At 70.9% G+C, this 56364-nt stretch carries 50 protein-coding genes, 3 tRNA genes and 1 riboswitch (2 of these 54 running past the window's edge); of the genes, 26 read left to right on the plus strand and 27 right to left on the minus strand.

Going from position 1 to position 56364, the window contains the following annotated elements:
* Nucleotides 1–237 carry the beginning of a 3-isopropylmalate dehydratase small subunit gene (gene leuD, locus ACTOQ1_RS19645; RefSeq protein WP_440069056.1) on the minus strand. It extends 351 nt beyond the left edge of the window, so only the first 237 of its 588 coding nucleotides appear in the window; the start codon lies at nucleotides 235–237; the stop codon falls past the left edge of the window.
* 12 nt (nucleotides 238–249) lie between these two features.
* Complete coding sequence (gene leuC / locus ACTOQ1_RS19650; protein WP_440069058.1) at nucleotides 250–1626, minus strand: 3-isopropylmalate dehydratase large subunit; 1377 nt, start codon at nucleotides 1624–1626, stop codon at nucleotides 250–252.
* Between the two features lie 70 nt (nucleotides 1627–1696).
* Here leuC and ACTOQ1_RS19655 point away from each other — a divergent pair, with 70 nt between their 5' ends.
* Nucleotides 1697–2413 (plus strand): IclR family transcriptional regulator, encoded by a 717-nt coding sequence (locus ACTOQ1_RS19655; RefSeq protein ID WP_440069059.1) that lies wholly within the window; start codon nucleotides 1697–1699, stop codon nucleotides 2411–2413.
* A 232-nt stretch (nucleotides 2414–2645) separates the two neighbouring features.
* Nucleotides 2646–4385: a hypothetical protein gene (locus ACTOQ1_RS19660; RefSeq protein ID WP_440069061.1), complete on the plus strand. Its 1740-nt coding sequence runs from the start codon at nucleotides 2646–2648 to the stop codon at nucleotides 4383–4385.
* A 99-nt stretch (nucleotides 4386–4484) separates the two neighbouring features.
* Here the strand turns inward: ACTOQ1_RS19660 and ACTOQ1_RS19665 are convergent, their stop codons facing one another.
* The 4 genes from ACTOQ1_RS19665 to ACTOQ1_RS19680 all read right to left on the minus strand — a co-directional run bounded on the left by ACTOQ1_RS19665 (nucleotide 4485) and on the right by ACTOQ1_RS19680 (nucleotide 5484).
* A complete protein-coding gene (locus ACTOQ1_RS19665; protein WP_440069063.1) occupies nucleotides 4485–4997 on the minus strand; it encodes a PaaI family thioesterase in 513 nt (170 codons plus the stop codon).
* Nucleotides 4998–5188: 191 nt separating this feature from the next.
* Nucleotides 5189–5261: transfer RNA gene (locus ACTOQ1_RS19670), tRNA-Glu, on the minus strand.
* Nucleotides 5262–5274: 13 nt separating this feature from the next.
* Nucleotides 5275–5350, minus strand: a tRNA-Glu gene (locus ACTOQ1_RS19675).
* Nucleotides 5351–5412: 62 nt separating this feature from the next.
* Nucleotides 5413–5484 (minus strand) — tRNA-Gln (locus tag ACTOQ1_RS19680).
* A gap of 175 nt (nucleotides 5485–5659) precedes the next feature.
* Between ACTOQ1_RS19680 and ACTOQ1_RS19685 the strand changes: the two genes are divergently transcribed.
* Both ACTOQ1_RS19685 and ACTOQ1_RS19690 read left to right on the plus strand, forming a co-directional pair.
* Nucleotides 5660–7648 (plus strand): M3 family metallopeptidase, encoded by a 1989-nt coding sequence (locus ACTOQ1_RS19685; RefSeq protein ID WP_440069065.1) that lies wholly within the window; start codon nucleotides 5660–5662, stop codon nucleotides 7646–7648.
* Nucleotides 7649–7777: 129 nt separating this feature from the next.
* A complete protein-coding gene (locus tag ACTOQ1_RS19690; protein ID WP_440069067.1) occupies nucleotides 7778–9451 on the plus strand; it encodes a carboxylesterase/lipase family protein in 1674 nt (557 codons plus the stop codon).
* Between the two features lie 89 nt (nucleotides 9452–9540).
* Here the strand turns inward: ACTOQ1_RS19690 and gltX are convergent, their stop codons facing one another.
* Nucleotides 9541–10872, minus strand: a complete 1332-nt coding sequence (gene gltX, locus ACTOQ1_RS19695) for a glutamate--tRNA ligase (protein ID WP_440069343.1) — start codon at nucleotides 10870–10872, stop codon at nucleotides 9541–9543.
* A 28-nt stretch (nucleotides 10873–10900) separates the two neighbouring features.
* Nucleotides 10901–11677 (minus strand): fumarylacetoacetate hydrolase family protein, encoded by a 777-nt coding sequence (locus ACTOQ1_RS19700; RefSeq protein WP_440069068.1) that lies wholly within the window; start codon nucleotides 11675–11677, stop codon nucleotides 10901–10903.
* A 236-nt stretch (nucleotides 11678–11913) separates the two neighbouring features.
* Between ACTOQ1_RS19700 and ACTOQ1_RS19705 the strand changes: the two genes are divergently transcribed.
* From ACTOQ1_RS19705 to ACTOQ1_RS19735, 7 genes are all read left to right on the plus strand, one after another.
* Entirely contained in the window at nucleotides 11914–12408 is a 495-nt protein-coding gene (locus tag ACTOQ1_RS19705; RefSeq protein WP_440069070.1) for an Asp23/Gls24 family envelope stress response protein, read from the plus strand.
* Nucleotides 12405–13118: a hypothetical protein gene (locus ACTOQ1_RS19710; RefSeq protein ID WP_440069072.1), complete on the plus strand. Its 714-nt coding sequence runs from the start codon at nucleotides 12405–12407 to the stop codon at nucleotides 13116–13118. Before ACTOQ1_RS19705 ends, ACTOQ1_RS19710 begins: the two co-directional genes overlap by 4 nt.
* The gene (locus ACTOQ1_RS19715; protein ID WP_440069358.1) at nucleotides 13115–13303 is read left to right on the plus strand and encodes a hypothetical protein; all 189 of its coding nucleotides are present in this window, start codon (nucleotides 13115–13117) and stop codon (nucleotides 13301–13303) included. Before ACTOQ1_RS19710 ends, ACTOQ1_RS19715 begins: the two co-directional genes overlap by 4 nt.
* Entirely contained in the window at nucleotides 13300–13953 is a 654-nt protein-coding gene (locus ACTOQ1_RS19720; RefSeq protein WP_440069073.1) for an Asp23/Gls24 family envelope stress response protein, read from the plus strand. Before ACTOQ1_RS19715 ends, ACTOQ1_RS19720 begins: the two co-directional genes overlap by 4 nt.
* Nucleotides 13953–14735, plus strand: a complete 783-nt coding sequence (locus ACTOQ1_RS19725) for a DUF6286 domain-containing protein (RefSeq protein ID WP_440069075.1) — start codon at nucleotides 13953–13955, stop codon at nucleotides 14733–14735. Before ACTOQ1_RS19720 ends, ACTOQ1_RS19725 begins: the two co-directional genes overlap by 1 nt.
* A 5-nt stretch (nucleotides 14736–14740) precedes the next feature.
* Nucleotides 14741–15328, plus strand: a complete 588-nt coding sequence (locus tag ACTOQ1_RS19730) for a hypothetical protein (RefSeq protein WP_440069077.1) — start codon at nucleotides 14741–14743, stop codon at nucleotides 15326–15328.
* A 106-nt stretch (nucleotides 15329–15434) separates the two neighbouring features.
* Nucleotides 15435–15815, plus strand: a complete 381-nt coding sequence (locus tag ACTOQ1_RS19735; RefSeq protein ID WP_440069344.1) for an antibiotic biosynthesis monooxygenase family protein — start codon at nucleotides 15435–15437, stop codon at nucleotides 15813–15815.
* Nucleotides 15816–15888: 73 nt separating this feature from the next.
* On the opposite strand, the gene ACTOQ1_RS19740 is transcribed toward ACTOQ1_RS19735, so the two are convergent.
* Nucleotides 15889–16485: an HD domain-containing protein gene (locus ACTOQ1_RS19740; protein WP_440069079.1), complete on the minus strand. Its 597-nt coding sequence runs from the start codon at nucleotides 16483–16485 to the stop codon at nucleotides 15889–15891.
* A gap of 364 nt (nucleotides 16486–16849) precedes the next feature.
* Here ACTOQ1_RS19740 and ACTOQ1_RS19745 point away from each other — a divergent pair, with 364 nt between their 5' ends.
* On the plus strand, nucleotides 16850–18529 hold the full coding sequence (locus tag ACTOQ1_RS19745) for a heparinase II/III family protein (protein ID WP_440069081.1): 1680 nt from the start codon (nucleotides 16850–16852) through the stop codon (nucleotides 18527–18529).
* A gap of 107 nt (nucleotides 18530–18636) precedes the next feature.
* On the opposite strand, the gene cimA is transcribed toward ACTOQ1_RS19745, so the two are convergent.
* A complete protein-coding gene (gene cimA / locus ACTOQ1_RS19750; RefSeq protein ID WP_440069083.1) occupies nucleotides 18637–20211 on the minus strand; it encodes a citramalate synthase in 1575 nt (524 codons plus the stop codon).
* 389 nt (nucleotides 20212–20600) lie between these two features.
* Between cimA and ACTOQ1_RS19755 the strand changes: the two genes are divergently transcribed.
* Both ACTOQ1_RS19755 and ACTOQ1_RS19760 read left to right on the plus strand, forming a co-directional pair.
* On the plus strand, nucleotides 20601–21254 hold the full coding sequence (locus tag ACTOQ1_RS19755; protein ID WP_440069085.1) for an O-methyltransferase: 654 nt from the start codon (nucleotides 20601–20603) through the stop codon (nucleotides 21252–21254).
* Between the two features lie 138 nt (nucleotides 21255–21392).
* Nucleotides 21393–21947, plus strand: a complete 555-nt coding sequence (locus ACTOQ1_RS19760; protein WP_440069086.1) for a Uma2 family endonuclease — start codon at nucleotides 21393–21395, stop codon at nucleotides 21945–21947.
* 105 nt (nucleotides 21948–22052) lie between these two features.
* Here ACTOQ1_RS19760 and ACTOQ1_RS19765 read toward each other — a convergent pair whose 3' ends face one another.
* Nucleotides 22053–23147, minus strand: coding sequence for a branched-chain amino acid aminotransferase (locus ACTOQ1_RS19765; protein WP_440069088.1), 1095 nt, complete (start codon nucleotides 23145–23147; stop codon nucleotides 22053–22055).
* Between the two features lie 173 nt (nucleotides 23148–23320).
* Complete coding sequence (locus ACTOQ1_RS19770) at nucleotides 23321–24367, minus strand: 3-isopropylmalate dehydrogenase (RefSeq protein WP_440069090.1); 1047 nt, start codon at nucleotides 24365–24367, stop codon at nucleotides 23321–23323.
* A gap of 140 nt (nucleotides 24368–24507) precedes the next feature.
* Nucleotides 24508–24740: riboswitch (cyclic di-AMP (ydaO/yuaA leader) on the plus strand.
* Here ACTOQ1_RS19770 and ACTOQ1_RS19775 point away from each other — a divergent pair.
* Complete coding sequence (locus ACTOQ1_RS19775) at nucleotides 24728–25336, plus strand: C40 family peptidase (RefSeq protein WP_440069092.1); 609 nt, start codon at nucleotides 24728–24730, stop codon at nucleotides 25334–25336. Its footprint overlaps the riboswitch before it by 13 nt.
* 499 nt (nucleotides 25337–25835) lie before the next feature.
* Here ACTOQ1_RS19775 and serA read toward each other — a convergent pair whose 3' ends face one another.
* On the minus strand, nucleotides 25836–27425 hold the full coding sequence (gene serA / locus ACTOQ1_RS19780; protein ID WP_440069094.1) for a phosphoglycerate dehydrogenase: 1590 nt from the start codon (nucleotides 27423–27425) through the stop codon (nucleotides 25836–25838).
* Nucleotides 27426–27731: 306 nt separating this feature from the next.
* Here serA and ACTOQ1_RS19785 point away from each other — a divergent pair, with 306 nt between their 5' ends.
* A complete protein-coding gene (locus tag ACTOQ1_RS19785) occupies nucleotides 27732–28586 on the plus strand; it encodes a hypothetical protein (protein WP_362693735.1) in 855 nt (284 codons plus the stop codon).
* A gap of 168 nt (nucleotides 28587–28754) precedes the next feature.
* Here ACTOQ1_RS19785 and ACTOQ1_RS19790 read toward each other — a convergent pair whose 3' ends face one another.
* The 3 genes from ACTOQ1_RS19790 to ACTOQ1_RS19800 form a co-directional block, all read right to left on the minus strand.
* The gene (locus tag ACTOQ1_RS19790; RefSeq protein ID WP_440069096.1) at nucleotides 28755–31361 is read right to left on the minus strand and encodes an FtsX-like permease family protein; all 2607 of its coding nucleotides are present in this window, start codon (nucleotides 31359–31361) and stop codon (nucleotides 28755–28757) included.
* A gap of 58 nt (nucleotides 31362–31419) precedes the next feature.
* Nucleotides 31420–32127 carry an ABC transporter ATP-binding protein gene (locus tag ACTOQ1_RS19795; RefSeq protein ID WP_440069098.1) on the minus strand — a complete coding sequence of 236 codons (708 nt, stop codon included), beginning with the start codon at nucleotides 32125–32127 and terminating at the stop codon, nucleotides 31420–31422.
* 92 nt (nucleotides 32128–32219) lie between these two features.
* On the minus strand, nucleotides 32220–32825 hold the full coding sequence (locus ACTOQ1_RS19800; RefSeq protein ID WP_440069100.1) for a PadR family transcriptional regulator: 606 nt from the start codon (nucleotides 32823–32825) through the stop codon (nucleotides 32220–32222).
* 88 nt (nucleotides 32826–32913) lie between these two features.
* On the opposite strand from ACTOQ1_RS19800, the gene ACTOQ1_RS19805 reads away from it, so the two are divergent.
* Nucleotides 32914–33459, plus strand: coding sequence for an FHA domain-containing protein (locus ACTOQ1_RS19805; protein WP_440069101.1), 546 nt, complete (start codon nucleotides 32914–32916; stop codon nucleotides 33457–33459).
* A gap of 115 nt (nucleotides 33460–33574) precedes the next feature.
* Here the strand turns inward: ACTOQ1_RS19805 and ACTOQ1_RS19810 are convergent, their stop codons facing one another.
* On the minus strand, nucleotides 33575–34963 hold the full coding sequence (locus ACTOQ1_RS19810) for an MFS transporter (RefSeq protein ID WP_440069103.1): 1389 nt from the start codon (nucleotides 34961–34963) through the stop codon (nucleotides 33575–33577).
* A 366-nt stretch (nucleotides 34964–35329) separates the two neighbouring features.
* Here ACTOQ1_RS19810 and ACTOQ1_RS19815 point away from each other — a divergent pair, with 366 nt between their 5' ends.
* On the plus strand, nucleotides 35330–36181 hold the full coding sequence (locus ACTOQ1_RS19815; RefSeq protein ID WP_440069105.1) for a CAP domain-containing protein: 852 nt from the start codon (nucleotides 35330–35332) through the stop codon (nucleotides 36179–36181).
* 198 nt (nucleotides 36182–36379) lie between these two features.
* On the opposite strand, the gene ilvC is transcribed toward ACTOQ1_RS19815, so the two are convergent.
* The 8 genes from ilvC to ACTOQ1_RS19855 all read right to left on the minus strand — a co-directional run bounded on the left by ilvC (nucleotide 36380) and on the right by ACTOQ1_RS19855 (nucleotide 48409).
* Nucleotides 36380–37360, minus strand: a complete 981-nt coding sequence (ilvC, locus tag ACTOQ1_RS19820) for a ketol-acid reductoisomerase (protein WP_440069346.1) — start codon at nucleotides 37358–37360, stop codon at nucleotides 36380–36382.
* A gap of 39 nt (nucleotides 37361–37399) precedes the next feature.
* Nucleotides 37400–37924: an acetolactate synthase small subunit gene (gene ilvN / locus ACTOQ1_RS19825; RefSeq protein ID WP_362693759.1), complete on the minus strand. Its 525-nt coding sequence runs from the start codon at nucleotides 37922–37924 to the stop codon at nucleotides 37400–37402.
* 2 nt (nucleotides 37925–37926) lie between these two features.
* Nucleotides 37927–39714: an acetolactate synthase large subunit gene (locus ACTOQ1_RS19830; protein WP_440069107.1), complete on the minus strand. Its 1788-nt coding sequence runs from the start codon at nucleotides 39712–39714 to the stop codon at nucleotides 37927–37929.
* A gap of 177 nt (nucleotides 39715–39891) precedes the next feature.
* Complete coding sequence (locus tag ACTOQ1_RS19835; protein ID WP_440069109.1) at nucleotides 39892–42552, minus strand: putative bifunctional diguanylate cyclase/phosphodiesterase; 2661 nt, start codon at nucleotides 42550–42552, stop codon at nucleotides 39892–39894.
* Between the two features lie 281 nt (nucleotides 42553–42833).
* Entirely contained in the window at nucleotides 42834–43742 is a 909-nt protein-coding gene (locus ACTOQ1_RS19840) for a 2-hydroxyacid dehydrogenase (RefSeq protein WP_440069111.1), read from the minus strand.
* Nucleotides 43743–43844: 102 nt separating this feature from the next.
* Nucleotides 43845–45626, minus strand: a complete 1782-nt coding sequence (locus tag ACTOQ1_RS19845) for a VanW family protein (RefSeq protein ID WP_440069112.1) — start codon at nucleotides 45624–45626, stop codon at nucleotides 43845–43847.
* Between the two features lie 393 nt (nucleotides 45627–46019).
* Nucleotides 46020–46697 (minus strand): response regulator, encoded by a 678-nt coding sequence (locus tag ACTOQ1_RS19850; RefSeq protein WP_440069348.1) that lies wholly within the window; start codon nucleotides 46695–46697, stop codon nucleotides 46020–46022.
* Between the two features lie 14 nt (nucleotides 46698–46711).
* Nucleotides 46712–48409 (minus strand): ATP-binding protein, encoded by a 1698-nt coding sequence (locus ACTOQ1_RS19855; protein WP_440069114.1) that lies wholly within the window; start codon nucleotides 48407–48409, stop codon nucleotides 46712–46714.
* A 173-nt stretch (nucleotides 48410–48582) separates the two neighbouring features.
* Between ACTOQ1_RS19855 and ACTOQ1_RS19860 the strand changes: the two genes are divergently transcribed.
* Genes ACTOQ1_RS19860 through ACTOQ1_RS19870 form a run of 3 tightly spaced genes read left to right on the plus strand, consistent with a single transcriptional unit; the run spans nucleotide 48583 to nucleotide 51611 of the window.
* Complete coding sequence (locus ACTOQ1_RS19860) at nucleotides 48583–49548, plus strand: tripartite tricarboxylate transporter substrate binding protein (protein ID WP_440069116.1); 966 nt, start codon at nucleotides 48583–48585, stop codon at nucleotides 49546–49548.
* Nucleotides 49548–50114: a tripartite tricarboxylate transporter TctB family protein gene (locus tag ACTOQ1_RS19865; RefSeq protein WP_440069118.1), complete on the plus strand. Its 567-nt coding sequence runs from the start codon at nucleotides 49548–49550 to the stop codon at nucleotides 50112–50114. The genes ACTOQ1_RS19860 and ACTOQ1_RS19865 overlap by 1 nt, the downstream gene beginning before the upstream one ends.
* A complete protein-coding gene (locus ACTOQ1_RS19870; protein WP_440069120.1) occupies nucleotides 50115–51611 on the plus strand; it encodes a tripartite tricarboxylate transporter permease in 1497 nt (498 codons plus the stop codon).
* Nucleotides 51612–51758: 147 nt separating this feature from the next.
* On the opposite strand, the gene ACTOQ1_RS19875 is transcribed toward ACTOQ1_RS19870, so the two are convergent.
* A complete protein-coding gene (locus tag ACTOQ1_RS19875; protein ID WP_440069121.1) occupies nucleotides 51759–52340 on the minus strand; it encodes a TetR family transcriptional regulator in 582 nt (193 codons plus the stop codon).
* An 82-nt stretch (nucleotides 52341–52422) separates the two neighbouring features.
* Between ACTOQ1_RS19875 and ACTOQ1_RS19880 the strand changes: the two genes are divergently transcribed.
* Together ACTOQ1_RS19880 and ACTOQ1_RS19885 are read left to right on the plus strand one after the other, a co-directional pair.
* Nucleotides 52423–53154 (plus strand): SDR family NAD(P)-dependent oxidoreductase, encoded by a 732-nt coding sequence (locus ACTOQ1_RS19880; protein WP_440069123.1) that lies wholly within the window; start codon nucleotides 52423–52425, stop codon nucleotides 53152–53154.
* A gap of 5 nt (nucleotides 53155–53159) precedes the next feature.
* On the plus strand, nucleotides 53160–53477 hold the full coding sequence (locus tag ACTOQ1_RS19885) for a DMT family transporter (protein WP_440069125.1): 318 nt from the start codon (nucleotides 53160–53162) through the stop codon (nucleotides 53475–53477).
* 162 nt (nucleotides 53478–53639) lie between these two features.
* Here the strand turns inward: ACTOQ1_RS19885 and ACTOQ1_RS19890 are convergent, their stop codons facing one another.
* Nucleotides 53640–54017 (minus strand): SH3 domain-containing protein, encoded by a 378-nt coding sequence (locus ACTOQ1_RS19890; protein WP_440069127.1) that lies wholly within the window; start codon nucleotides 54015–54017, stop codon nucleotides 53640–53642.
* 631 nt (nucleotides 54018–54648) lie between these two features.
* Between ACTOQ1_RS19890 and ACTOQ1_RS19895 the strand changes: the two genes are divergently transcribed.
* The 3 genes in view from ACTOQ1_RS19895 to ACTOQ1_RS19905 are tightly spaced (at most 19 nt apart) and all read left to right on the plus strand, a layout consistent with a single transcriptional unit that may run on beyond the window.
* Entirely contained in the window at nucleotides 54649–55113 is a 465-nt protein-coding gene (locus ACTOQ1_RS19895) for a hypothetical protein (RefSeq protein WP_440069129.1), read from the plus strand.
* A gap of 19 nt (nucleotides 55114–55132) precedes the next feature.
* Nucleotides 55133–55414, plus strand: coding sequence for a hypothetical protein (locus ACTOQ1_RS19900; protein ID WP_440069131.1), 282 nt, complete (start codon nucleotides 55133–55135; stop codon nucleotides 55412–55414).
* Nucleotides 55411–56364, plus strand: partial view of a peptidase domain-containing ABC transporter gene (locus tag ACTOQ1_RS19905; RefSeq protein ID WP_440069133.1) — the 5' end (the start) only. The gene runs 1185 nt beyond the window's last position; 954 of the gene's 2139 nt are visible here — the first part of the coding sequence; it begins with the start codon at nucleotides 55411–55413; its stop codon lies beyond the right edge, outside the window. The genes ACTOQ1_RS19900 and ACTOQ1_RS19905 overlap by 4 nt, the downstream gene beginning before the upstream one ends.

Below are 56364 nucleotides of genomic sequence, written 5' to 3' on the forward strand. Positions count from 1 at the left end.
GTGCTCGCGGGAGGAGCCGGTGCCGAAGTCGGGTCCGGCGAGCAGGATCGTGGCGCCCTCGTGGGCGGGGTTGTTCAGCACGAAGCCGGGGTCCTCGCGCCAGGCGGAGAACAGCCCCTTCTCGAAACCGGTCCGGCTGACCTGCTTGAGCCAGACGGCGGGGATGATCTGGTCGGTGTCGACGTTGCTGCGGCGCAGCGGCACGGCCCGGCCGGTGTGGGTGACGAACGCTTCCATCTCGAGGACTCCTTACAGGTCGGCGGGCGCGGTGAGTTTGCCGGTGACGGCGGTCGCGGCGGCGACCTGCGGGGACACGAGGTGCGTACGGCCGCCCTTGCCCTGGCGTCCCTCGAAGTTGCGGTTGGAGGTCGAGGCGCTGCGCTCGCCGGGGGCGAGGGTGTCGGGGTTCATGCCCAGGCACATGGAACAGCCGGCCTCGCGCCATTCGGCGCCCGCCTCCTTGAAGACCTCGTGCAGCCCCTCCTGCTCGGCCTGGAGCTTGACCAGCATCGAGCCGGGCACGATCAGCGTGCGCGTGACGACCTGGCGCCCGCGCAGCACGTCGGCCACGGCGCGCAGGTCCTCCAGGCGCCCGTTGGTGCAGGAGCCCACGAAGACCGTGTCGACCTGGACCTCGCGCAGCGGGGTGCCCGCGGTCAGGCCCATGTACTCCAGGGCGCGGGCGGCGGCGGCCGGGTCGTCGGTGTCCTCGGGGCGCGGCACGGACGTCCCCAGCGGGGCGCCCTGGCCAGGATTGGTGCCCCAGGTGACGAACGGGGTCAGCGTCGCGGCGTCGATCTCCACGACGGTGTCGAAGACGGCGTCCTCGTCGGTCACCAGCGACTTCCAGTACGCGACCGCGGCGTCCCAGTCCGCGCCGGACGGCGCGTGGGGACGGCCCTTGAGGTATTCGAAGGTGGTCTCGTCCGGAGCGATCATGCCCGCGCGGGCGCCCGCCTCGATGGACATGTTGCAGACGGTCATCCGGCCCTCCATGGAGAGCTTGCGGACGGCCTCGCCGCGGTACTCGACGATGTATCCCTGGCCGCCGCCGGTACCGATCTTGGCGATGATCGCCAGGATCAGGTCCTTGGCCGTGACGCCGGGCGGCAGCTCGCCGGAGACCTCGATGGCCATCGTCTTCGGCCGGTAGGCGGGCAGCGTCTGGGTGGCCAGCACGTGCTCGACCTCGGAGGTGCCGATACCGAACGCGATGCCGCCGAAGGCGCCGTGGGTGGAGGTGTGAGAATCACCACACACGATCGTCATGCCGGGCTGGGTGAGGCCGAACTGCGGGCCGATGATGTGGACCACGCCCTGGCCCGCGTCGCCCATCGGATAGAGCCGGACGCCGAACTCCGCGCAGTTCTTGCGCAGCGTCTCGACCTGCACCCGCGACACCGGGTCGTCGATGGGACCGCGTACGGTCGGGACGTTGTGGTCCTCGGTGGCGATGGTGAGCTCGGGCCGCCGGATGGGGCGATTGGCCAGGCGCAGGCCGTCGAACGCCTGCGGGCTCGTGACCTCGTGGATGAGGTGCAGGTCGATGTAGAGCAGGTCGGGTTCTCCTTCGGCACGTCGCACGACGTGCTGCTCCCATACCTTCTCCGCGAGCGTGCGGCCCATGTCGCCTCCTTGCGATCGGCTGTCCCACTCCCACTTGCTTTCTCATATGTCGAGACGGCAGTATCGGTGTATGGACAACTCTAGCGGAGTCGGCGTACTCGACAAGGCCGTCCTCGTGCTCAATGCCCTCGAAGCAGGCCCGGCGTCCCTCGCACAGCTCGTTCAGGCCACCGGCCTGGCACGGCCCACGGCCCATCGGCTGGCCGTCGCGCTGGAACATCACCGGATCGTCTCCCGCGACACACAGGGCCGGTTCGTGCTGGGCCCACGCCTGTCCGAGTTGTCCACGGCCGCCGGCGAGGACCGGTTGCTGGCCGTCGCCTCCCCGATCCTCACCCAGCTCAGGGACATGACCGGAGAAAGCGCGCAACTTTACCGTCGCCAGGGTGACGAGCGGGTCTGCGTGGCCGCCGCCGAGCGCGCCAGCGGGCTGCGCGACACCGTGCCGGTCGGCTCGGCGCTGCCGATGCTCGCCGGTTCCGCGGCGCAGATCCTGCTCGCCTGGGAGGAGCCCGACCGCCTGCACCGGGGCCTGCGCGGGGCCAAGTTCACCGCGGCCACGCTGGCGAGCGTGCGGCGCAGGGGCTGGGCCCACAGCGTCGGCGAGCGCGAGCAGGGCGTGGCCAGCGTCTCGGCGCCGATCAGGGGCGCGGGTGGCAAGGTGGTCGCCGCGGTGTCGGTCTCCGGCCCGATCGAGCGCCTGACCCGCACCCCCGGCCGCCTCCACGCCGCCCCCGTGGTCACCGCCGCCGAGCGGATCACCGAATCGATGCGCCGCGCCAACTGAGGACCGGCCGGGGCCGGTTGGCGGCCGGCCGACGGCGAGCGGCCACGTCGCGGCGAGCGGCCCGCAGCGCCGGAGGACCACCCGGCCGGTGACGAGCGGGCCGCCGGGCCGGACGGCGGTGCCGGACTTCGGCGGCCGGATCACCTGGCCGAAGGGCCGCGCCGGTTGACATCGGCCGGCCTGAGGGCGATATGAGGAGGCGAGCACCCCTGCTGCCCCCTAGGCTGGGAAGGTGACAGATCGCATCGAGGCAGCCGCGGCTGAACTGCGTCCCCTGCTCCAAAACTTCATCCTCTGGGCGCGTGAGAACGCGCCCGGCAGCGATTCCAATCTGGTCGGCTCTGTCGCACTGTGGCACCGCCTGATCGCCTCCGACGACGTCGGCCGGTGGAAGCAGTCCGACCTGCGCACGGTGCTCCTCGATCGGATGCCACAGGTCGTCGAGGACCCTGACGCCGCCGCCGACGGCATGGTGCCCGCGATCCGCGCCTACCTGACCTTCCTGTCGGAGTCCGACCGCCTGGCCAAGGGCTCCGCCTCGCTGGACGATCTGCTCGCCGAGCTCGACCGCCTCGAGGACGACTTCGTCGACGCCATGGAGGATCTCGTCGTCGAGGACGACGAGGACGAGGAGTACGACGAGGAGGAGTCCGAGGGGCTCGGCGACTTCGAGCCGTTCGCCGACGAGCTCTCCGAGCTGCCGACGATCCGGCTCCGCCCGGACAGCGAGCTGGCCGCGGCCACCCGCGGGACGACCCTGATCGCCAAGGCCCGCGACCTCGCGGTCTGGGTCGGGTCCGAGCGCCGGGTGGGCGAGACGAACCTGCTGGACGACGCCGAGATCGTCGAGGCCCTGGCGGTCCTGGGGCTTCCGATCCCCGAGAAGGACGGCGCGTCGCTGGCCGACTCCGTCCCCGCCCTCTGGAACATCTGGAACCTCGCGATCGACCTCGACTTCCTCCAGCCCGAGGGGGAGGACACCGTCAGCGTCGACGCCGACACCGCGGAGTGGCCCTTCGAGGAGGACGACGACGCCCTCGACGCGTGGATGGCGGGACTGCACTCCATCGACTACGGCGACCCCGAGCTGGAGGACGAGGAGGCCACGATCGCCCTGTCCGGGCTGACCAGGGCGCTGCTGGTCCGGGTGCTGCTGGCGACGGGTTCCAAGCCGCTGGCCGAGCTCCGCACCGAGCTGGCCGAGGCCGCCGCCGAGTACGACGACCTGGGCGCCGAGGCCTGGGCCGCCGCCACCGCGCAGTACGGCGACCCGCTCAACCCCGTGCTCGACTGGCTGGCCGGATACGGCATGGTCGAGGTCGAGCACGACCAGGTGCGGCTGACGCCGCTCGGCATGGAGGGCGTGGTCCACCTCGTGGACGACGCCGACATCGAGCTGGACGCCCGGCCCGCCATCGACGCGATGACGGCCCTCGACCTGCTCTCCTTCGGCGCCGAGCTTCCCGAGGAGGAGGCGGACGCCGAGTTCGCGGCCTGGATGGAGCTGCGCGCCCCCGAGCAGGCCGCCAGGGACCTGCTGGAGGCCGCCGCCGAGGACGACGCGGACGCGCTGATCCGGGTCCAGGCGGCCAGCATGGTCGGCTCGCTCGGCGACGTGGCCGTGCCCGCGTGGCGGGAGGCCCTCGACGAGCCGTCCCTGCGCCCGTACGCGGCCACCCACCTGGCCCAGCTGGGCGTCGAGGACGCTCCCACGCCCACCCAGGCCGACACCCACTGGCTGATCCTCGACATGCTGACCATCTCCGCCGGCCTCGGCCGCCCGGAGTTCGTCAGCAGCCTCGACGACATCGGCAACGTGCCGAACCTGGTCAGCCTGCTCGAGGTGATCTGGAAGGTGCCGCACCCGCACCTTGAGGAGCTGCTGGAGGCGATCGGCAAGGCCCACCCCGACAAGCAGGTGGGCAAGGCCGCCAAGCGGGCCCTGTTCAAGGCCCGTTCGGGGCAGAACTAGCCGTCGGGTCCCGCTCCGGAGCCCGGGCGACCGGCTCCGGGGCGGGCCCCGGCTCCTGCCGGGGAACCGCCAGAGGCGGCTGGAGGCGGCCGGGACGGATCAGCCCAGCGGGAAGACGGCGCAGGTCGTGGTGGCGTGGGCGTACAGCTTGCCGTTGCCCTCACCCACGATCCGCGCCTCCGAGGTGGCGACGGTCCGGCCGACGTGCAGGGTCCTGGCCTCGCAGCGCAGCGGCCCGGTGTTCGCGTAGACCGGCCGGACCATGTTCACCCCGAGCTGGACGGTCGTGTACGCCTTACCGGGCGGCAGCTCTGTCATGATCGCGCACCCGAGGGCCGAGTCGAGCAGGGTGGCGAGATAGCCGCCGTGCACGCTTCCCAGCGGGTTGTAGAGGTGCTCGCCGGTCTCCCCCACGAAGACCGCCAGGCCGCGCTCGACGTGGGTTATCCGGAAACCGAGCGTGCCCGCGATCGGCGGCGGCGGGATGCGGCCGTCGACCAGCCGTTCCAGGAACTCCAGGCCCGACAGTTCCGCCAGTTCGGCGGGGAACGCCGGTGGCGTCCACGAGTGGGTCCGCGAGATCGTCGGCTGGGTCTGAGGGGTCGTCGACATGGGCTCCACCATCGCGAGAGGTCATACCTGGGTACGGATCACGTACCCTGCACGGTATTTGATGGGTCTGCCCGCAGGGGAGGGCGATCCGCGCGGAAACAGGAGGAGGGACCCGGAACGGGGGCGCGGGAATTTCACGGAATCCGGAAATGCGAAAACCCCGGAAGCGGTTGCTTCCGGGGTTCGCGATGTAGCCCCGACCGGATTCGAACCGGCGCTACCGCCTTGAGAGGGCGGCGTCCTAGGCCACTAGACGACGGAGCCTTGCGAGAGACAGTGGTAGTCCCGACCGGATTCGAACCGGCGCTACCGCCTTGAGAGGGCGGCGTCCTGGGCCACTAGACGACGGGACCCTACACACTGTCATCAGATTCGGAGGGGACCGAATCTGCGGCATCTCCCTGAGAAGATGCAGCTGGGGTACCAGGACTCGAACCTAGAACAACTGAACCAGAATCAGCCGTGTTGCCAATTACACCATACCCCACCGCGCTGGACCCCCTTGCGGGACTCGCTGGCGACTCCGAAAGAATAGCCCAGGTTGGGGGTCAAGACCAAAACGATTGCCGGCGGCCGAATCGCGGTATCCCCGGGCTGCCGCCACGAAGGTCCACTGTGTAACGCTGCTGGAGAGATCCAGCCGCATGTGAGGAGTTCCCACCTTGACCGACAACCCGTTCTTCACCCCCAGCGAGCTGCCCTACGGGCTGCCGCCGTTCGCCCTGGTCAGGGAGGAGCACTACCTCCCGGCCTTCGAGCGCGGCATGGCCGACCAGCTGCGTGAGGTGCGGGAGATCATCGACAGTCCGGAGCCCGCGACGTTCGCCAACACGATCGAGGCCCTGGAGCGCTCGGGGCGGATCCTCAAGCGGACCGTGACCGTCTTCTCCAGCGTCTCCGCCTCCGACGCGACCGACGGAATCCGGGAGATCGAGACCCAGGTCTCCCCCGAACTGACCCAGCACGCCGACGCCATCCTCCTGGACCGCTCCCTGTACGCCCGGATCAAGCAGGTGACCACCGACGACGCCGACGAGGCTTGGCTGCTGGAGAAGTACCGCGTCGACTTCGTCAGGGCAGGGGCCGACCTGTCCGAGACCGACCAGGAACGCCTCAGGGAGCTCAACGAGGAACTGACCAGGCTCGCCACGACCTTCTCCCAGAACCTGCTGACGGCCTCCACAGCCTCCGCGCTGGTCGTCGAGGACGTCAGGCTGCTGGACGGGCTCCCCGAGAGCACGATCAAGGCGATCGAGAAGGACGGCTCGTACGTCCTGGCGCTGTTCAACCACACCAACCAGCCCGCCCTGGCGGAGCTGACCGACAGGGAGACCCGCAGGAGGCTGTACGAGCTGTCCACGGGCCGGGCCCCGGAGAACTTCGAGCTGGCGGCCAGGATGGCGACGCTCCGCGCCGAGCGGGCGGCGCTGCTCGGCTACCCCAGCCACGCCGCCTACTCCGTCGCCGACCAGACGGCCAAGACCACCGACGCCGTCGAGGAGATGCTCGGCAAGCTGGTGGGCCCGGCGGTGGCCAACGCCCGCAGGGAGGCCGAGGCGCTGAGCGAGCAGGCCGGTTTCCCCATCGAGCCGTGGGACTGGTCCTTCTACGCGGAACAGGTGCGCAAGGCCCGGTACGACTTCGACGGCGCCGACCTGCGCCCGTACTTCGAGCTGGACCGGGTCCTGCGCGACGGGGTCTTCCACGCGGCGGGCGAGCTGTACGGGGTCACCTTCTCCGAGCGGGACGACCTGGCCGGGTACCACCCGGACGTACGGGTCTTCGAGGTGTTCGACGCCGACGGCTCGCCGCTCGGGCTGTTCCTGTTCGACGCGTACGCCCGGCCCACCAAGCGCGGCGGCGCCTGGATGAACAACCTGGTCGACCAGTCGCACCTGTTCGACGAGCGGCCCGTGGTGATGAACAACCTCAACATCACCAAGCCCGCCGAGGGGCCGACGCTGCTCACGTTCGACGAGGTCAACACCGCCTTCCACGAGTTCGGCCACGCCCTGCACGGCCTGTTCTCCGACGTGCGCTTCCCCCGGGTCTCCGGGACGGCGGTGCCGCGCGACTTCGTGGAGTACCCCTCCCAGGTCAACGAGATGTGGGCCACCTGGCCGTCGATCCTCGCCAACTTCGCCAGGCACCACGAGACCGGCGAGCCCGTGCCCGCGGAGCTCCTGGAGAAGATGAGGGCCGCCGAGAAGTTCAACCAGGGCTTCAGCACCGTCGAGTACCTCGCGGCGGCACTGCTCGACTGGTCCTGGCACAAGCTGGCGGCGGGCGAGACCATCGAGACCGCCGCGGACGCCGAGGCGTTCGAGAACGCCGCCCTGGAACGCGCGGGGATCGCCTTCGAACTGGTCCGCCCCCGCTACCGGACCAACTACTTCGCGCACATCTTCTTCAGCGGGGTGGGCGGCTACAGCGCCGGCTACTACTCGTACATCTGGAGCGAGGTTCTCGACGCCGAGAGCGTCGACTGGTTCGAGGAGAACGGCGGCCTCGGGCGCGAGAACGGCGACCACTTCCGTTCCACCCTGCTGTCGGTGGGCGGCTCGCGGGACGTGATGGACGCCTTCCGCGACTTCCGCGGGCGCGACCCGCGCATCGAGCCCCTGCTGAAGCGCCGCGGCCTGCTGGCCTAGTCCTATGCGCCTCTGCGCCCCCTGCCCGCGGCGTGGCCCTTCGTCCATCGCCGGGGTGCAGGAAACCACACCCCGGCGAGGGGCGCAGAACCAGTGCGCGCGACGCGCCGGGCGGGCATCGTAAAGGTCATGAAACCACCACGGAACAGGATCGGTGCCGCGCTTGTCGCCGGTCTGGCGGGAGCCCTGTTACTGGGAGCCGTCGACCCGGCCGCGGCCGATCGTGAAGCGCACGACACGCGAGGAGCCGCGACCTCCTCCGCGAGGGACACGACGGTCCGTACCGACGCCGGGTGGGTGCGGGGCGCGGAGGCCGGCGGCCTGCGGCTCTTCCAGGGCATCCCGTACGCCGCGCCCCCGGTCGGGGAGCTGCGCTGGCGGTCGCCGGAGGCCATCACCCCGTGGCAGGGAGTGCGCGACGCCACCGCGCCCGGCAGCCGGTGCGCGCAGACCGCCGACGAGTGGGGGCTGCCGGGAAGCGAGGCGGAGGACTGCCTCTACCTCGACGTGACCGTGCCCGCGCGCAGCGGGAACCGTCCCAAGCCGGTCATGGTGTGGTTGCACGGCGGGGGCCTGATGAGGGGCGCGGGCAGCGACTACGACGCCCGCAGGCTGGCCGAGCGGGGCGACGTCGTGGTGGTGAAGGTCAACTACCGGCTGGGGATCTTCGGGTTCTTCGGCCATCCCGGAATGGAGAACTCCGGGGCCTTCGGGATCGAGGACCAGCAGGCGGCGCTGCGCTGGGTACGGCGCAACGCCGCGGCGTTCGGCGGCGACCCGCGTAACGTCACCCTGGCCGGCGAGTCCGCGGGGTCGCACTCGGTGTGCGCGCAGCTCACCTCCCCCTCGGCGGCGGGGCTGTTCCACCGGGCGATCGCCCAGAGCAGCCCGTGCCAGGCGGGGAGCTTCGAGGGCACCCCGCTGAAGCCGATCCTGAAGGTGCCTCTGTGGCTGCCCAAGGCCTCCTACGAGGGCTACGGGCAGTATTTCGCCACCCTGGTGGGGTGCACCGACCCGGAGGCCGCGCTCGCCTGCCTGTACGACAAGCCGGTGGCCGACCTGCTCGCCCACGACTCTCTCCCGCTGCCGGGGTACGGCAACGCGGTGCTGCCCGAGGATCCGGCGAAGGTGCTCCAGGAGGGCCGCTTCCACCGGGTGCCGGTGCTGACGGGCATCACCCGGGACGAGGGCACCTTGTTCGCTCCGGCGCTCTTCGAGGAGCCGCTGACGGCGGAGGACTACGAGCGCGAGGTCAACGCCGAGTTCGGCGCCGCGGGGCCCGACGTCCTGGCTCGCTACCCGCTGAGCGCCCACGACGGCTCGCCCCTCCAGGCGATAGCGGCCATCATGAGCGATCTCGACTGGGCGTGGTCTGCGCGCGACACCGACCTGCTGCTCGCCCGGCACGTGCCGACCTACTCCTACGAGTTCACCGACCGCACGGCGCCCCCGCTCTTCCCGCTGGAGCACGGGGTCAAGCCGCTCGCCGCGCACGGTTCCGAGCTGTCGTTCCTGTTCGGGGTCGGCTGGGAGTCCGCTCCGCTCACCCCCGCGCAGCGGCGGCTCGGGGACACGATGATCGACTACTGGTCGAGGTTCGCCGCCACCGGCGACCCGAACCGGCCGGGCCTGCCCGCCTGGAAGCGCGTGCGCCCCGCCGGCGGCACGCCGTACGTGCAGGAGCTGTCCCCGGGGAGGGGCGGTATCAAGCCCTTCGACCGCGCCTCGGCCCACAACCTCGCCTTCTGGGACGAGCTCGCCGGGCGGGGGACGGAAGCCGGGCAGGCGGCGAAGACCGAATAGGGCACGGAGACCGGTCAAGGCCCGGTCGGCCGCCCCGGACCCGGGGTGGCCGACCGGGCCTGAGCCCGGTTTCGATCGGTGAGGCCCGGTCAGGCCTGGAGCTTCGCGAGGGCGGCACGGAGGCGCTCGGCGGAGCGCTCGCGGCCGAGGACCTCGATCGACTCGAACAGCGGCAGGCCCACGGTCCGGCCGGTGACGGCCACGCGCACGGGAGCCTGGGCCTTGCCGAGCTTGAGACCGTGTTCCAGGCCGACCTCCTCCAGGGCGGTCTTCAGAGACTCGGGGTCCATGTCGACCGTCTCCAGGCGGGCGAGATAGCCGGTGAGGATCTCCACGGCGGAGTTCTTCATCGCCTTGTCCCACGACGCCTGGTCGAAGACGGGCTCGTCCAGGAAGAGGAAGTCGACGTTCGCCGTGATCTCGGACAGGACCGCGATGCGGGTCTGGGCGAGCTCGGCGACCTTGGCGAAGGTCGCGCGGTCCCAGCCGGGCTCCAGCCACGGCTCGCAGCGGGCGGCGAACTCCTCCAGGGGCAGCGCCCGGATGTACTCGCCGTTGAACGCGCGGAGCTTCTTCTCGTCGAAGAACGCCGGGGAGGGGTTGACGTCCTCCAGCTTGAACAGCGGCACCATCTCCGGCCAGGGCATGATCTCCCGGTCGTCGCCGGGCCCCCAGCCGAGCAGCATCAGGTAGTTGACCATCGCCTCGGCCAGGTAGCCCTCCTCCCGGTAGGACTCCAGGGCGACCTTGTCGCGGCGCTTGGACAGCTTCTGGCGCTTCTCGTTGACGATCACCGGCACGTGCGCCCAGGTGGGCGGGGCGACGCCGAGCGCCTCCCAGAGCAGCTGCTGCTTGGGCGTGTTGGACAGGTGCTCCTCGGCCCGCACCACGTGGCTGATCCGCATCTCGACGTCGTCGACGACGTTGGCCAGCACGAACAGCGGGGAGCCGTCGCCGCGCGCGACGACGAAGTCCTCCATCGCGCTGTTGGGGAACTCGACGGTGCCGCGGACCAGGTCCTGGACCACGGTGACGCCCTCGTCCGGGGTGCGGAAGCGGACCGCGCCCTCGGTCAGGCCCCGGTCGCGGCAGAAGCCGTCGTAGCCCTGGTGCTCGGAGCCGGTGCGCGCCTTCACGTCGTCGCGCGTGCACGTACAGTAGTAGGCCCGGCCCTTGGCGACGAGCCCGGCCACGGCCTCGCGGTGCTGCTTCTCGTACGACGACTGGAAGTAGGGGCCCTCGAAGGCCGGGCTGTCCTCGTTGACGCCGATCCAGGCGAGCGCCGAGATGATGCCCTCGGTCCACTCCGGCCGGTTGCGCGCGGCGTCGGTGTCCTCGATGCGCAGGACGAACCTCCCGCCGGCCTGCTCGGCCAGGGCCCAGTTGAACAGCGCGGAGCGGGCGCCGCCGACATGGAACATGCCGGTCGGCGAGGGAGCGAAACGAACCCTAATCACGGGAGACCACCCGGTTGCTGAGAGTGCCGATTCCTTCGACGAAAACGCTGACCTCGTCGCCGACGCTGAGCGGGCCGACCCCTTCGGGGGTCCCGGTGAGGATGACGTCACCGGGGATCAGGGTCATGACCGCGCTCACGTGGGCGATCAGCGCGGGGATGTCGTACATGAGCTTGGAGGTGCGCGAGTCCTGCTTGATCTCGCCGTTCACCGTCGTGACGATGCCGACGTCGCTCGGGTCGAGCTCGGTCTGGATCCACGGGCCGAGCGGGCAGAAGGTGTCGAAGCCCTTGGCCCGGGTGAACTGGACGTCCTTCTTCTGCAGGTCCCGCGCCGTGACGTCGTTGGCGCAGGTGTAGCCGAAGATGACCTCGTGCGCCCGCTCGCGGGGCACCTCGCGGCAGAGCCTGCCGATCACCACGGCCAGCTCCCCCTCGTAGTCGACCCGCTGGGAGAGCGTCGTCGGGTAGGCGATGGCCTCACCCGAGCCGATCACCGAGGTCGACGGCTTGAGGAAGACCAGCGGCTCGTCGGGCACCTCCCCGCCCATCTCCTGGGCGTGGTCGGCGTAGTTCTTGCCGATCGCGACGACCTTGCTGGGCAGCATGGGCGCGACCAGCCTGACCTGGGAGAGCGAGTATCGCTCGCCGGTGAACTGGATCGGCCCGAACGGATGACCGGAGATCCCGGAGATGAACTCCTCCCCTGGGCCGCCCTCGACCACCCCGAACCCGACACCTTCTCCTGTGGAGAACCTCGCTATACGCACACGACAAGGCTAGTCGCGCTCAGGGTCCCGCCGGACCGCGCCCGTGGCTCCTCGCTCCGCCGCCCGGAAACCTTGCACCATATGCACCTAAAAATACCTACAAATCCGATTTTATCGATAGTGCCATGTTTGCTCCAAGAAAAGCTATGTCCTGATTTATGTCCATATGAGGGGTATGACCGCCTCAGAGGCATCGGGGAGGCCAGAAGGCCTTCCCAACGGGGGAAGGAACGGACGTGACTGAAGCCAGCACGGTGAACAGGCCCAAGGGCGACGAGGCCACGGTGCCGCGGGCACGCACCGACAGCCCCGGGTCCCAGAGCGGCCTGGTCACCTCCAAGGGGACCACCACCATCGACAGCGGGGTCGTATCGAAGATCGCGGGACTCGCGGCCAGGGAGATCCCCGGCGTGCACAACATGGGCACGGGCACGGCGCGCGCCCTGGGCGCGGTACGCGGCATGGTGGGCGCCGACAAGAGTGCCACCCAGGGGGTCTCGGTCGAGGTGGGCGAGCGGCAGGCCGCCGCCGACCTGGAAGTGGTCGTCGACTACGGGATCGCCATCCCCGACCTGGCCGCCGCCGTACGCCGCAACGTGATCACGGCGGTCGAGCGCATGACCGGGCTCGAGGTCACCGAGGTCAACATCAAGGTCTCCGACGTCCACATGCCCGGCCAGGACAAGGACGGCTCGGAGGATTCGTCCGAGTCGGAGCCCCGCGTCCAGTGAAGGGCCCGGCAGGCGGTGCGGCGGGACCGGGCCGCGAGCCCAGGGACCCGGCCCGCGAGGCCGCGACGTCTCCGACGCCGGCGGATCCCGGCCGCGGGACATCCGCGCCCGAGAGACAGGGAAAGCCCGGCGCCGAGACGACCACGCCCGCGCGCGGATCGGGGGAACCCGCCGGGACCGCCGCTCCGACACCGGCGACGGCCATACCCGCGCACCGGCCGAACGATCCGTCGCGCAGGCCGGCCGCCGTACCCCGGCAGAAGGCCGCTCCGGAGGGTCAGGCCCGCAGACCGACCGGCCAGAGCCGGGAGGCAGGTCGTGGCCGGGAGGCCGGGGAGACGGCGAGGCCGGCGCGCGAGCCCGGAGCCCCGGCACGGGCGGCGCCGGGTCCCGCACGCGAGACGGCCGTCGTCACCCGCGAACCCGAGGACGCGGCCCTCGGGACGACCGACCTCGCGCACAGGATCGCCGACACCGTACGGCGCTGCCCCGACGTCGTGGACCTGTCGGGCGGGCCGTTCGGGACCGTGGCGAGCTACCTGCCCGGCGAGCGGCTGGCCGGTGTCGCGCTGCGCGAGAACGAGGTGGAGGTCTCGGTCGTCGTCAGGCTGGGGCGCCCGCTACCGGAGATCGCCGACGAAGTGCGAGCGGCGGTCGTCCCGATGGTGGGCGACCGGCCGGTGAACGTCCATATCGGAGGTTTGAGATGAGTAATTTCCCAGTGTGGTCCGTAGTCGGCACGATCGTCGGTGTCCTTCTGGGCTTCGCGGCGGCCTTCGGCGGCCTCGGCGCGTTCCTGCTGGTGCTCGTACTGGGCGCCGTCGGATTCCTCATCGGCCGCTTCGCGGAGACCGGAGAGGTCGACCTGTCCCGGCTGGCGGCGAAACGGCGATGAACACTCCCGTCGAGCACCGTCCCGCGTCCTCCGGGACGGCCGCGGATCCGGATCCCCCTGCCTCTCGGCAGGGGGGCTCCGTCCCCGCGGAAACCGGCGGGCCCGCGCGGCCCGCCGTTCCCGCCCAGCCGTCCCGGCAGGCCGTACCGGCCGAACGACGCGGCAGGACCGACATACCCGACCGGGTGGTGTCGCGCATCGCGGCCCGCGCGGCCGGAGAGGTGGCACGGGTACGGGAGGTCGGCGAACGGAGACCGCTGTTGTCCTGGCGCGGCGGCACCCACGCCACCCTCGACGGTGAGCTCACGACGCTCCGGCTGGACGTGACGGTCGAGTATCCGGCCCCGATCCGCGAGGTGGCCGAGGAGGTCAGAAGCCACGTCGCCGAACGGGTCATGGCCCTCACCGGCATGGACGTCGGCCACATCGACGTCCTCGTCACCGACGTGGTCCCCGCCCGTGACGATCACGGCGATCGTGGAATCTCGCGGACCGGGGACGCCGTACCGGCCGGAGGAGGTCGGGCGGAGAACCCGGCGGGCGGCGTCGGCCAGGCCGGCGCCGGCACCCCGGGCCGGACCGCGGCGCCCGTCGGCGATCCCGCCGACGACCCCACCGAGGACATCGGCCCGCTACGTGAGGAGCGATGATGGCCAGGCAGGTACCCGACCCGGCGGAGCCGGTCCCCGGAGCGGAACCGACCGGCGAGATGACGACCACCCCCCGCGCGGAGACGGCGGAACCGGCCGTACCGCCGGCGTACGGCACGACGGAACCGGCCGTGCCACCGGCGTACGGCACGACGCAACCGGCCGTGCCACCGGCGTACGGCACAACCGAGCCTTCACCGCCGCCGATATACGGCACGGTGACGAAGGACGCCTCCGCGGACCGCGCGGCGATCAGGGCGTTCCGCCCGCGCCGGGTGGTTCCCGCGGTCATCACGGCCGTCCTGATGACCCTGCTCGGCCTCCTCGTCGCGCTGGAGGTCATCTCCGCGCTGCTGGGCCGCCCGCTCCGCCTGGTGCCGTACGACCGGATCCTGTCCTGGGCGACGTCGACGCCGTGGAACGACCCGCGGGTGATGACGGGCGCGGGCCTGGTCGGGTTGCTGGGCCTGCTGCTGGTACTGCTCGCGCTCATTCCGGGCCGGCCCACGCTGATCCCGGTGAGGACCGGGGACAGGGACCTGGCCATCGGCATGCAGCGGCGGGGCTTCACCCGGTCGCTGGCCCACGCAGCCGAGCAGGTGCGGGGAATCGAGCACGCCCGGGTACGGCTGCGGGGAAAGGCCGTGCACGTCGCGGCCGACAGCGGCATGCGGGACACCCGCGGGCTGGCCGACGCCGTACGGGAGGCCGTGAACCTGCGGATCACCGCGCTCTCCCCCGTCTGGAAGTATCCCGTCCGCGTGCATCTGCGAGAGAAGTGAGCGCCATGGACGACAAGACCGCCCGGGGCAACCGGCTGGGGTTGCTGATCGTGGGACTGACACTGATGATCCTCAGCGCCCTGGCGATCGCACGCGGCGCGGGAGCCTTCCCGCAGGCCGTGGCGCCCGCCGGCAGCCCGCTCGTGGACGGCTCGGTACGCCAGCCGTTCGCCACCTACGACCCGTGGCTGTGGTGGGTGATCGCGGCGGCGGGCATCGTGCTGGCGTTGTTCGGCCTGCGCTGGCTGCTGGCCCAGGGACGTCGCGGCAGGCTGGGCGGCATGCGCCTCGAGGGCGGCCCCGCCGGGGTCACCGAGGTCGACACGGGCAGCGTCACCGACGCGGCGGCCGCCGAGGCGGGCACGCACCCCGCGATCATCAACGCCACCGCCGACATGGTCGGGACGAACGCGCACCCGGCCGTGCGGATGAAGGTGGTGGTCGCCGAGGACGCGCCGATGAGCGCGGTCCGCGAGCAGCTGGGCGGGGTGGTCATCCCGCACATGCGCCAGGCTCTGGAGACCGAGCGCATGCCCGCCGTCGCCCGGGTGAGCCTGGAGGACGCGCCACGCCGCCCGAGGACCGTCGCCTGACCCGCACCACGGAGCGCCGATCATAGAGTGATCAGGGAAACCAACGCTTCGAGGAGACGATGTGCCTTCGGTCGTGAAGATAAACGCGCTGACGGTGTCCGGGGAGATGCGCGAGGAGCTGGAACGCCGCTTCTCCAGCCGGGCGGGGATCGTCGAGTCCGCGGACGGGTTCGAGTGGTTCGAGCTGCTCCGCCCCGTGGACGGCACCGACCGGTACCTGGTCTACACCCGCTGGCGTTCCGAGGAGGACTTCAGGCGCTGGACCGAGAGCCAGGCCTTCCAGCGGGGCCACGCCCAGGCCGCCGCCGAGGCCGGCCGGGGACGGGGACACGCCGACGCCCACAGCGCGGCCCAGGGCCACGGGCACGGCCAGGGACAGGGCGGCCCGGCCCAGGGGCACGGCCACGGGCAGGGGCCCGCCGCCACCGGGGCCGAGCTGTGGTCCTTTGAGGTCGTCCAGAGCACCGGTCCCGCACCGGGAGCCTGAGCGGCGGCGAGAGGCCAGGCTCCCCCCGGGAAGCCTGAGCGGCGGCGAGAGCCGGGCTCCCCGCGGGGAGCCCTCAGCGGTCCAGCGGGTTGGCGGCGATGCGCTCGGCGACCCCCGAACGGACGAACTGCCCGGCCAGGCTGTCCGGCTTGCGGGCGGCCTGGTCGACGAAGCACGCGGTGAACTCCGGGCCGATCCCCAGCCGGGGGTGGCGTTCCAGCACCTCGGCGCGGAGCTCCGCCGGGAAGTCCTCCGGCCGCCGCCCGGAGATGTCGAGCCCGGTGGACAGTTCGAGCAGGTACCCCTCGGGGTCCTGTCCGGGGTCGACCTTGTCCCACATGTGGCGTACGACGATCTCCGACGCGCGCACGCGGCGCTCGACGGGCCACCCGGCCCCGGCGGCGAAGACCCACGCGACGTGGCCGCCCGCCTCCTCGAACGGCACGGTGTGGCTGTCGAACTCCTTGACCAGGCCGATGTCGTGCATCATCGACGCGACGTACAGCAGTTCGTCGTCGAAGGCGACGTCGTTCATCGCGCCGTAGGCCGCCGCGAAAAGGTAGGCCCGGACGGAGTGGTTGAGCAGGGCGGGCGAGCAGTAGGCGGTCGCCACCTCCAGCGCCCCTCGGGCGGCCGGTGTGTCGGGGATGACGATGTCGGCGAGTCTCATACCGCCCAGCCTGCCGAAACACGGCGACGTCCGCGAGTGGCAGGAGAGACATCGACCGACAAAATCGCGCCAGGGGCGGACGGGCCGGGTGGGTGCCCGCCGTCGTGCGGAGGGCCGGAGAACGTCGGGAACACGACGAGAGCGGCGAGGACGGCGAGAACGCCGGGCGTCCGCGAAAGCCGTGACCCCTGTCGCCCTCGTGACCCTCGTGACCTCTGCGAACCCCGGTGAACGCTGTGAGGAAACTGGGAGACCCGCATCTAGTTGCTAACGATGTTTCAGAAGGGACCATCCCAGCTTGACCGGTTTGGTGGGATCCGGACAGCATGATCCGCCCCCCTCGTTCGGCCCGGAAGGAACTGGCGTGCGCCGCCGCACAAAAGCATTCGCTCTCTGCATCATCCTCCTGACGACCTGCGGCGTCACGGTCGGTACCGCGGAGGCGAGGGAGGCGAAACGCACCGCCGAGTGCCAGGGCGACTGGCTGCCCGCCACGCCGACGTCGACGGACATCATGAACGGCGAGGTCGACTTCCTCGACCTCGCCCCGGTGAAGGTCGGCAAGAACGTCGACTGGCGCACCGACCCCTACCGCAACCGCTCGTGGAGCATGGTCTTCCACTCGCTGCGCTGGATGGGCCGTCTCGTCGCCGACTACGAGACGAACGGCAACGAGGCGTACCTGACGCGGGCCGTCGAGATCGCCAAGGACTGGGTGGCCGACAACCCCCGCGGCGGCGCGAAGACCAGCCCGTACGCCTGGCAGGAGCACCCGATCGCGCTGCGCGCCCCCGCGCTGGTCTGCCTCAGCAAGCACGTCGGCGGCTCGTGGCTCTCCGGCAGCCTGGCCGAGCACGCGAAGATGCTCTCCGACCCCAGGCTGTACGAGAAGGGCCACAACCACGGCATCGACCAGGACATCGCGCTGCTCGGCATCGGCTGCCGCTACGGCCGCGACCAGTGGTCCAGCCTCGCGATCAGGCGGCTCACCGAGACCGTGAAGCTCGACGTCGACTCCCAGGGGGTGCTGCGCGAGCAGGCCCCGCGCTACGCGCTCTACGTCCACGACCGCCTGAAGGTCGCGATGGACAACATCAGGGCCTGCAAGCGGAAGGTGCCCGACGACATCTCCCGGCGCTGGGAGTCGCTGGAGGACTTCATCTCCCACTCCACCCAGCCCGACGGGTTCATGGTCCCGATCGGCGACGGCGGCGCGGACGTGCGGCCGGTCGGCTACAGCCACCCGAAGCAGACCGTGCGGGTGTTCGGCGGCGGCTACGTCTACGGGCGCACCGCCTGGGACAAGCCCGAGTCGGCCTTCTACTCCATCCGTTTCGGGCCCGGCATGAAGTACCACGGCCACGAGGACCACCTGGGCGTGACCTACTACGCCCAGGGCCGTGACGTCCTGGTCGACGCCGGCTTCGACTCGTACGAGAACAGCGGCTACCGCAACTGGACGATCTCCCCCGAGGCGCACAACACGTCGATGGTGGCCGGAGCGAGGTTCCGCGGCAAGACCGCCACCGCGCTGAGCAAGTCGTCGATCGGGCAGGACCGGCAGAGCTACCGGCTGACCGACAAGGCCTACGGCGTGCCCAGGACCCGCTCGGTGCTCGTCAACCACCGCCAGGACGTGATGGCCGTGCTGGACACGGTCCCCAAGGGCTCGAAGGTCCGCAACGTCTGGCACTTCTCCCGTGACCTGTCCACCGTCTCCAGCGGTGGCGGCCAGGTCGTGGTGAAGGACAAGGCAGGCTGGAAGGCGACGCTCGCCCAGGTCTCGATGCCGTCCTGCCGGCCGGTCTCCGGGCTGAAGGTGGTCCGCGGCCAGAAGAACCCGTACCAGGGCTGGGTCTCCTCCGCCTACCTGCAGAGACACCCCGCCCCCGCGGTCGTCGCACCCGCCTCGGGCGACTCCGTGCTGACCGTGGTGGTCCCCGGCAGCGGGAAGCCGTCGCTCTCCTGCTCCGGCGGCAAGGTCAGCCTGGAGACCTCCGAGGGCCAGGTGAGCTTCCGCGTCAGCGGCGCCGGCCTCTCCTGACGGGCTCGTCCCCCCGGCTCTCGCCGGGGGGCTCTCCGGCCGTCTCCCAGGCGGTGCTCTCCGGCGGGGAGACGGCGGTGGCCTGGCGACGGGCCGGGGCGGGTGGGTCAGGCGGTGTGGCCGGCGCGCAGGAGGCCATAGGTGACGGCCTGCTCCAGCGCCTGCCAGGAGGCCTCGATGATGTTCTCGTCGACACCGACCGTCGACCACTCCCCGGCCGCGTCACTGGAGGTGATCAGCACGCGCGTGACGGCGTCGGTGCCGTGCGTGCCCTCCAGGATGCGCACCTTGAAGTCGATCAGCTCGACCCCCGCCAGCTCGGGGTAGAGCCGCTCCAGCCCCAGCCGTACGGCCCGGTCGAGGGCGTTGACCGGGCCGTTGCCCTCGCCGGTGGCGACGATCCGCTCCCCCTTGGCGTGCAGCTTCACGGTGGCCTCGCTGACGACCTCGCCACCCCGTGCCCGCTCGACGATCACCCTCCAGGACTCGACCTGGAAGTGGCGCCTGTGCTCGCCCGCGACGGTGTCGCGCAGCAGCAGCTCGAAGGAGGCGTCGGCGGCCTCGAAGGTGTAGCCCTTCGACTCCATCTCCTTGACCCGGTTCACCAGCTCCCGTGAGGTGTCGGAGGCCAGCTCGTAGCCCAGCTCGCGGCCCTTGAGCTCCACCGAGGCGCGTCCGGCCATGTCGGAGACGAGCATGCGCATGTCGTTGCCGACCTCGGCGGGGTCGATGTGCTGGTAGAGGTTGGGATCGACCTTGATCGCGCTGGCGTGCAGCCCCGCCTTGTGGGCGAAGGCGGAGACGCCCACGTAGGGGGCGTGGGAGTTGGGGGTGACGTTGGTGACCTCGGTGATCGCGTGGGCGATCCTGGTCATGTCGGCCAGCGCCTCCCGCGGCACGAGGTCGAACCCCCGCTTGAGCTGCAGGTTGGCCACCACGGTGAACAGGTTCGCGTTACCCGAGCGCTCACCGTAGCCGTTGGCGCAGCCCTGCACGTGGGTGGCGCCGGCCTTCACCGCGGCCAGGGAGTTGGCGACCGCGCAGCCGGTGTCGTCGTGGCAGTGGATGCCGATCCTGGCCGACGTCCCGACCGCCGCGTGCACGACCTCGGCCAGCTCGTCGGGGAGCATGCCCCCGTTGGTGTCGCACAGCGCGATGACCGAGGCTCCCGCCTCGGCGGCGGTGCGCAGCACCTCCAGCGCGTAGTCCGGGTTGGACTTGTAGCCGTCGAAGAAGTGCTCGGCGTCGAGGAAGACCCTCTGTCCCTCCGCACGAAGGTGGGAGACCGTGTCGCGGATCATCGCGAGGTTCTCCTGGAGGGTCGTGCGGAGGGCCAGCTCCACGTGCCGGTCGTGACTCTTGGCGACAAGGGTCACGACCGGCGCGCCGGATTCGCGCAGCGCGGCTACCAACGGGTCGTCGGCCGCCTTCACACCTGCCCGGCGGGTCGCGCCGAACGCGGCGAGCTGCGCGTGCTTCAGGTCGAGCTCTGTTTGGGCGCGCCTGAAGAATTCCGTGTCCTTGGGGTTGGCGCCGGGCCAGCCTCCCTCGATGAAGCCGACGCCCAGGCCGTCCAGGTGACGCGCGATGGCCAGCTTGTCGGCCACCGTGAGGTTGAGCCCCTCCTGCTGGGCACCGTCACGGAGAGTCGTGTCGTACACGTGGAAGCGATCGTCGGCCATGTCGTTCTCCTTCGCGGGTTCGATGATTCGCCGCGCGCTCATCCGGCTTCTGGAAACAAAAATGACCCCTCACGGACGTGAGAGGTCTGCGCGCCGGCGGTGTCCCTTTTCAGCCAGCGCGCCTGCCGATAATGAGCAGACCGTAGAACATGATGCTTCGGAGTCTGCCATACGCCGACACCATCTGACACATCGATCTCAGGATCCGAGACCTGCGGCGTGTCGGCACGACCCGGACACGGACCGGGCGGACCTGAGATATCGGCTCGTACACAGGCCTGGCGGGTCCGGAACACCGGGTCGTGCACAGGCCCGCGCGGGCCGGACACGACCGGACACGACCTCGAATCACCCTCCGCCGCCGTCCGGCACCGGCGAGAATGGGCCCCATGAAGGCGACTTATCTCGACCCCGCCGTGGGGCAGTATCTGCTCGCGCACACCACCCAGCCCGACGACGTCCTCGACGCGCTCGCCCTCGAGACCCGCGAGCTGACCGGCAACAACGCGTCGATGCAGATCTCCCCCGACCAGGGGCGCTTCCTCACCATGATCGCCCAGCTCGGCGGCGCCAGGAACGCGGTGGAGGTGGGCACCTTCACCGGCTACTCCTCCATCTGCCTGGCCCGCGGGCTCGCCCCGGGCGGCGGGCTCACCTGCTTCGACGTGAGCGAGGAGTGGACGGCGATCGCCCGGAGTTACTGGGACAAGGCACGGGTCGCCGACCGCATCGAGCTGAGGATCGGCCCCGCGGCCGAGCGGCTGCGCGAGCTTCCCGAACACCCGGCCGTCGACCTGGCGTTCATCGACGCCGACAAGATCAACTATCCCGTCTACTACGAGATCCTCATGTCACGCCTGGCCCCCGGCGGGGTGATCCTCGTCGACAACACCCTGTGGAGCGGCCACGTCGCCGATCCCAGCAGGGACGACGAGACCGTCAGGCACATCCGCGAGTTCAACGACATGGTCAGCTCCGACGAGCGGGTCACCTCGATCATGCTCCCCATCGCCGACGGCCTCACCATGATTCGAAAGCACTGACGAGAACTTTCCCGGATCGCGGGCGCGCGGAAATCTTTTCGATCACTTTAAGTGATGTGACCAACACGTTGCGCCCACCCGCCTGGAGGGAAGGGTGACCGCATGGCCAAGACCCTGGACCGTCGCGAGGCTAAACCCATGTCCACCAACCACCAGGAGCTCGAGCGGCACTACCAGAAGACCTGCGATCAGTGGCCCGACCGCAAGGTCGAGATCATCAACGGCCGGATCGTGGTGAGGGAGTTGCCCACCCTCAACCACGCCAAAAGCATCCTGCAGTTGCTGATCCAGCTCCTCCCGTTCGCCACGGCGCAGGGATGGCATCCCGTATACGACGTGAAGCTCTTCCTGGGCGTTCAGAAAGATCGCTATCGGCCCGACCTCCTCGTCGTGCCGAAATTTCCCCGTATGTGGGACGACGAGAACGTCTATGCCGAAGAAACGCTGCTCGTCGTGGAGGTGGTCTCCCCCAGCAGCCGGGACGACGACCACGTCACCAAGCCCGAGAACTGCGCGATCGCGGGCGTCCCGCTCTATCTGGTGATCGACGCCACCCAGAATCTCGCCCGGCTGCTCAGCCACCCCGGAGAGCGGGGCTACCAGCAGCAACACCAGGTGATCCTCGGAGAGCCTCTTGAGCTCCCCGCACCCTGGGACCTCACGATCGACACCGGCAAGCTGACCGAGGGATAGATCCGCCCGCCGGGATGCCGGGCCGGGTGGGAGACCGGGCCTCCCGCGCGCGGGACCGGCGGACACTTCTGCCGACCGGTCCCCGCGGATCTCCTTCGTGCGGGACTAGCAGATCTTGTGGACCCAGCTGTGCGGGTCGGGACGGGATCCGTACTGGATGCCCACGAGTTCCTCGCGGATCTTCGAGGTGACGGGCCCCTGGGTGCCGTCACCGATCGTCCAGGCGCGGTCGGCGCCCTTGACCGAGCCGACCGGGGTGACCACCGCGGCGGTGCCGCAGGCGAAGACCTCGGTGAGCTCGCCCGTCTCGCAGCCCCGCTGCCACTCCTCGACCGACAGGCGCCCCTCCTCGGCCTGGAGGCCGAGGCCGGAGGCGAGGGAGAGGATCGAGTCGCGGGTGATTCCGGGCAGGAGCGTGCCGGTGAGCGCCGGGGTCAGCAGGCGGTCGCCGTAGACGAAGAACAGGTTCATCCCGCCCATCTCCTCGACGTAGCGGTGCTCGCCCGCGTCGAGCCAGACCACCTGGTCGCAGCCCTGTTCGACGGCCTGGCGCTGGGCCACGAAGGCCGCCGCGTAGTTTCCGCCGCACTTGGCGAAGCCGGTCCCGCCGGGGGCCGCGCGGGTGTACTCGGTGGAGAGCCAGACCGTGACGGTCTTGCCCCCGCCGAAGTAGGCCGCCGCCGGGGAGGCGATGACCATATACTTGTAGGTCCTGGACGGGTAGTTGACTCCGAGCGCCGGCTGCGTCGCGATCATGAAGGGGCGCAGGTAGAGGCTGTGTCCCGGCGTGGTCGGCACCCACTCGCGGTCGGTCTGGACGAGCAGTTCCAGCGACTCGACGAACGTCTCCTCGGGCAGTTCGGGCATGGCCATCCGCGCCGCGGAGGTGTTGAAGCGAGCGGCGTTCGCCTCGGGCCGGAAGGTCACGATCGTGCCGTTCTCCTGGCGGTAGGCCTTGAGCCCCTCGAAAAGCTCCTGCGCGTAGTGGAAGACCGACGTCGCGGGGTCGAGGCTGAGCGGGCCGTACGGCATGAGCCTGGCGTCGTGCCAGCCCCGCCCCTCGGTGTAGTCGATCGAGATCATGTGGTCGGTGAAGACCTGACCGAACCCGGGGCTCGCCATTACCTGCTCGCGCTCTGCCGCGGTGCGAGCGTGGTCGGAGAGCTGCACGTCGAAGCTGAGCTTCTGAGCGGTGGTCATCGCACGGATCCTTCTCTTGGTGTCTGGCTTACCCTTGGGTCCATTCTGCGTCGGACCGGGTAACGGGAAACTACTCCATCCATGCCGAAAACCGGCAGTGCTGGAGAAACAAAAACGCACCTGGCGGCTCGGGTGAGCCGCCAGGCGCGTCGGGGTCGAGGAGGGCGGCTTCCTCAGCCGGCTACTCGGGCGGTGATGTCGTCGCCGATCTCGTGGGTGGCCCGGCCGGCCCTGCCGCCCGGCCGCCCGGCCAGGTCGTCGGCGACGGCCCGCTCGACCCTGGCGGCCTCGGCGGCCATGCCCAGGTGGTCGAGGAGCATGGCGACCGACAGGATCGTGGCGGTCGGGTCGGCCTTGCCCTGGCCCGCGATGTCGGGGGCGCTGCCGTGGACCGGCTCGAACATGCTCGGCGCGGTGCGGTCGGGGTTGACGTTGCCGCTGGCCGCCAGGCCGATGCCACCGGCGATCGCCGCGCCGATGTCGGTGAGGATGTCGCCGAAGAGGTTGTCGGTGACGATCACGTCGAAGCGCTCCGGCTGGCTGACGAAGAACATCGAGGCCGCGTCGACGTGGCAGTAGTCGGTCTGGACGTCGGGATACTCCAGGCCGACGCGGTCGAAGGTGCGGGCCCAGAGGTCGCCGGCGTAGGTGAGCACGTTGGTCTTGTGGACCAGCGTCAGCTTCCTGCGGGGGCGGCCCAGCGCCTTGTCGAAGGCGTAGCGCACGACGCGCTCGACGCCGTGGGCGGTGTTCAGCGACTCCTGGGTGGCGATCTCGTGCGGCGTGCCCCGGCGCATGACGCCGCCCGCACCGGCGTACGGGCCCTCGGTGCCCTCGCGGACGACGACCATGTCGATGTCCTCGGGACGGGCCTTGCCCAGCGGCGTCTCGACGCCGGGGAAGAGCTTGACCGGGCGGAGGTTCACGTAGTGGTCGAGCTGGAAGCGGAGCTTGAGCAGCAGGTCGCGCTCCAGGACGCCCGGGGGCACGCTGGGGTCGCCGACCGCGCCGAGCAGGATCGCGTCGTATCCGCGCAGTTCGTCGAGGACCGGGTCGGGCAGGGTCTCGCCGGTCTCGTGGTAGCGCTTGGCCCCGAGGTCGTAGGTGGTGGTCTCCACCTTCGTGCCGACCGCTTCGAGGACCTTCAGCCCCTCGGTGACGACCTCGACTCCGATTCCGTCCCCGGGGATGACCGCCAGGCGAATGTTACGCGAATCCATGCAGGCACCTTACCGGTCCGTCTCGGTGATCGAACACCGGTCTCATCCTCCGGACACACTCGTCCGGCGGGACCCCTGATCGTTTTGTCCGCCTTTGCTTGGTATTGACCGTTTCGTGAGGTTTCGTTATGGTCCTCCCATTCACGTCAATGCCTAATCCGTACGGGCCATCCCCTTACCGGGCCCGCACGGAGCCGGGGAACCACTCTTTACGGGATCTACCGGACCCCGGGCACCCCGCTCCTCCCCCGGAGCGCGTTCCCGGCCGTCATCAGGTGGATTCCTTGGGGCGAATCAGCGCGTTCTCGCGCCGTAGGGCGGCCTCCACGCCCGAGCCCGACAGCTCACCCGGCCGGCCTTATGGAAGGAATCATCCTGTCCGGCACAGTTCTCCCCCGTGTCCTGTCCATCTCCGCCTCCATGATCGTCGCCGGCGCCGCGGTGTGCGCGACCTCGACCGCCGCCCTGGCCGCATCCCCGCCCCCCGCCCCCGGGCCCGCCGCGCTCAACACCCCCGCGCTGAAGGACGCGCTGAAGGCCACGGCCGTCAAGCCCGCCTGGCAGAAAGCCGTGAAGTGGGCCATGTCCAAGCGCGGAACGCCCTACGTCTGGGGCGGCACCGGCCACGGCGGCTTCGACTGCTCAGGCCTGGTGCTCCGCGCCTACGGCGCAGCCGGGATCAAGCTCCCCCGCGTCACCAACGACCAGTACGCCGCCTTCTCCAAGAAGATCTCCTGGGAGAATCTCAAGCCCGGTGACCTGGCCTTCTTCAGCGGCCTCGGCCACGTCGGCATGATCACAAAGCCCGGCTACATGGTTCACGCCCCGCGGACCGGCGACGTGGTCAAGGAGGAGAAACTCGACTCCTGGCGCCGCGAATCCTTCGTCGGCGCGGTGCGTCCCGACCCGCAGGGGGTTCAGCTGGCCAAGCGGGTCGAGCTCGCGACCGAAGCCGTGACCGGCGGATGAGACACGCCGGCGGATCACCGCCGGGAGGCCGTGGAGACCCCGGCGGCGGAGAGAACGGGTTCAGCGGGTGGGAGCACCGCCGTTGTCCCTGCGGTCCAGAGCGGTCTGGAGCGCGTCGACGGCCTCGTCCTCGGTCTCCTCGGGACGGTTCCAGGGATACATGTCGTACATGGCGAATCTCGTCTCGGTCGCATACCGGCAAGGAAGGTGGTCGAGACTCCGGTCGGGACTCCGACCAGGCCTGATGTCGCGGGTCCGGATCACGGACCGGCGGCGGGGGCTTGGAGCCGGCACGCGCCACGACACCGCGGCGAGTCGCCGGCCCGCCCCTGTCAGGCCTCGCCGCGGCAGGTAGGAATTACGAGAACCTGGCGCATTTGACTCCAGGTTACCCGGCCGCGGGAAAACCGTCTCGCCCGGCGTACACACTTCTCACATGCTGAGACGAAATGTGGCCGCCGCCCCGGTCTCCGGGGCGGCGGCCACATCGGCGGTACGGCTAGTCGGCCAGGTCGACCGAGCGGCCGCTGTCGGCGCCGATCTCCGAGCCGATCTGGTCGATCACCTCGGCCGGGATGGCGGTGTCGACGGTGAGCGCGATGAGCGCCTTGCCGCCCTTGGCGTCACGGGCCACCTGCATAGAGGCGATGTTGATCGAGTGGTCGCCGAGGATGCGGCCGACCACGCCGACGATGCCGGGGCGGTCGGTGTAGGTGAAGAACGACAGGTGGTCGGTCGGCTCGATCTCCATCTGGTAGCCGTTGACCTCGACGATCTTCGTGATCTGCCTCGGCCCGGACAGGGTGCCGGAGACCGAGACCGCGCGGCCGTCGGCGAGGACGCCCCGGACCGTCACGACGTTGCGCCAGTCGGGGCTGTCGGAGCTGGTGACCAGCTCGACCGACACGCCGCGGTCCTTGGCCAGCAGCGGGGCGTTGACGTAGGTGACCGAGTCCTCGACCACGTCGGTGAAGACACCCTTGAGCGCGGCCAGCTCCAGCACGCGGACGTCGTGGGAGGCGATCTCACCGCGCACCTCGACGTCGAGCTTGGTGGCGACCTCGCCCGCGAGGGCGGTGAACACCCGGCCGAGCTTCTCGGCCAGCGGCAGGCCCGGCTTGACGTCCTCGGCGACGGCGCCGCCCTGGACGTTGACCGCGTCCGGCACGAACTCCCCGGCGAGCGCGAGCTTCACGCTGCGCGCGACCTGGGTGCCGGCCTTCTCCTGGGCCTCGTGGGTGGAGGCGCCCAGGTGCGGGGTGACGACGACCTGGTCGAGCTCGAAGAGCGGGCTGTCGGTGACCGGCTCCTTCGGGAACACGTCGATGCCGGCGCCGGCGACGCGGCCCTCCTTGATCGCGGAGTAGAGGGCGTTCTCGTCGATGATGCCGCCGCGGGCGACGTTGATGAGGCGGACGTTCGGCTTGACCGTGTGGAGCTCCCTGTCACCGATGAGACCGATGGTCTCCTTGGACTTGGGCAGGTGCACGGTGATGAAGTCGGCCTCGCTCAGCGCCTCCTCCAGCGAGACCAGCCGGACGCCCATCTGCGCGGCGCGGGCCGGCTGCAGGTAGGGGTCGTAGGCGATCAGCTCGACGCCGAACGGCTGGAGGCGCTGCGCGACCAGCTGGCCGATCTTGCCGAGGCCGAGGATCGCGACGACCTTCTCGTCGAGCTCCACGCCGGTGTACTTCGAGCGCTTCCACTCGCCGCCCTTGAGCGCGGAGTGCGCCTGGGCGACGTTGCGGGCGGAGGCGAGGATGAGGGCGACGGTGTGCTCGGCGGCGCTGGTGATGTTGGAGGTGGGCGCGTTGACGACCATGACTCCGGCCTTGGTGGCGGCCTCCACGTCGACGTTGTCCAGACCGACGCCCGCGCGGGCGACGACACGGAGCCTGGGAGCGTTGGCGATCGCCTCGGCGTCGACCTGCGTGGCGCTGCGCACGATGAGCGCGTCCACGTCGGCGAGGGCGGGCAGGAACTGGGCACGGTCGGCGCCGTCGGTGTGGCGGACTTCGAAGTCCGCGCCCAGAACCGCGAGACCGGCCTCGGAAAGTTCCTCAGCGACCAGTACGACGGGCTTGTTCACAGGCTGGATCCTTACTAGGCGGTGAGGGGTGCACGGACCTCACGTAGTCTATCGGCGCTTGTGAACGCGTTCACGAGTGTCCCGCGATCCGAGACGCCCCACGCCGTCCCGGGTGCCTTCCGGGGCCTTCCGGGGCCTTCCGGAAGCCCCTGGGAGGCCCGCGGGACGCGAGAGGGCTCCGCGACCCATGAGGCGGTTACCCGTCCTTGACAGATCTCATGCACCCAAAATTCAAGTTGGTATTGATCCCAAGAAAACTTCGCGATTACCCTGATAAGCCGTGGTCCACTACCTATCGTTCCTCATATGAGCATCGGGAACCCCGCTCTCGGCAACGTGCTCGCGCAGCACGGCGATCCGCACCGGCTGCTTGCGGCGCTGGCCGAATGGGGACTCCTGGTTGCCGTGCGACCCGACCGCTCCGTCGTGCTCGGCACGACCCAGGCCGGTGATCGTGTCCTGCTCGGTTACACCTCGGCGGACACCTACGCGCGGCACCGTGGCAGCCACTCGCTGTCGGCGTGCGACGCCGACACCATCCTCGACATCCAGCGCGTCACCGGCGTGCGGGAGATCGTGATCGACGCGGCGGGCCCCGCGGCCGCGGCCGTGCCGATCGAGGATCTCCAGCGCTACCTGCTCTCGACGCGCAGCGGCCCCACGCCCGCGCTGTCGAGCGCGGCGCCGACGGCGTACGCGACCGGGGCGATGGCCACGGTCTCGCGTCCCGCGCCCGCGCGCCCGCCGAGAGCGCCGGTGCCCGCCGCGCCCTCCCAGCCGTGGATCCCGGCGCCCCGGCCGCACCTGTCGGGCCCGATGCAGATGGTGGACCCGGGATACCGCCGGTGCGACCACCCGATCCTGCCCGCGCTGCGCGCCGCGATCTCGCAGCTGCTCGTCGACTACCCGCTCGTCCACCACGTGTGGATCTCCGAGGCCAGCACCTCCTCGGGCGCGCCGGGAATCATGCTGCACGTGAAGGTGCACATGTCGGCCGCCGAGGACGTGGTCAGGGACATCCATCGCGGGGTGCGCGCCCGGCTGCCGCAGCTCGCCGCGAGCGAGGCGCCGATCCTGATGGCCAGGGTCGCCGACGCGCGCAGCGAGCAGCGGATGGTCGAGCTGGGCGCCCACGTGGTCTGCGCCGACGTCACCGACTGACCGGTGCCCCGCCGGTGCGCCGCACCGGCGGGGCGGTTCCGGGGACCGGCCGCGGACGCGGTCACGTGGAAAGGCGCCTTCCCGGACGGGGCGCGTTCTCGCGGCTCCCTCCGAGGGGCCACCGCACCCGCCCGCGGCGACCCCTTCGCCACGAGACGTCGCGGGGCGCTAGCCGGTCCTGCGGGCCAGGGTCACCTTCGTCCGGGTGAACGCCCCCGCCACCAGGACGGCCAGCACCGGCAGGCCGACCACCACGGCCGCGAGGAGAAGCCAGGGGATCTCGATCGTCGGCGACACTGACGAGGGAGGGGGAATCGACCCGTCCGGCCCCAGCAGAACGCTGTACACCCTGGTCGTCATGGGCCAGGCCGCGGCGACTCCGGTCACGGAACCGGCGACCGCGCCGATCAGGGCACCGAGCCCCGCGATGAATCCGGCCTGTCCGGCGACGACCAGCCTGCGCGTGCCCGGCGGCGCCCCGACGGCGGCCATCGTCGCGAGGTCGGGCCGCATGTCGGCCGCGGCGAGCCCGGTGGCGACGAACGTGCCGCCCAGCACCAGGATGAGCGCCGCCCCCATGAGCAGCCACAGCACGGGGACGACGTCGCCCTGGAACCCGCGCTCGATCGTGACCCGGAGGTCGGCCCGGGGAACCACTCCCGCGAGCCCCCACTCCAGATCCAGCTCCTGCCGGGAGGTGAGGCCGTGCGAGGCCGGGTTGGCGTACAGGAGGCGGGGCCTGGTCTCCAGACCGGCGCTCCGCACGGCGGCGGGCGGCAGCACCGCGATGGCGTACCGGGGATCGGCGGCCCTGGCCAGGACGGCGGGAACCGTGATCTCACCGGGTTTCGGCTCCTCGCCCTCGGCCGTCTCGAGGATCAGGGCGAGCCTCCCGTCCCGGACCAGCCGGGGGTCGAACACCACCGCCTTTCCCGAGGCGAACGCGGCCGACGCCACCGGATCCCGCCACCCCTGGACGAGCGTGAGCAGCCGCTCGTCCCCGACCGGAAGAGGCAAGTAGGAGCGTTCCGCCATGTTCCCCTCGGTGGGCCGGACCATCACGTCGACGACCAGCCCCCCGGTGTCCGTCACCTCGGCCCCCTCGATCAGCGGCACCCCCGGCAGCTCGCGCCGGGCGGCGGCTTTCAGCGTGGCCCAGCGGTCGTCGTCGAGCTTCCCGCTCTGGATGGTCATGGTCCCGGCCGGGACGATCGTCTGGAAGTTGTCCCGGTTGTGGGCGAAGTTGCTGTTGTTCGCGATGGCGACCGCGACGACCGCGGCCGTGGCGGTCATGACCGCGGCGACGGCGGACGCGGTGCGGCCCCGGTGGCGGGAGGCGTCGCGAGCGGCCAGGCGGAAGGGGAGCGGCAGCCGGGCCGCCAGACCCGCCGCCCCCTTCACCAGCCTCGGCGCCAGCGCGACCAGCCCCAGCTGCGCGAGGACGGCGGCGCAGTAGACCCAGACCACGTCGTACCTGACGGCGAACACGGTCGCCACGGCCCCCGCGGCGAGCAGGAAAAGACCCGGCACCGGACGGCCCACCCGGTCGCGCACCGCGCTGACGCGCCCGGCGAGCACCGCCGCCGGGTCCTGGCGGGCCGCCTGCGTGGCGGGAACCAGCGCGGCGACGAGCCCGCTGGCCGCTCCGAGGAGAGCGACCGCCACCACGGGAACCCAGGGGATCTCCGGGGGAGTGACCACGCCGACCAGCTTGCCCAGCAGCAGGGGGGCGGAGACCCATGCCAGGCCCACGCCGAGCGCCAGACCGATCAGCGCCGCTCCGCCACCGAGGACGACGCCGTCCGCCAGGACGATCAGGCGCAGGTGCGCCGGGGAGCCGCCCTGCGCGGCGACCAGCGCGAGGTCCCGGCGTCGCCGCCGGAGGCCGACCGCGAAGGCGGGGCCGGCGAGCAGCACCACCTCCAGCACGATCATGACCCCGGCGAGCCCGATCCCGACGATCTGGTTCTCGTCGTACGAGGTGCTGAGGAACTCGACGTCGCCGGGTGGATTCTCGACGACGGCACGGGACTCGGCCAGTAGGCCGGCCGCGTTCAGCCTTTGGACAGCGGCCCACATGACCGGTCCGGGGGTGTCGGCCAGCCAGCCGGTGCCCTGGGTGGTGCCCGGCTCGTCGAACAGGAGCGTGCCGGGAAGGCCGATGATCTTCGTCTCGCGGAGCCGGTGCGGAGGCTCGACCACGCCGACGACCCTCATCGGCTTCCTGTCCCGCGTGATCTCCAGCGGGTCGCCGAGACGAGCCCCTCGCTCCAGAATCTCGGGGGTCACCGCGATCTCCTGGGCGGAGACCGGCGCGCGGCCCTCGGCCAGGCGGTACATGCCCGCCGTCATGGGGTCCCGCAGGTCCACCTCCAGCGCGGAGACATGATCACGACCGTCCCGGGCCAGGTAGTCGACGCTGCCCTCGTTCACCGGCAGGAGCCGGGCTCCGGGCTCCAGGAGTTTCGCCACCGCGGCCTCCGTCCAGGGCCGCGTCAGACCGGTGGAAGGGCCGGCGGACCCACTCCACATCTGGCCCCGGATGTCCTGTTCGATCTTCCCCTGGATCGCGGTCACCCTGATCCGCGCGTCGGCCGCGCCGATGTTCGCCGTGAGACCCTCTCGGGGGTTGATGTCCACGGTCTCCGCGAGGACCAGGAAGCCCGTGATGACCAGGACCGGCAGGCCGATCATGATCATGATGAGCGCACTGCGGCCCTTGGCACGCCGGGCGTCCCGGCGGGAGACGCGCAGCGCGGCCATGAGGGCGCTCACACGACCCCCTTCGCTCGCCGTCTGAGATCCGCGGTGTCCCGCGTGTCCGGTCGCTCGCTCATCGGGCGCTCTCCAGGGGGGTGGCGGTGGAGTCGGCGATCTCGCCGTCGCGCAGGAAGATCACCCGGTCGGCCCAGGCGGCGTAGCGGGGTTCGTGGGTGACGAGCAGTACGGCGGTTCCCGCGTCGCAGCGGGTGCGCAGGAGCTGGAGGATGTCGTCGCCGGTCGGGGTGTCGAGCGCGCCGGTGGGCTCGTCGGCCAGGATCAGCCGCCGCTCCCCCGCCAGCGCGCGGGCGATGGCGACCCGCTGGCGCTGGCCGCCGGAGATCTCGTCGGGGAAGCGGTCGGCGACCTCGCCGAGACCGACCTCGGTGAGCACCTCCATCGCCTCGCGGCGGGCGTTCCTGAAGGCGATCCCGTCCAGCTCGCGCGGAAGGGTCACGTTCTCCAGCGCGGTGAGCGAAGGGATCAGGTTGAGGTCCTGGAAGACGTAGCCCACGTGCCTGCGCCGGAGCCCGGCCAGTTCCCTGGCCGGCAGGCTCGCCAGCGGCGTGCCCTCCACGACCACGGAGCCGGAGGTGGGCAGGTCGAGGCCCCCGGCGAGGTTGAGCAGGGTGGACTTGCCGGACCCCGAGGGGCCCATCACCGCGACGAGCTCCCCGGCGCCGACGTCGAGGCTCACGCCGCGCAGCGCCGCCACGCTCTGCGGCCCGTCGCCGTGCGTGCGGGTCACGTCCGTGAGCCGGACGACCGGGTCCAAGGTCATCTGGGTCCCCCCGGTGTGCGGATCCCTGGCTGTGGTTGTGGAAAAGAGGTCAACTGTCCGTCTCCTACGTCTGGGGATCACGCGTCGGGAGATCACACGCGTGGGGATCCCGTGTCCGAGGGCTCCGTGTCCAAGGGCTCCGTGTCCGGGACCTCCGCGTTCGGGTGTTCCGCGTCCGCGGGCCTCCGTGGCCGGGGGGAGGCCGCGAGCACGGCCTCGCAGTGGTCGAGCCAGCGTTGCTCGGCCTCGGCCTGGAAGATCATCGAGTCGAGCACCAGCCGCTGGGCGGGGCTCTCGACGCTCGCGCGCCTGGCCTGGACGAACGCCTGCAGCGTGCGCATGGTCGCGGTGCGCTGGGCCTGGATGATCGGCCGCACGTCCGCGGCGGCGGTGACCGCCAGGGCGAGCTTGATGACCAGCTCGTCCCGGGGCCGGTCCGACTGGGCGACGGGGGTGCCGAACCATCGCCCCATCTCGGCCAGACCGGCCTCGGTGATCGAGTAGACGACCCGGCCCTGCTCGTCCTGCTCGCCGGGGCTCACCAGGCCGTCGCGTTCCAGGCGCGAGAGCGTCGTGTAGACCTGGCCGATGTTGAGCGGCCAGGTCGCCCCTGTCGACGCCTCGAACTCGGCACGCAACTGGTAGCCGTAACGAGGCCCCTGACTCAGCAGGGCCAGGAGCCCCTGTCGGATCGCCATGGATACTGAGTATGCATACGCAGTATCCATGCGGCAAGAGATCTGCATATTCTGGACAGGTTCCGCCCCTGGGGCCGATACTCGGAGGATGAGCTCGACGCATCCCCCGGCCCGCGCCTCCGACGGGGACCGCGATCGCGCGATCAACGAGCTGCGTGACCGTGCCGTCGAGGGGCGCCTGTCGCACGACACCTTCCTCGGCCGCGTCGACATGGCCCTGCGTGCGCGCAACCAGGGTGAGCTCGACAACCTGGTCGCCGACCTGCCGCAACGTGGCCGGTTCCGCCGCATGGTCACCGAGGCCGTCGCCTCCGCCTCCGACTTCACCAAGCGTGTCGAGTCGGCCTGGCGACGCCCCAGGCTGCCCCGGCTCGCGCTGCCCGGTGACGGCAGGACCCGCTACGTGGTGGGCCGGGGCTCCGCCTGTGACCTGGTCCTCGCCGACCTGACCGTCTCCCGGGTGCACGCCGAGCTGCGCCGCGACGAGGAGGGCTGGGTCCTGGTCGATCTCGGCTCGCTGAACGGCACCCGGCTGAACGACTGGCGCCTGGTCGGCCCGGCCAAGGTCCGGCCGGGCGACGTCGTCTCCTTCGGGGACTGCGGCTTCCTGATGATCACACCCCAGATACTCTGACCGGCCGCGCCCAGGCCGTCCCGAGCCGCACACCGGCCCCGGGCCGCACCACGATCACCTCGGACCGCACCACGATCACCTCGGACCATGGCGCGGGCTCCTGGCGGGAACAGCCTCAGCCCTCCTGAGCCTCGACGGTACCGGCCGGGGTCTCGGCGGCGGCGTCCTGGGCCTCCTTGATCTTCGCGGCCGTCAGGGTGTAGCGCATGGTCAGCAGGATGCCGATCCCCATCATGATCGCGGGCAGCAGCGTCGAGCCGTACAGAGCCGCCGTGGTCGCCGACTCGGGCTGCGCGACCGGCGTCGAGGGGTCGGACTCGACGAACCCGGTCGCGGCCAGCAGCCAGCCGAGCACGAGCGCGCCGAACGCGAAGACCACGGTCTCCGCGGCCGTCCAGAGCCCGGTGAACACCCCGGCCCGGCGCTTGCCGGTGACCAGGGCGTCGTGGACGATCACGTCGGAGAGCATCGAGAACTGCAGCAGCTGGAACCCCGCGTAGCCGATGCCGACGAGGAGCACGCACGCGTGCGCGTACGCCGAACCGAGCGGGCCGGAGAAGGCCATCCCGGCGGCGCCCGCCAGGAACAGCGCCGACGACAGGACCATCGCGCCGCGCTTGTCGTAGCGCTTGGACAGCCAGACCCAGAGCGGCATGGTGATCAGCAGCGGGCCGACGATGCCCAGGAAGAGCGTGGTGGTCGCCGCCGGGTCGCCCAGCGTGTAGGTGGCGAAGTACGGGGCGCCGGCCAGCATGACACCGGCCGCGAACATCTGGGCGCAGCTGAAGCCGAGCAGCACCATGAACGTCTTGTTCGAGCGGGCGGCGGCGAACTGGGCGGCGATCGACGGCTCCGCCTCGGCCCGCCCGATCACCGGGGCGCGGGCCGTGCCGAAGAAGGCGGCGAGCATCGACACCAGCAGCACGGCGCCGATGAGCAGCCCCATGGTCCGGTGGCCGGAGACGTCGGTGCCCGCGATCGCCGGCGCGCCGGCCCCGGAGAGCAGGACCCCCAGGCCGACGAAGACCATCTTCCACTGCAGGAGCGAGGAGCGCTCGTGGTAGTCGTCGGTCATCTCCGCCGGCATCGCCTTGTACGGGACCTCGTAGAAGGCGTAGGCCGTCGCGGTGAGGAAGTAGAAGAAGGCGACGTACAGGGCGGCCTGGACACCGGTGAGCGGGGGACCCGCGAAGGTGAGGGCGAACGTCACCGGCAGGGTGACCGCGCCCAGGAGCATCCAGGGGCGGCGGGCGCCGAAGCGGGAGACCGTCCGGTCGGAGCGCTGGCCCACCCAGGGGTTGATGAACATGTCCCAGAGCTTGGGCAGGAAGACCACGACGCCGGCGATCCAGGCGGGAACCGCGAGCACGTTCGTCATGTAGAACAGCAGCAGCAGTCCGGGGACCGTGGAGAAGGTGGCGGTGCAGACGGAGCCGATACCGTAGCCGACGCGCACGCCGCGCGACACGGTGACGACGGCGGGGGAGGGCGCCGGGGAGACCATGCCACATTCAATCGCAGCGAGTGGGCGCCCGGTAGGTCCCGAGGCGGGGCGCTCCGCGAAAGGCGAGAATATTTCGGCTCCGCCCGGCCGGGAGCGCCGGGCGGCGGGACCGCCGTCCGTCCCGCGCGATCCGGCGGCAGGCCCCCCACCCGCGTGGCATACATCCAGCTCAGGCTGCCCATAAACGGAAATATCGGGATTAAGTGGGCTGGAACGCGACCCGAGCACCATCGACCCCCGACGCCTCTGCCACCACTCTGGTTTACCTGGGGCCCACAGTTAATGTCCGGAATTTGCTGACAAGAGCGATCCGTCCCCGACAGAATGCGGAGTCCATCCAGCGCCTAACCAACTGGAGGAACCGACATGCGCAGACCGCTAGGGGCACTTCTCTGCCTCGGGAGCCTGGCGGCCCTCAGCACGCCGATCGCCACGGCTCACGCCGCGGCCGCTCCCCAGGCCGAGTGCCGTGTGTACGCCGCCAAGCCGTATGTCACCGCCGCCGGACGGATCCAGGCCTCCGCCGCGCGGCTGGGCTGCGACGACACCGCCCTGGTCCGCATCCGCATCAAGCGCGCCGTCCCCGGAACCGACCCGATCGTCAAGAGCGCGTCCCGGCAGGGGACCAACGGGCGGGTGACGGTGAAGCTGCGCTGTGCCCCCGGCGTCTACTACGCCGTCGTCACCGACTACCGGGGCAACAGCGGCCGTTCCAGGCCCGTCAGGCTCAGCTGCTCCCCCACCGGCACCCCGACCCCCACCCCCAAGCCGACTCCGGCGCCGACCTCCTCGGCCAACACCACCCCCACCGCGACTCCCAGCTCCGCGCCGGGCTCCTCCCTGTCCGAGGAAGTGGTGCGCCTGACCAACGTCGAGCGGCAGAAGAACGGTTGCGGCCCGCTCGTCTCCGACCCGCAGCTGCGCTCGGCCGCGCAGGGCCACTCGGACGACATGGCGGCCAAGAACTACTTCAGCCACACCTCGCAGGACGGCCGCGACATGACCGCCCGGATCAGGGCGAGCGGGTTCAGCCCGATGCGGGCCTGGGCCGAGAACATCGCGATGGGCCAGCGTACCCCGGCCGAGGTGGTCACCGCCTGGATGAACAGCTCCGGCCACCGGGCCAACATCGTGAACTGCGCCTACACCCACCTCGGGGTGGGCGTGGCCAACAGCTCCCGGGGCATCTACTGGACCCAGAACTTCGCCAGGCACTAGGCATCTTCCGGTTCCCGGAAAACCCGGAAGGCACCCGGCGCGAAACGGCCCGTGCCCCCCGCGACGTGAACTCGTCGCGGGGGGCACGGGCCGTTGCTCTCCCCGAGCGCGGCCACCTGACCGCGGTGACCTGAAAGCCGCGAATCGGGCGCTGCGAATCGGGCGCTGTGAACCCGGGCGCTGTGAGACCGGGCGTCGTTACTTGAGCCAGCTCATCATCGGGCGGAGCTTGGCACCGGTCTTCTCGATCGGGTGCTCGGCGAGCTCTTCGCGGTAGGCGGTGAACTTCTTCTGCCCGCTGTCGAACTCCTCCACCAGCTCCTTGGTGAACTCGCCGGACTGGATCTCGGCGAGGATGCGCTGCATCTCCTTCTTCGTCTCCGCCGTCACGATGCGCGGGCCGCGGGAGTAGCCGCCGTACTCGGCGGTGTCGGAGACCGACCAGTACATCTTGTGGATGCCGCCCTCGTACATCAGGTCGACGATCAGCTTCATCTCGTGCAGGCACTCGAAGTAGGCGACCTCGGGCTGGTAGCCCGCCTCGATCAGGGTCTCGAAACCGACCTTGATCAGCTCGGACACGCCGCCGCACAGCACGGCCTGCTCACCGAACAGGTCGGTCTCGGTCTCCTCCTTGAAGGTCGTCTTCAGCGCGCCGGCGCGGGTGCCGCCGATGCCCTTGGCGTACGACAGCGCCAGCTCCAGGGCGTTTCCGCTGGCGTCCTTCTCCACCGCGACGAGACACGGCACGCCGCGACCCGCCGTGTACTGGCGGCGCACGAGGTGACCGGGGCCCTTGGGAGCGACCATGGCCACGTCCACGCCCTCGGGAGCCTCGATGAGGCCGTAGCGGATGTTGAGGCCGTGCCCGAAGAAGAGCGCGTCGCCCTCGACGAGGTTCGGGGCCACGTGGTCGGCGTACAGGTGGCGCTGGATGTGGTCCGGCGCGAGGATCATGGTCAGGTCGGCCTCTTCGACGGCCTCCGAGGGGGTGAGCACGCGCAGGCCGTCGGCCTCCGCCTTCTCCCGGCTCTTGGAACCCTCGGGCAGGCCCACCCGGACGTCCACGCCGGAGTCGCGCAGCGAGAGCGCGTGGGCGTGGCCCTGGCTGCCGTATCCCAGAACGGCGACGTGCCGGCCCTGGATGATCGACAGGTCGGCCTGGTCGTCGTAGAAGATCTCAGTCACTTGCTTAACCTTTCGGGTTTCTCGTACGCGTTACGCGGTCCGGTCCAGGGCCCGGAGAGAACGGTCGGTGATGGAACGGGCTCCGCGGCCGATGGCCACCATGCCCGACTGGACAAGCTCCTTGATGCCGAACGGCTCCAGGACCTTGATGAAGGCCTGCAGCTTGTCCGGCGTGCCGGTGACCTCGATGGTCACCGCGTCCGAGGAGACGTCGACGCAACGTGCCCGGAACAGGTTGACCAACTCCAGCACGCTGGACCGGTTCTCCGCGTCGGCCCGCACCTTGATCAGGGTGAGCTCGCGCTGCACCGACTGCGCCGGGTCGAGCTCCACGATCTTCAGCACGTTGACGAGCTTGTTGAGCTGCTTGGTGACCTGCTCCAGCGGCAGGTCGGCGACGTTGACCACGATGGTCATCCTGGAGATGTCCGCGTGCTCGGTCGGCCCGACCGCCAGCGAGTCGATGTTGAACCCCCTGCGGCTGAACAGTGACGCGACGCGCGCGAGCACGCCCGGCTTGTTCTCCACCAGCACGGAGAGCGTGTGCCTGCTCATGCCTAGTCCTCGCTGTCCCAGACGGGCGCCATGTCGCGCGCGAACTTGATCTCGTCGTTGCTGGTCCCGGCGGCGACCATCGGCCACACCATGGCGTCCTGGTGCACCACGAAGTCGATGACCACCGGCACGTCGTTGATCTCCATGGCCTTCTTGATCGTCGCGTCCACGTCCTCCGGACGCTCGCACCGCAGCCCCACGCAACCGTACGCCTCGGCGAGCTTGACGAAGTCGGGGATCCGGCGGACCGTCTGCAGGTCGGTGTTGGAGTAACGCTGGTTGTAGAACAGCGTCTGCCACTGCCTGACCATGCCCAGGTTACCGTTGTTGATGATCGCGACCTTGATCGGCACGCCCTCGATGGTGCAGGTGGCGAGCTCCTGGTTGGTCATCTGGAAGCAGCCGTCGCCGTCGATGGCCCAGACCGTGGTGTCGGGGCGGCCCATCTTGGCGCCCATCGCCGCAGGCAGGGCGAAGCCCATCGTGCCCGCGCCGCCGGAGTTGATGAACGTGCCGGGGTTCTCGTAGCCGATGAACTGCGCGGCCCACATCTGGTGCTGGCCGACGCCCGCGGTGTAGATCGCGTCCGGGCCGACGAGCGCGCCCAGCCGCTCCATGACGTACTGCGGGGCGAGGGAGCCGTCCTCGAACTCGGTGTAGCCCAGCGGGTAGGTCGCCTTGTAGGCGTTGAGCGCCGTCCACCAGTCGGCGTAGTCGCCCTTGCGCTCCTCGTTGCGCACCACGTTGATCAGGTCGGAGAGGACCTCCTTGCAGTCGCCCACGATCGGGACGTCCGCGTGCCGGTTCTTGGAGATCTCCGCCGGGTCGATGTCCGCGTGGACGACCTTCGCGTGCGGCGCGAAGCTGGACAGCTGGCCGGTGACCCGGTCGTCGAAGCGGACGCCGAGCCCGATGATCAGGTCGGACCTCTGCAGCGCGCCGACCGCCGACACCGAGCCGTGCATGCCGGGCATCCCCATGTGCTGCGGGTGGCTGTCGGGGAAGGTGCCCCGGGCCATCAGGGTGGTGACCACCGGGATGCCGGTCAGCTCGGCGAACTCCAGCAGCTGCGCCGACGCGCCCGCCCGGTGCACGCCGCCGCCGACGTAGAGGACGGGCCGCCTGGCCTCGACGATCAGCTTCGCCGCCTCGCGGATCTGCTTGGAGTGCGGCCGGGTCACCGGGCGGTAGCCGGGCAGCTGCATGACGACCGGCCACTCGAACGTCATCATCGCCTGGAGCGTGTCCTTGGCGATGTCGACCAGCACCGGCCCCGGACGCCCGGTCGAGGCGATGTGGAAGGCCTCGACGATCGTCCTGGGAATGTCGTTCGGGTCGGTGACCAGGAAGTTGTGCTTCGTGATCGGCATGGTGATGCCGGAGATGTCGGCTTCCTGGAAGGCGTCCGTGCCGATGGCGCCGCTCGGCACCTGGCCGGTGATCGCGACCATCGGGACCGAGTCCATGTACGCGTCGGCGATCGGGGTGACCAGGTTGGTCGCGCCGGGACCGCTGGTGGCCATGCAGACGCCGACCCTGCCGGTGGCCTGCGCGTAGCCCTGGGCCGCGTGACCCGCGCCCTGCTCGTGCCGTACAAGCACGTGCCGGACCTTGACCGAGTCGTAGAGCGGATCGTAGGCGGGGAGAATCGCGCCGCCCGGGATCCCGAACACGGTGTCGACCCCGACGTGCTCCAGCGCCCTCACGAGGGCCTGGGCTCCTGTCATCTGTTCGGTCATCGGCTCGTTCCTTGTGGCTGAGCATGCGTAATGGCATAAAAAATGCCCCATTCCGCCTGGTCGGCGGAGCTGGGGCGGCGCGCAGGTCGTAGTGCTTCGGCTATCGGCCCGCGCGCCGGCGAAGTACTACGAGAATCCCACGGTGAAGCTGCATGGCTCCACCATGGCCGACGCGGCACCCCCGCGTCAAATTCATGGGACACATATCTCAGAGTCCGAGATGCGAGGTCACGCGGGAGTGCCGAGGCTGGAGAGGCTGGTGCGCATCAGCGAGTCGACGCCGCGCGCGGCCATCGGGCGCGCCACCAGGAACCCCTGGCCGCGGGTGCAGCCCATCTCGCGCAGCAGTTCCAGCTGCTCGGGCCGCTCGATGCCCTCGGCGACGACGATCAGTCCCAGGTCGTGACCGAGCCGCACAATCGTGCGGGTCAGCAGGGTCAGCGTCTCGTCACGGCCGAGCCCGGACACGAAGGACGGGTCGATTTTGATCATGTCGACCGGAAGCTGCCGCAGGAACGCCAGCGAGGCGTACCCGGTGCCGAAGTCGTCGATGGCGAGCCGGACCCCGAGGGCGCGCAGCTCGGAGAGCCGGGTGATGGTCTCCTCCGCGTCCTCGACCAGCATCTCCTCGATGACCTCCAGGGTCAGCGCGCTGGGCGGCAGCCCGCTCTCGACCAGGGCCGCCTCGACGGTCTCCACGAAGCGCGGCGCCATGATCTGCCGGGCCGACAGGTTCAGCGAGAGCCCGATCTCCCAGGCGGAGGCGCGCCAGGCGGCCACCTCCCGGCAGGACTCGCGCAGGATCCACTCGCTCAGCGGGACGATCAGGCCGGTGTCCTCGGCCGGGCCGAGGAACTGCTCCGGCGGGACGAACTCGCCGCCCCGGCACCAGCGCACCAGCGCCTCGACGGCGGTGACGCGCGAGGTGGCCAGGTCGACCACCGGCTGGTACTCGATCGCGAACTGGTTCTCCAGCAGGGCCCGCTGCAGGTCGGCGGCGAGTTCCAGGCGCCGCACCACGTCGGCGTGCATGTGCGCGGCGAACACCTCCACCCGGCGCCCGCCCAGCTCCTTCGCCCTCGCCATCGCCACGTCGGCGTTGCGGATCAGGTCGGCGGAGGAGACGTCGTCGGCGGCGAAGGCCACCCCGACGCTCGCGGTCAGCGCGACGTCGCGGTCGGCCACCCGGAACGGCTCGGACGAGACCGTGCGGACCAGCAGCTCGGCCAGGTCGACCGCCGTCTGGGCGTCGACCGGCGCCTCCAGCAGCACCGCGAACTCGTCACCGCCCCAGCGCGCCAGGGTGTCGTCGGTCCGTACGGCGGCGCGCAGCCTGCGGGCCGCCTGGCCGAGCAGGTAGTCGCCGCTGGCGTGACCCACCGAGTCGTTCACCGCGGTGAAGCCGTCCAGGTCCAGGAAGACCACCGCGACGTTGCACGCGCCCGGACGGGCCAGCACCTCCCGGGTGCGCTCCTCGAAGTAGGCCCGGTTGGGCAGGCCGGTGATGCCGTCGTGGAAGGTGAGGTGGGCGACCTGGCTGCGCAGGGCCTCCTGGTCACTGATGTCGCGGGTGGTGACGAGCAGCAGGTCCTCGCCGCGCACGTGCCGGGTGGCGACCGACTCGGCCGGCCGCCAGGTCCCGTCGGAGGCCCGGACCCTGCAGGCGACCATGCACGCGCCCGGCCCCTCCTCGGCCTCCTCCTCCAGGCTCATCGCGCTCAGCGCCGCCTGGATTCCCGGCACGTCCTCGGGGTGGATGTAGTCGAAGATCCTCCCGCCGACCAGGTCGTCGGGGCGGTAGCCGTACGTGATCTCGACGCCCTCGCCGATCTGCCGCACCACACCGTCGTAGTCGCACAGCAAGACCACGTCCCCCGCGCTCTCGGCGAGGTCGTGCAGCTGCCGCTCGCCGAGGTGGAGCAGGCTCCGCAGCCGCCCGGTCTCCAGCAGCGTCACGAACAGGCGTACCAGCAGGACGGCGACGATCGACGCGCACACCGAGGCCAGGACCGCCGGAGGTCCCTGCACCCCGCCGCTGATCACGCGGAGGAGCACCACGACGGTGGCCACGCCGACGAGGAACAGCGGCACGGCCGCGATCAGCGACGACGTGCTCTCGCGGACGGACGGCTCGTCGTTCGCGGGCTCGGGCGGCCGGGTCGCGGGCCCGCTCCACGGGACCGCGGCGAGCACCAGGAACGCGGCGGGGGCGAGCCACACCCAGGTCAGGGAGGGCGTGTCGCCGCTCACCCGGGCGAGCGCGGTGATCGTCTCAGAGGTCGCGACGGCGGCGAGCACGGCCAGCGCGGCCAGGCCGACCGGCCAGGCCGACCGCCGGATCGGCACCACCGCGGGGCCCACGACGCAGGCGAGGATCAGGCAGAACAGCGGCGAGGCGAAGCTGACCGCGGCGTCGCCCGCGTCGCCGGCGTCGCCGTAGACCGGGCCCACCAGCGACACCCAGAGGATCACCAGGATGGCGGCGGCGCACACGTAGGAGTCGGCGAGGTCGCGCAGCAGGGCGTGCCCGCGCGCGGGCCTGGCCGCCGACAGCGCGGTGCCGACCGCGATCATGGCCGTACCGGCCAGGAGCACCAGGTCGGCGAAGGTCACCACGAAGGGCGCGCCGTCCGCGATCGGCCGCACCCCCACCCCGGCCAGCCAGGTGAGCGAGCCCCCGGCCAGCCAGCGCCAGGCCAGCGCCCTGCGCCGGTCGATCACCTTGGAGGCGGCGGCGAACAGCGAGCCCGCGGCGGCCGCGGCGGTGACGACGCCCGCCACCGCCTCGACGACCACTGCGGGAGCGCCGCTGACCAGAGCGGCAACGAGCCCCACCACGCCTATGGCGGCGGCGGTCAGCGGTACCCGGGGGTCACGCCAGCGGATCAATGTCGTCTGCCCATCAGTGTCGTTTGGTGTGTCTCGTCGATGTGTTTCGCTTTCGCAGCATCCCTTGCTCGCCGCACTCGCGCTGCCGGCGTGAGCGCGTCGTCCTTCGTCCTCGACGCTCGCACCGGCACAGGGCCAGTGTGTGCCGTCCGGTCCGCGCGAGGGGCGACAACGCCGTAGTCGTCACCGATCTGATAACCGCGCGAGCCACGGAGATCACTTTCAACCGACGGTACGCACCGCAGGTCACGAGGCAGCCACGGTCCGGATTCCTTTGCCGGTCAGTACGAACCCGTGATCACGTTTTTGAGCGGCTCGCCCGCGAGGTAGCGCAGCAGCTGGGAGCGGAGCAGCTTCAGCGTGCGCCGTACCGAGGCCGGATTGCTGCCCGCGACGTGCGGGGTGATGAGAACTCCCGGCGCCGTCCACAGCGGGTGGTCCGCGGGCAGGGGTTCGGGGGCGGTGACGTCGAGCGCGGCGAGGATCCGGCCGCCCCGCAGCTCGGCGACGAGCGCGTCCGTGTCGACCACCGGGCCCCTGGCCGCGTTCACCAGGAGGGCGCCGTCCTTCATCGCGGCCAGGAACCCGGCGTCCACCATGCCGGTGGTCTCGGGTGTCGAGGGGACGAGCAGCACCACCACGTCCGCCCCGGGCAGCAGGCCGGGCAGCTCGTCCAGGCCGTGCACGCCGGGCCTGGCGGTCCTGGCCACCCGGACGACGTCGACCTCGAAGCCGTCGAGCCGCCGTTCCAGCGCCTCGCCGATCGAGCCGTAGCCGACGACCAGGACCGTGGAGTCGGCCAGCACCCCGGTGTGGTGATAGGTCCACTCGCCCCGGAGCTGGGCACGGACGAACCCGGGGAACTCCCGGAGCACGGAGATCATCGCTCCCACCACCCACTCGGCGGTACCCGCGTCGTGCACGCCCCTGGCGTTGCACAACGTCACCCCCTCCCGCAGGTGCGGCCGGTAGGCGTCGACTCCCGCCGTGACGGTCTGCAGCAGCCGCAGGCCGGTCATCCGGGCGAGCAGCCCGGGGAGGTCCGCCACCGGCATCAGCGGCGGGATCCACACCTCGGCCTCGTGCGCGCCCTCGGGCACCGGCTCCGTGCCGTCGTAGACGACGCACTCCACTTCAGGGAGGTCGCACAGGACATCGGCCGCGGCTTTGGAAGGGACCCAGATCTTCATGGACGCATTATCCAGCCGCACATCCGTGCCGCCGCCCCGCCGGCCACTCCGGAGACCGGATGGAGGAAAGGAGAGGCGTGGTGAGGAGCGGGCGCGGCCCCGCTACTCGGGCACGCACTTCAGGTTGAGCTCGGGGCGGTAGACCGTGGTCTTCTTGACGCGCTTGATCTCCTTGCCGTCCTGCTTGAAGACGCGCCAGACGTCGATCGTGAAACCGTTCTGGCCGACCATCTCGATACAGTCGGGACCACTGTCGGTCTCGTTCTTGAACGGTGTGATGTTGTATCTCTCGGACGAGATCGACTCGATCTCGTAGCGCTTGGTGCTCCAGAAGGCGACGGTCACCCCGGTGTCGCTGGTGGAGGTCTTCACCAGCACGCCGTACGGCGAGTCGTTCTTCCAGCGGAAGTCGGGCTCGGGCCAGGAGACCGTGGACTCGCGCCCGGCCGGGTAGCGGGAGATGTAGAACTCGTGCGCCACGTGCTGGACGTCCTCGAGACCGCCGAAGAACACCGCGTTGTACATGGTGGTGACGAACTGGGAGATGCCACCGCCGACCGAGTCGACCAGCCTGCCACCCTGGATCATGGGGGCGGGGACGAAGCCGCGGGCCGTGTCGCGCTGGCCGACGACGCCGTTGAGCGAGAAGGTCTCGCCCGGCTTCACCAGGTAGCCGTCCAGGAGCCTGGCGATCGTCTTGATGTTGGTGACCCGGGGCACGCAGCACGTGTAGGGCGTGGTGAACTGGCTGATCCGCTCCTTGATGCCGAGCTTGCGCGCCTCGGCGTCGGACATCCGCGGCTTGACGGTGGTCAGGAGCACCGGGATCGTCCGGTCGCCGTCGCCGGCGATCATCTCGGCCACGTCGGAGGCGAGCCGCTCGTCGTTGATGCCCTTCCCCCTGCGGCCGGGCACCAGCTTCGGCTTTTCCCCGACGATCTGGAACGTGGGGTCGCGCGGGGCCAGGACCGGGTCGACGAGGTCGCCCTCAACGGAGGCGACCGCGCTCCTGGCGTCGAACTCCGGCTCCATGCCGCCGGAGCCGTCCGGCTTGAAGGACAGGTGGGCGGCGAGGGTCTCCACCGGCAGCTGGGCCTGCTTTCCGGCGAAGGTCAGGGTGACCGGCCCGGACAGGGCCCTGCCGGCGTCGGCCGCGGCCTTTTCGACCGCCCCCCGCCCGGCCATCGGCTTGATCACCGAGACCGGCAGGCGGACCTCCTTCGACGGGCCGAGGAAGGCGTTCGTGATCGCGGTGACCGCGGCCTCCCGCTCCAGCTCCCTGCCGTCGCGGGGCGTCACGACGACGGGCTTGACGCCCTCGAACGTGACCGAACCCTCGCGGACCTTGAGGTCGATCTTCCTGGCCAGGCTCGCGACCGCGGTCCGCATGCTCTCGGAGTCGGCGGAGACCTTGGGCTCCAGCTCGGTGGTGCCGGTGAAGGCCCGCCAGACCTGGGAGGGGCTGGGGAAGCCGCTGGGCGCCTGGTTGATGGTGGCGACCACGTCGAACTCCAGCCCGGCCTTGCCGGGGTCGAAGTCGTAGCGCTTGCCCGCGGCCAGGAGGGTCATCTCCCCGGAGGCCTCGCCCGCCAGGCGGTCCCTGAGCTTGTCGGCCGCCTCGGTCGCGGTCAGGCCGCCGATGTCGATGCCCCGCACCGTGGTGCCCGGCAGCATCCTGCCGGACATGATGACCGCGGGCACCGCGTAGGCGAGCCCGACGACGAACAGCACGGTGAGGACGATCAGGAAGAACCTGCGGGCCCCGCGGCGGCGCGGGGGCGGCTCCTCGTAGCGGAGCCCGCCGGGTTGCGGGAACCCTCCGTCGCCGCCGGGGACGAGCGTGGGCTCGTCACGCTGGAAGGGGCGTTCCGGCGGGGAGGCCATCTGCCAGGGCTGAGGGGGGCGGGGGGCGGGGGGGAGCGTCGTCCCGCGGGCCGGCGCGGCGGGGCCTCCGGGACCGGGAGGACCACCGGGGGGACCACCGAGACCGGGAGATCCTCCGGCCCCGGTGGGGCCGAAGATGTCGGGTGAGACCCCCGGCGGAAGGCCGGGGCCGCCCTGGGAACGGGCTCCCTGCACGCCGGGAGGGAGCCGCGGGTCGCGGGCGCCCGGCGGGACGGGGCCCGAGGGAAGGGGCATTGCCTCAAAGGGGTCAGGTGGCGGGTTCACAGACGCTCCGGCGTTCCGCACGGCCTCCGTATCCTCCTGCTTCGCAGCTTCCACCTCCGGCAACCTTAAACCACATTGGTCAACCGCCGTCCCAAAAGGAGTAACAAATCAGCCTGTCCAGCGGTAACGGTGTTCCGGCCTTCCCGCGGTGCCGTACTTCGGGCGGAGTTCCGCCTGGCCCGCCGCGCACAGGTGTTCCAGGTACCGGCGGGCGCTGACCCTGGAGAGGCCGGTGATCGTCGCCGCCTCGGCCGCGGACAGGTCGCCGCCGCTCTCCCTGAGCGCCGCGGCGACCAGGGAACACGTGGTGCCGGACAGCCCCTTGGGAAGCGGCGGCGGCACCCCCCTGACCGCGCCGAAGAGCCGGTCGATCTCGTCCTGGCGGGCCTCGTCACCGAGGGTGGCGAGCTGCCTGCGGATCTCGGCGTACTGTTCGAGGCGCTCGGCCAGGGCGCGGGCGGTGAAGGGTTTGATCAGGTAGTTGACCGCGCCGCCGCGCATCGCCGCCCGGACCGTGGCCACGTCCCGCGCGGCGGTGATCACCAGGATGTCCACCGGGTGCACGGCCTCCCTGAGCTTCGCGAGGACGTCGAGTCCCGACATGTCCGGCAGGTAGATGTCGAGCAGGACCAGGTCGGGCCTGCGCACCGCGGCCGACGCGATCGCGGCGCCCCCGGTGTGGACGACGTCGGCGACCGTGAAGCCGGGCGTCCTGGCGACGTAGCCGCCGTGGATCCTGGCCACCATGAAGTCGTCGTCCACGACCAGGACGCGGATCTCCCCCATGTGCCCGTTCCCGGTCAACTCGGCACCTTCCGTTCGGCGGATCCCCCGGCGGGGGACGGCGCGGGTTCACCGGCGCGGGACGGCGCGGATTCCCCGGTGCGGGACGAGGAAGGCTCTCCGGCGGGCGGGACCGGGGGCTCGCCGGTGGGCAGGAGCGCGGTGAAGACGGCTCCGCCCGCGTTGTGCACCCGCACCCAGCCGCCCCGGCGCGCGCACGCCTGGCGGGTCAGGGCCAGGCCCAGGCCGCGCGGCCCGGCGTGGGCGGCCTTGGTGGTGAAGCCCTCCCTGAACACCTCGTGGACCAGGCCCGGGGTGATTCCCGGACCGGAGTCGCCGACCCGGACGCGCAGGCCGTCCGCCTCGGTACGGACCGAGACCTCCACCGTCCCCCCGGTCTCCTGCAGCGCGTCGAGGGCGTTGGCGACCAGGTTGCCGACGACCAGGACCGCGTCGTGCGGGTCGCCGAGCATGCCCGCCTCCACCCGGGAGTCGTCGGACAGCACCAGGGTGGCGCCCCGCTCGGCCGCCTCGGCCGACTTTGCCAGCAGCAGCGCGGCCAGCGTCGGGTCGGCGACCTTCTCCCTGATGCCCGAGGCGTGCCTGCTGTAGGCCTCGGTGGTCTGGGTGATGTAGCTGACGGCCGTCTCGTGCTCGCCGAGTTCCAGCAGGCCGACCACCGTGTGCATCCGGTTGGCGAACTCGTGGGCCTGCGCGCGCAGCGCGCCGGTCGTGGTGCTGGCCTGGTCGAGCTCGCGTGCCAGCCGCACCAGCTCGGTACGGTCCCGCAGGGTGACCACCCAGCCGCTCTGCCGCTCCCGTACCGCCACCGGGGTCCGGTTGAGCACCAGCACCCGGTCTCGGTGGAGCACCACCCGGTCGTCGCCGGAGTCCACGCCGTCCAGCACGTCCCGCATCCGGTCGGACAGGGGCATCTCCCGCAGGCTCCGGCCGACGTCGTCCTGGGAGAGTCCGAGCAGGTCGCGTGCCGCGTCGTTGACCAGCGTCACCCGTCCCTGGAGGTCGAGGGCGAGCACCCCCTCCTTGACGCCGTGCAGCACGCCCTCGCGCTGTTCGAGCAGGGCCGCGATCTCCCCCGGTTCCAGGCCGAACGTCTGGCGGCGTACCCGCCGGGCGATCAGCGCGGCGGCGGCCGACCCGGCGACGAGGACCGCGAGGACCGTCCACAGCAGCGGCGGGAGCGCCTCGCCGAGCTGGTCGGCGACGGTCCCCTCCAGGATCCCGACCGAGGCCAGGCCGATGACCTGCCCCGAGGAGTCGAAGATCGGGGCCTTGCCGCGTACCGAACGGCCGAGGGTGCCCGTCTGGACACCGGTCCAGTGCCGCCCGTTCGTCATCACCTCCGAGCCGTCGGTGGACAGCCTCTTGCCGATCAGGGCCGCGTTGGGGTGGGCGTAACGGATCTGGTCGCGATTCGCGATCACCACGTAGTCGGCGCCGGTGGCCGCCTGCACCCCGAGCGCGATCGGCTGCAGGCTCAGCTCGGGCCGGGGCCGGCCGAACGCCTCTCGCACCTGGGGAAGCCCCGCCACCGACTCGGCGATCGCCAGGGCGCGCTGCTGGTACTGGCGGTCCAGCAGGACGCGGGTGTGCTCCATCCAGACGCCCGCCGTACCGCCGACCGCGAGGAACACGATCACGGTCTGCAACGCGAAGAGCTGGGTGCCGAGCGAGGCGTTGAGTAAGCGTCGCACGAGTCAACTCCCTGGTCAGGGCCTCGATGAAAGCAGCCCGAGATAACGGCGAGGTCGCGAGGAGGTGTGACCAATATGACCGATACGACGGCAACCACGCAAAGGATCGACAGGGCTGCCTCCTGAGGTCACGATCCTCACCACGCTTTCTTCACGTTTGTTTGGAGCTGACCATGCGTCTTCGGAGACTGGCCGCCCTCGCGGTGCTGTCCCTCGCCGCCCTCACCGCCTGCGGTTCCGGCGGCGGCTCAGGTACGAGCGCGCTGAGAATCATGGCGCCGGCCTCACCGGGAGGCGGCTGGGACCAGACCTCCCGCGTCGCCGGGGAGGCGCTCAAGGCCGCCGAACCGTCCCGCAAGGTCGAGGTCTACAACGTGCCCGGCGCGGGCGGCACCATCGGCCTGGCCCAGCTCGCGGGCGAGAAGGGCAACGGAGACCTGTTGATGACCATGGGCCTGGTCATGGTCGGCGCGGTCGAGCAGAACAAGTCGAAGGTCACCCTGGCCGACACCACGCCGATCGCGAAGCTCACCGAGGAGTACGAGATCGTCGTGGTTCCCGCGGGATCGCCGTACCAGACGCTGGGCGACCTGGTGACGGCGTGGAAGGCGGACCCGACGAAGATCGCCATCGCGGGCGGCTCCGCCGGGGGCACCGACCACATCGTGGCGGGCCTGATGGCCAAGGCCGCGGGCATCGATCCCAAGCAGGTCAACTACATCGCCCACTCCGGCGGCGGCGAGGCGCTCAACGCGCTGCTCGGCGAGAAGGTCGCGATGGGGATCTCCGGCATCGGCGAGTTCGCCGAGCACGTGAAGTCCGGCAAGCTGCGCGCCCTCGGCGTCAGCTCTCCCGAGCGGCTCGGCAACGTGGACGCCCCCACCATCAAGGAGGCGGGTCTGGACGTGGAGCTGGCCAACTGGCGGGGTTTCGTCGCGCCCGGCGGGCTGGACGACGAGAAGAAGAAGGCCCTCACCGACCTGGTCACCAAGATGCACGACTCCCCGGCGTGGAAGGACGCGGTGATGAAGAACGGCTGGACCGACGTCTTCCAGACCGGGCAGCCGTTCGCCGACTTCCTCGCGGCGGAGCAGACCAAGGTCAAGGCCGTCATCGCCGAGATGGGCCTCGTCTCCTGATGTCTCCCGCAGAAGACCCGTCCGGTCCCACCGGCACCGGCGCCACCGGCACGGCCCCCGAGGGCGAGACCGGGTGGTCGTGGCGGCGGCCGGAGCTGGGGCTGGCGGTGCTGGTCCTCGCGCTGGGCGCGTTCGTGATCGCCGGCACCGCCGACGTGACCGCCGCCGGCTCCGCCCTCGGTCTCGGACCCCGGTTCTTCCCGGCCCTGGTCGGGGGCGCGATGCTGCTGATCGGGCTGTTCTACGTGGTCGACGTGCTCAGGGGAGGCCACGGCGACCCCGAGGCCGCCGAGGACGCAGAGGACATCGACTCCGGCGCGCGGGCCGACTGGCGGACGGTCGCGCTGGTCAGCGTGATCTTCCTCGCCTTCGCCGGGCTGCTCGACCTGCTCGGCTGGGTCATCGCGGGCGCGTTGCTCTTCTTCGGCCTGTCCGTGACGCTCGGGGCGGCCCACCGGCTGCGCGCGGGCGTCATCGCGATCGTGCTGTCCACTCTCACCTACCTGGTGTTCGTCAGGGGCCTCGGCGTGACGCTGCCGGCCGGGCTGCTGTCCGGGGTGATCTGAGTGGAGTCCTTCCAGCTGTTGATGGACGGCTTCGCGACCGCCCTCACCCCGGTCAACCTGCTCTACGCGCTGGTGGGCGTCACGCTGGGCACGCTGGTGGGCGTGCTGCCCGGCATCGGCCCGGCCATGACCGTGGCGCTGCTGCTGCCGATCACGTTCACCGTCCCCCCGGCGAGCGCGTTCATCATGTTCGCGGGCATCTACTACGGCGGCATGTACGGCGGGTCGACCACCTCGATCCTGCTCAACACGCCCGGCGAGAGCTCCTCGATGATCACCGCGCTCGAGGGCAACAAGATGGCCAAACGCGGCCGGGCGGCCCAGGCGCTGGCGACGGCCGCGATCGGCTCGTTCGTCGCGGGCACCATCGCCACCGGGCTGCTGGTCGTCGCGGCGCCCCTGGTGGTGGACTTCGCGATCTCCTTCGGTCCCGAGGACTACTTCGCGCTGGCCGTCCTGGCCTTCACCGCGGTGTCGTCGGTGCTGTCCCGCTCCGTCGTACGAGGGCTGGCCTCGCTGGGTCTCGGCCTGGTCATCGGGCTGGTCGGCATCGACCAGCAGACCGGGCAGGCCAGGCTGACCCTGGGCATCCCGCAACTGCTCGACGGCATCGACGTGGTGATCGTCGCGGTCGGGCTGTTCGCCCTGGGCGAGGTGCTCTACGTCGCCTCGCGGCTGCGGCGCGGCCGGCCCGAGGTGGTCCCGGTCGGCCGGGCGTTCCTCGGCCGCTCCGACTGGTCGCGCTCCTGGCGGCCGTGGCTGCGCGGCACCGCGCTCGGCTTCCCGTTCGGCGCCCTGCCCGGCGGCGGAGCGGAGATCCCCACGTTCCTGTCGTACTCGATCGAGAAGCGCCTGGCGCGCGGGATCGCCCGCGAGGAGTACGGCAAGGGCGCCATCGAGGGGGTCGCCGGTCCCGAGGCCGCCAACAACGCCTCGGCGGCGGGCACGCTCGTGCCGCTGCTCACGCTGGGCCTGCCCACCTCGGCGACGGCCGCGATCCTGCTGGCGGCCTTCCAGCAGTACGGGCTGCAGCCGGGCCCGCAGCTGTTCGACCACAACCCGGCGCTGGTCTGGGGCATGATCGCCTCGCTGTTCGTGGGCAACACCATGCTGCTGGTGCTCAACCTGCCGCTGGCCCCGCTCTGGGCCCGGGTGCTGCGGATCCCCCGGCCCTACCTCTACTCGGGGATCGTGCTGTTCGCGGCGCTCGGCGTCTACGCGCTGAACTCCTCCTGGGTGGAGCTGGTCATCCTCTACATCCTGGGCCTGCTCGGTTTCGCGATGCGCCGCTTCGGCCTGCCGGTGGCCCCGGCGGTGATCGGCCTGATCCTGGGCCCGATGGCCGAGATCCAGCTCCGCCGGGCCCTGGCCATCGGCGCGGGCGACGTGACGGTGCTGGTCAGGAGCCCGATCGCGGCGACGCTGCTGGTCGTCTCGCTCCTGGCGCTGTGCACGCCTCTCATCAGGAAGGCGGCCGCCCGCCGTCGCGGCGCCTGACCGGAACCGGCCGCACCCGGATGCGGCCCCGACGGGCACGGACCGAGGTCCGTGCCCGTTTCCGTTTTCTCACGCGCCCTCGCGTGTCCTGCACGTGTCCTCACGCGCCCTCGCGTGTTCTCGCGTGTTCTCGCGCGGGCGTACGTCTCAGGAGGTGAACACCGCCAGCAGGTCGTCCAGCCCCGCCTTGACGCGTTCGACCGTCACCCCGCGATCGCGCAGGCGGTGGGCGAGCAGCGGCGCGGCCAGCGGAGCGAGAAGGGCGTCGGCGAGGACGTGGGCGTCGGCACCGGGTCTGGCCTGGGTGACGAGCATCGACAGGTGGGCGTGATAGGCCTCGTAGGCACCGCCGAAGCGGGCGAACGGCGCCGCCGTCTCGGCCATCACCAGCAGGTCCAGCTGCTCCACGGTTCTGTCGGCGAGGGCGTGCAGGAAGCCGCGGATGCGGGCGGGCGCGTCGGCGCCGGGCCCCAGGGGTGGCGGTCCCTCGATGAAGGCCTCCTGGAACTCGCGTTCCCGCTCGTCGATGAGCGCGTACGCCAGCCCCGAGCGATCGCCGAACCGGCGGTACAGCGTGCCGACGCCGACCCCCGCCGCGGCGGCCACCTCCGCCATCGACAGCCCCTCGACGCCGTGAGCGGCGACGATGTCGGCGGCGGCGGCGAGGATCTTCACGCGGTTGCGCGCCGCGTCGACCCGCTCGCGACGCGGGTTCATGACGACGTCCACGATCACAGGTTACTGGAGGCTTGTAAACGGAATCAGTTCCGCTTTATGGTTAAGCGGAACTGATTCCGCTTAAGGGGCACACATGACACGCAAGGTCGCGCTCGTCACCGGGGGAAGCCGTGGGATCGGCGCCGCCGTCGCCGTACGCCTGGCCAACGAGGGGTCCGACGTGGTGATCACGTACGCGCGCTCGGCGGAGCGGGCGGCGGCGGTCGTCAAGGAGATCGAGGCCACCGGCGTCCGCGGGCTGGCCGTGGCGGCGGAAGCCGCCGACGCCGGCACGCTGGTCGCCGCGGTCGAGCGGACGGTCGCCGAGTTCGGGCGGATCGACATCGTGGTCGGCAACGCCGGCGTCGCCTCGTTCGGGCCGCTGGAGGAGGTGACGCTCGCCGAGGTCGACAGGGTCCTCGCGATCCACTCCCGCGCCTCGTTCGTGCTGGCCCAGGCGGCCGCCCGGCACATGGGCGGGGGCGGCCGGATCATCTGCGTCGGCAGCAGCCTCGCCGAGCGCGTGCCGTACCCGGGATGGACGCTCTACGCGATGAGCAAGTCCGCGCTGGTCGGCCTGACCAAGGGGCTCGCCAGGGATCTGGGCCCGCGCGGCATCACGGCCAACCTCGTCCAGCCCGGTTCGACCGACACGGAGATGAATCCGGCCGACGGCCCCGGGGCGGAGGAGGAACGGCGCTTCACCGCCCTGGGCCGCTACTGCGATCCCGCCGACATCGCCGCCACCGTCGCGCACCTGGCGGGAGAGGGGGGCCGGAACATCACCGGGGCCACCGTCACCGTCGACGCGGGCGCCACGGCCTGACCACCATGGCCTGGGTTCTGCTTCTCGCGGCGGCCGCCCTGGAGGTCGTCTGGGCCACCGCGCTCGAACGTTCGGATGGATTCACCCGGTTCTGGCCGGCGTTCGCCGGGGTGACGGCCGCGGTCCTGAGCTTCGTCCTGCTCACCTTCGCGCTCAGGACCCTGACCATGGGTACCGCGTACGCGGTCTGGGTCGGGCTCGGCGCGCTCGGGGTCGCCGTCGTGGGCATCGCCGCCCTGGGCGAGAGCGCGGCCCCCGCCCGGCTGGCCTGCCTGGCGCTCATCCTGGTCGGCGTCATCGGCCTCAAGCTCCTGGACGGGTGACGCGACGCAGGAGCCTGACGACACGGAACTCGACGCCGGGACCTTCGACGCGGAACCGACACGGGAGCCTCACGACACGGAACTCGACGCCGGAGCCTCACGACAGGAAACGGCCGCCCGGCCGTGGGGAGCCGGGCGGCCGGGCTCATCCCGGGAAGGAGGCTATTCCTGCAGGGTGTCGACGGCCGGGCCGTTGAATTTCCAACCGTCCTCCGTGGCCAGATAGCTGCAAGAAACCCATCCCGTGGTGCCCGAGGGCAGCCCCGAGGCCGACCTGCCGCCCAGCCGGAACCTGCACCAACCGCCCGACGAGCCGAGAAGCTGCCCGTAATCGCCGTAGTAGAGGTAGCCGATGACCGTCGATCCTCCGGCACTCGACCGCAGGCGCACCCCGTCGGCGATGATCACCGCGTCCACGGCGGAGGCCGCCGACAGGGTGGAAGCGCCGTTCACCGGAGCCGCCTGAGCGGGGACGGCCGCGACGGCCATTCCCGCGGCGGCCGTCAACGTCACGGCGGCGAGTGTCAGAAACCTTTTCATTGGACGTTCTTCCGATCGTGAGGTCAGGTCATGTCGGAGTGAAAGGCGGGACTGCAGTGATTACTGTGCAAGCCGTCAAGAATTCCGTCAATACCTATTCATATTTAGAAATAGGGATTACCACATAAAAAGGCCGCTCCGATCACCGGAATTCATGCGACCGATAAGGACTTCTCACCTCTGCCGCCCGGCCGGCGGCGATCCGGGCCTCGGCGGGGACGACATGCCCGCACCACGCCCCCTACCAGGCCGTTCCGTCCAGGACGGGTGACGCGAAATCATCCGCACAAGGCGTCTATACATGGTGTATGGCCTGCGTGTACGACGTCCTCGGCCAAGGCCGCCTCCGGCGCGCACCATCTCTGCGCGGGCGATCGCGCCACCGGGACGGAGCGGCCGCGGCCGTTCCCTCATGCCGTACCACCGGGCGCGCAGGTCGGCCACGTTCTCTCCGGCGTGGGCCACCGAACGGAGAATCCCGATCTCAACCTGCCCGCCGCCTTCTACGACGGCGATGCGACGAACCCGGAGATGGGATCCGAGTGCGGGAGGGGACGGCGCGGCCAGATACGCGAAATTCTTCGAGGAGGTCATCGCGATACACCGGGAGAATTTCGCGACGCTGTCCGCGTTGCGAGAACTGGCCACCTACGACCCGACCGTGCGCGACTTCTACTCCGCCGATCTCGGGGAATTCGACGAGGCCGTTCACAAAACACTCGTCGACGAACAGGAGTCGGGCTCGACGCCTGCCGACCTGGACGCCGTGGCGGCGAGCCGGGTGATCGTCTGGGGGGCGCGCAGGCGATCGCCCGGCACATCAGTGTGGACGACGGGAGTGGTGACGCGGCCTTCGCACGCGAGCTCGGCAAGATCTGGTGGCACGGCGCCCATCGCCGTCCCGGAGAACAGCCCGCCGCGAACTGACCGTGCGGGAGGCGAACGCGCTCCGGCCGCCGGCACGTACCGTCCCGCACCGTCCCGCACCACGGCACACTCACCAGGCGGCCCGAGCCTCACCGTCCGCCTGCCCTCCGGTGGCCACGACGCCCGAATCCCGCGCGTCACAAGCAAGGCACAAGTGGCCCACAAGTGATCATTCCTAGATTCCTCCCATGACCGGGGATCGAAGGCGTGAACCCGCGACCGGCTCTCGGCACCGAGGCCGAGAGGCCGCGGGAACCTCGACGACGCGGCCCGCTCCTCCCCCGGCGGGCGGCCAGGGCCGGCTCGTCTACCGGGAGGAGGCGATGCGCCGGCATGTCGAGTCCCGCGCCGCCGCCCGGATGCCGCTGGTGATCAGCGGCCCGTCGTTCCTGCTGCTGTGGATCGTGGTGGCCGCCGTCCTGGCGGCCGGTGCCACGCTCGTCACCCTGGCGCTCGGAGCGGGCGGATGAGAAACCGCGTCCCGGTCCTGCTGCAGAACACCCCCACCGAGTGCGGCGCGGCGTGCCTGGCCATGGTGCTCTGCCACCACGGCCACCGCACCACGCTGCACCAGGTGTCCGAACGGCTCCAGGTCGGCAGGGACGGCCTGAGCGCCAAGGCCATCGTGGAGGGCGCCCGCGAGCACGGCCTGAAGGCGCGCGCCTTCTCCCTCGCGCCCGAGGACCTGGCGCGCGTGCCGCTCCCCGCGGTCGCGCACTGGGAGTTCAACCACTTCGTGGTGGTCGAGCGCTGGTCACCCGACCGGGTGGACCTCGTCGATCCCGGCCGGGGCCGCCGCCGCCTGACAGCGGAGGAGTTCGGCGCCGGGTTCACCGGCGTACTGCTGGTCTTCGAGCCCGGCGAGGGATTCCACCGCGGCACGTCCTCGATGGCGAGCGCCTGGCGCCGCGAGTTCGTCCGCACCCTGTTCCGGCGCCGCCGCGGCCTGCTCGCGCAGGTCATCGCGGCCTCGCTGCTGCTGCAACTGCTGGGGCTGGCCCTGCCCCTCCTCTCCCAGCTGCTGATCGACGAGGTCATTCCGTCGCGGGGAGCGGACCTGCTGCCCCTGCTGGGCGGGGCCGTGCTGCTGGCCGGGGTGGCCCAGTTCGTGATCGGCTACCTGCGGGCGGCGCTGCTGGTGGCCGTACGGGCACGCGCCGACCAGGAGCTCACCGAGGGGGTGATCGGCCATCTGGTGGCGCTGCCGTACCGGTACTTCGCGCAGCGCGGCAAGGGCGACCTGCTCACCCGGGCCGCCAGTGTCTCCACGCTGCGCGACATCCTCACCGGCCAGATCGTGGCGGCGCTGCTGGACGGCCCGCTGGCCGTCGGCTACCTCGTGCTCGTGTACGTCTGGGACCCCGTCTTCGGGCTGGCGCTGACCGGGGTGGTCGCCGCCCAGGGACTCCTGGTCCTGGCC

Origin of the sequence: Streptosporangium sp. OZ121, assembly GCF_051918885.1 — a bacterium.
Lineage (GTDB): Bacteria > Actinomycetota > Actinomycetes > Streptosporangiales > Streptosporangiaceae > Streptosporangium.

Excerpts from the sequence above, each read along its gene's own strand:
- ACTOQ1_RS19860 (WP_440069116.1), top strand. The coding sequence starts at position 48,583 with ATGCGTCTTCGGAGACTGGCCGCCCTCGCGGTGCTGTCCCTCGCCGCC.
- ACTOQ1_RS19665 (WP_440069063.1), bottom strand. The coding sequence starts at position 4,997 with ATGTCGACGACCCCTCAGACCCAGCCGACGATCTCGCGGACCCACTCG.
- ACTOQ1_RS19725 (WP_440069075.1), top strand. The coding sequence starts at position 13,953 with ATGGCCAGGCAGGTACCCGACCCGGCGGAGCCGGTCCCCGGAGCGGAA.
- ACTOQ1_RS19795 (WP_440069098.1), bottom strand. The coding sequence starts at position 32,127 with ATGACCTTGGACCCGGTCGTCCGGCTCACGGACGTGACCCGCACGCAC.
- ACTOQ1_RS19815 (WP_440069105.1), top strand. The coding sequence starts at position 35,330 with ATGCGCAGACCGCTAGGGGCACTTCTCTGCCTCGGGAGCCTGGCGGCC.
- ACTOQ1_RS19900 (WP_440069131.1), top strand. The coding sequence starts at position 55,133 with ATGACCGGGGATCGAAGGCGTGAACCCGCGACCGGCTCTCGGCACCGA.
- ACTOQ1_RS19655 (WP_440069059.1), top strand. The coding sequence starts at position 1,697 with ATGGACAACTCTAGCGGAGTCGGCGTACTCGACAAGGCCGTCCTCGTG.
- ACTOQ1_RS19810 (WP_440069103.1), bottom strand. The coding sequence starts at position 34,963 with ATGGTCTCCCCGGCGCCCTCCCCCGCCGTCGTCACCGTGTCGCGCGGC.
- ACTOQ1_RS19765 (WP_440069088.1), bottom strand. The coding sequence starts at position 23,147 with ATGACCACCGCTCAGAAGCTCAGCTTCGACGTGCAGCTCTCCGACCAC.
- ACTOQ1_RS19690 (WP_440069067.1), top strand. The coding sequence starts at position 7,778 with ATGAAACCACCACGGAACAGGATCGGTGCCGCGCTTGTCGCCGGTCTG.
- ACTOQ1_RS19775 (WP_440069092.1), top strand. The coding sequence starts at position 24,728 with ATGGAAGGAATCATCCTGTCCGGCACAGTTCTCCCCCGTGTCCTGTCC.
- ACTOQ1_RS19720 (WP_440069073.1), top strand. The coding sequence starts at position 13,300 with ATGAACACTCCCGTCGAGCACCGTCCCGCGTCCTCCGGGACGGCCGCG.
- ACTOQ1_RS19785 (WP_362693735.1), top strand. The coding sequence starts at position 27,732 with ATGAGCATCGGGAACCCCGCTCTCGGCAACGTGCTCGCGCAGCACGGC.
- ACTOQ1_RS19845 (WP_440069112.1), bottom strand. The coding sequence starts at position 45,626 with ATGGCCTCCCCGCCGGAACGCCCCTTCCAGCGTGACGAGCCCACGCTC.
- ACTOQ1_RS19760 (WP_440069086.1), top strand. The coding sequence starts at position 21,393 with ATGTCCACCAACCACCAGGAGCTCGAGCGGCACTACCAGAAGACCTGC.
- ACTOQ1_RS19805 (WP_440069101.1), top strand. The coding sequence starts at position 32,914 with ATGAGCTCGACGCATCCCCCGGCCCGCGCCTCCGACGGGGACCGCGAT.
- ACTOQ1_RS19735 (WP_440069344.1), top strand. The coding sequence starts at position 15,435 with ATGCGCGAGGAGCTGGAACGCCGCTTCTCCAGCCGGGCGGGGATCGTC.
- ACTOQ1_RS19730 (WP_440069077.1), top strand. The coding sequence starts at position 14,741 with ATGGACGACAAGACCGCCCGGGGCAACCGGCTGGGGTTGCTGATCGTG.
- ACTOQ1_RS19800 (WP_440069100.1), bottom strand. The coding sequence starts at position 32,825 with ATGGCGATCCGACAGGGGCTCCTGGCCCTGCTGAGTCAGGGGCCTCGT.
- ACTOQ1_RS19850 (WP_440069348.1), bottom strand. The coding sequence starts at position 46,697 with ATGGGGGAGATCCGCGTCCTGGTCGTGGACGACGACTTCATGGTGGCC.
- ACTOQ1_RS19885 (WP_440069125.1), top strand. The coding sequence starts at position 53,160 with ATGGCCTGGGTTCTGCTTCTCGCGGCGGCCGCCCTGGAGGTCGTCTGG.
- ACTOQ1_RS19890 (WP_440069127.1), bottom strand. The coding sequence starts at position 54,017 with ATGAAAAGGTTTCTGACACTCGCCGCCGTGACGTTGACGGCCGCCGCG.
- ACTOQ1_RS19880 (WP_440069123.1), top strand. The coding sequence starts at position 52,423 with ATGACACGCAAGGTCGCGCTCGTCACCGGGGGAAGCCGTGGGATCGGC.
- cimA (WP_440069083.1), bottom strand. The coding sequence starts at position 20,211 with ATGGCCGACGATCGCTTCCACGTGTACGACACGACTCTCCGTGACGGT.
- ACTOQ1_RS19840 (WP_440069111.1), bottom strand. The coding sequence starts at position 43,742 with ATGAAGATCTGGGTCCCTTCCAAAGCCGCGGCCGATGTCCTGTGCGAC.
- ACTOQ1_RS19740 (WP_440069079.1), bottom strand. The coding sequence starts at position 16,485 with ATGAGACTCGCCGACATCGTCATCCCCGACACACCGGCCGCCCGAGGG.
- ilvN (WP_362693759.1), bottom strand. The coding sequence starts at position 37,924 with ATGAGCAGGCACACGCTCTCCGTGCTGGTGGAGAACAAGCCGGGCGTG.
- ACTOQ1_RS19865 (WP_440069118.1), top strand. The coding sequence starts at position 49,548 with ATGTCTCCCGCAGAAGACCCGTCCGGTCCCACCGGCACCGGCGCCACC.
- ACTOQ1_RS19715 (WP_440069358.1), top strand. The coding sequence starts at position 13,115 with ATGAGTAATTTCCCAGTGTGGTCCGTAGTCGGCACGATCGTCGGTGTC.
- ACTOQ1_RS19755 (WP_440069085.1), top strand. The coding sequence starts at position 20,601 with ATGAAGGCGACTTATCTCGACCCCGCCGTGGGGCAGTATCTGCTCGCG.
- gltX (WP_440069343.1), bottom strand. The coding sequence starts at position 10,872 with ATGTTCCATGTCGGCGGCGCCCGCTCCGCGCTGTTCAACTGGGCCCTG.
- ACTOQ1_RS19830 (WP_440069107.1), bottom strand. The coding sequence starts at position 39,714 with ATGGGGCATTTTTTATGCCATTACGCATGCTCAGCCACAAGGAACGAG.
- ACTOQ1_RS19770 (WP_440069090.1), bottom strand. The coding sequence starts at position 24,367 with ATGGATTCGCGTAACATTCGCCTGGCGGTCATCCCCGGGGACGGAATC.
- leuC (WP_440069058.1), bottom strand. The coding sequence starts at position 1,626 with ATGGGCCGCACGCTCGCGGAGAAGGTATGGGAGCAGCACGTCGTGCGA.